Raw genomic sequence first — 55,280 nt, 5'->3', positions numbered from 1 at the left:
CGCTGGTCCACAGCACCAGCTCTTCGGAGAACCGCGACAGGTGCATCATCGCGATGCTCGCCGCCGAGCAGAACTCGATGGCGAAGTCACGATCCGACACGTTGTCCAGCGAGTTGCCGCCGACGGCGTCGAAGCCCAGCAGTTGCGCGGTGAATTCGCGGTCGATCGGGTAGGTGGTGCCCGCCAGCGCGGCGCTGCCCAATGGCATGCGATTGGTACGCTTACGGCAGTCGACCAGGCGCTCGTAGTCGCGGCTGAGCATTTCGAACCAGGCCAGCATGTGGTGCCCGAAGGTCACAGGCTGTGCGGTTTGCAGGTGAGTGAAGCCGGGCATGATGCTGCCGGCTTCGCGCTCGGCCTGCTCCAGCAAGCCTTGTTGCAGGCGGGTGATTTCGCCCAGGATCAGGTCGATCTCGTCCCGCAGCCACAGACGGATATCGGTGGCGACCTGGTCGTTACGGCTGCGGCCGGTGTGCAGCTTCTTGCCGGTGACGCCGATGCGATCGGTCAGGCGCGCCTCGATGTTCATGTGCACGTCTTCGAGGTCGATGCGCCAGTCGAACTGGCCGGCCTCGATTTCACCCTGGATGGTGTTCAGGCCATCGATGATGCTGTCGCGCTCGGCATCGGTCAGCACGCCGACCTTGGCCAGCATGGTGGCGTGGGCGATCGAGCCCATGATGTCGTGGCGATACAGGCGCTGGTCGAAAGTGACGGAGGCGGTGAAGCGGGCGACGAAGGCGTCGACGGGTTCACTGAAGCGGCCGCCCCAGGACTGATTGGTCTTGTCAGTGCTCATGAATTCGCTCGTATCGGCTGGAGAAAAGTGACGTTGAAAGCTGTCGCGGATAATAACAGGGTTGCCAATCCTGTCGCTGACACTGGTCGATACGTTTTTTTCTGATGGCGCGGTCCATACTCAAGGTGAGCCTTCGGAAAATTGCGCAACGATATTTTTCAATTGAGCAATGACGTCCCGGCAACCGTCTACAGTTGGACAGTAGGAACAGCGCACTTATCGGTGCGATTACTGACTATAAGAAGAGGGGGTGTTCATATTGTGTATCGGCAAACCCTACGGCGATCCCTCGCCAACGCGGGCCAGAGCCTCCAATCACGCGGCAGTTGAAAATTTAGCCGCCGATCTCGCGGCACTTTTTGGCCCTCGCGCTAGTCTTAGCGTGGATCGCGGTGACGGACGTCACTTCACTTGTCTACGCTATCCTTGTGCGAGACTCACGCAGGAATCCAGCGCAATATGAATGTCCTGATCGTTGATGACGAACCCCTGGCCCGCGAGCGCCTGAGCCGAATGGTCGGCGAACTCGAGGGATACAGTGTCCTGGAGCCCAGCGCCACGAACGGCGAAGAGGCGTTGGCACTGATCGACAGCCACAAACCGGATATCGTGCTGCTCGATATCCGCATGCCAGGCCTTGACGGCCTGCAAGTGGCTGCGCGGTTGTGCGAACGCGAAACACCGCCCGCTGTGGTGTTTTGCGCAGGACCCGATGAATTTGCCGTGGAAGCCTTACAGGCCAGCGCCGTAGGCTATGTGGTGAAACCTGTGCGTACTGAACATCTTCACGATGCATTAAAGAAAGCCGAGCGACCCAATCGTCTCCAACTCGCCGCCCTGACGCGTCCCGCCGCCGAAAGTGGCAGCGGCCCCCGTAGCCACATCAGCGCGCGAACCCGAAAGGGCATCGAGCTGATCCCGCTGGATCAGGTGGTCTACTTCATTGCCGACCACAAATACGTGACCTTGCGTCATGAAAGCGGCGAAGTGTTGCTGGATGAGCCACTCAAGGCCCTTGAGGATGAGTTTGGCGACCGGTTCGTGCGAATCCACCGCAACGCCCTGGTTGCCCGCGAGCGTATCGAACGCCTTCAGCGCACACCCCTGGGGCATTTCCAGTTGTTCCTCAAAGGTTTGAATGGCGACGCATTGATCGTCAGCCGGCGCCATGTGGCCGGCGTGCGCAAGATGATGCAGCAGCTTTAATTCGCCGTTCACCGGGCGAATTTCTCACCCGCTTGCCGGACATCCAGGCCAGGGAGGCCATGCAGTACCTGATACAAGTCAAAGTGGATTTGGCTGAGCTGTTATTATCCGCCGTATCTATTCAGTACGGATTGATCCATGTCCTCTCGCGAAATCCGCATCGCCACCCGCAAAAGTGCTCTGGCCCTATGGCAGGCCGAATACGTCAAAGCCCGTCTGGAAGAGGCCCATCCCGGTCTGCTCGTGACACTGGTGCCCATGGTCAGTCGCGGCGACAAGCTGCTGGACTCGCCGCTGTCGAAAATCGGCGGCAAGGGTCTGTTCGTCAAAGAGCTGGAAACCGCGCTGCTGGAAAACGAAGCCGACATCGCCGTGCATTCGATGAAAGACGTGCCGATGGACTTCCCCGAAGGGCTCGGCCTGTTTTGCATCTGCGAGCGTGAAGACCCGCGCGATGCGTTCGTCTCCAACACCTACGCCAGCCTCGATGAATTGCCACAAGGCAGCGTTGTCGGCACCTCCAGCCTGCGCCGTCAGGCCCAGTTGCTGACCCGTCGCCCGGACCTGCAGATCCGCTTCCTGCGTGGCAACGTCAATACGCGCCTGGCCAAGCTCGATGCAGGTGAGTACGACGCCATCATCCTCGCCGCCGCTGGCCTGATTCGCCTCGGCTTCGAAGATCGCATCACCTCGGCCATCAGTGTCGACGACAGCCTGCCGGCCGGTGGCCAGGGCGCAGTCGGTATCGAATGCCGCACGGCGGACAGCGAAATCCACGCCCTGTTGGCGCCGCTACACCATCTGGACACCGCCACTCGCGTGACCGCCGAACGTGCCCTCAACAAACATTTGAACGGTGGCTGCCAAGTGCCGATCGCCTGCTACGCCGTGCTGGAAGGCGAGCAGATCTGGTTGCGTGGCCTGGTCGGTGATCCAAGTGGCGGCCTGTTGCTCAGCGCCGAGGCCCGTGCGCCACGCGCTGACGCTGAAACCTTGGGCGTGCAAGTCGCCGAGGACCTTTTGAGCCAGGGCGCCGACGATATCCTGAAAGCGGTGTATGGCGAGGCAGGTCACGAGTGACTGGCTGGCGCTTGCTGCTGACGCGCCCTGCGGATGAATCCGCGGCGCTGAGCGAGGTTCTGGCGCAAGCGGGGATTTTCAGCAGCAGCTTGCCGCTTTTGGAAATCGAGCCGATCCCGGCCTCTGACACAATGCGCGCGCTGATTCAGGTACTGGATCGCTTTTGTGCGGTGATCGTGGTCAGCAAACCCGCGGCCAGAATCGCAGTTGATCTGGTCGACCAGTCTTGGTCGCAGCCCCCGGCGCTGAAGTGGTTCAGTGTGGGCGCCGCCACCGCGAAAATCCTTGAGGAGCGCGGGCTGGACGTGAGCTTTCCGGTCGAAGGTGATGACAGCGAAGCCTTGCTTGAACTTCCCGGGTTGCGTGAGGCTATCAACCGGCCCGATCCGCGCGTGTTGATCATGCGTGGGGAAGGCGGGCGCGAACTCCTGGCAGAGCGTTTGCGCGAGCTTGGTGCTAGTGTCGAGTATCTGGAGTTGTATCGTCGCGGCCTGCCTCACTACCCGCCGGCGGCACTGCATGACCGGATCGAAGCGGAACGCTTGAACGGGCTGGTGGTCAGCAGTGGACAAGGTTTTGAGCACCTGCATCAACTGGCCGGCGTTGCCTGGCCACAATTGGCGCGGTTGCCGTTGTTTGTTCCAAGCCCCAGGGTCGCCGAACTGGCACGTGCCGCCGGGGCCCAAACAGTTGTGGATTGTCGCGGCGCCAGTGCCGCGGCTTTGCTGACGGCGTTACGGGAGCATCCCGAACCCGTTCTCTAATGCAAAGGATGGATACGTGAGCGAAACTGCCTTGCCTAAAGATGACGTCCAGCCAGTGCTTGATGCACCGGTTGAAACTCCGGTTGAAACGACGCCACCCGCTGAAGTGCAGCGTCGAGGCAATGGGCTGGCAATCGTCGCGCTGTTGCTCGGCGCTGCCGGTGTTGCCGTGGGCGGTTGGGGTGTCTGGCAGGTGCGTCACCTGCAAGCCAATAACCAGCAGCAACTGGCTCAGGTGCAAGCGCTGAACGACCAGGCGCAAAGCCTCAAGCTCAATGAACAGCGCATCAGCGCCCGTCTGGAACAGTTACCCGCCGTTGATGAACTGGATGCACGCGCCCGTTTGGTCACGCAGTTGCAGGGCGATCAACAACGCCTGAACCAGCGCCTGGAAACCGTCCTCGGTGCCAGCCGCAAGGACTGGCGCCTGGCCGAGGCCGAGCATTTGTTGCGTCTGGCCAGCCTGCGACTCTCTGCCTTGCAGGACATCAGCAGCGCGCAGGCGCTGGTGCAGGGTGCCGACGACATTCTCCGTGAACAGAACGATCCGGGCTCCTTCGCCGCGCGCGAACAAGTGGCCAAAACCCTCGTGGCGTTGCGCAGCACTGAGCAGCCGGATCGCACCGGGTTGTTCCTGCGGCTGGGCGCGTTGCGTGATCAAGTGATAGACCTCACCGAGCTGGCGCCCGAGTACAAGGATCGCGGCGAATCTCTGTTGGGTCTGACCGCTGATGGCGACGGTGCCAGTCGCTGGGCGCAGTGGTGGGATCAGATCTCCCGTTATATCCGCATCGACTTCAGTGCTGACAAAAATGTCCGTCCACTGTTGGCCGGGCAGAGCCTGAGCCAGGTGCGTCTTGCCCTGAGCCTGGCGCTGGAGCAGGCGCAATGGGCCGCGCTCAATGGCCAGGCCGCGGTGTACACCCAGGCGCTGGCGGAGGCGCGGGATGTGTTGACCGGCAACTTCAACCAGGACAACCCCCAGAGCAAAGTGATGCTGGAGCAGGTTGGCGAGTTGAGCAAGCAACGGGTCACCGTCGTCACGCCGGATCTGACCGGTACGCTGAGCGCAGTCCAGGGTTATCTGGAGCGGCGTAATGTCAACGCTGAAGACTCGATCAAGCCCATGGCAAAACCTGCTGCAGGTACCGCCCAGGAGGCAACGCCATGAAACGCCTCTATGTGATCGTGTTCCTGGTGATCGCCGCTGCTGCCGCGCTGGGGTTGGCGATTGCCGAGCATGCCGGTTACGTGCTGATTGCCTACAAGAGCTTTCGTTACGAATCGAGCCTGTGGGCGACCCTCGCATTGGTCGCGGTGTTGTGGCTGCTGTTCTGGGGTATCAAGGTGCTGGTTGAGCTGGTGATGACCTCCAGTGGTGTGGTCAATCCCTGGTCACGGCGCAATCGCAGCCGCCGGGTGCAAGTGGCGATCGAGCACGGTCAACTGGATCTGGCGGAAGGTCGCTGGGCAAGTGCGCAGCGTCATTTGCATCGCGCTGCCGAAGCTGAGCGCCAGCCACTGCTGTACTACCTCGGTGCGGCACGTGCCGCCAACGAACAGGGTCATTACGAAGAAAGCGACAACTTGCTGGAGCGCGCCCTAGAGCGCCAGCCGCAGGCCGAATTGGCGATTGCCTTGAGTCACGCCCAATTGCAGACCGACCGTGGCGATACTGACGGTGCCTTGGCCACCCTCCAGGCCATGCATGAACGTCATCCCCATAACGCCCAGACATTGCGCCAGTTACAGCGCCTGCTTCAGCAGCGCGGCGACTGGTCGGCGGTGATTCGCCTGTTGCCCGAGCTGCGCAAGGATAAAGTCCTGCCGCCCGCCGAACTGGCCGAACTGGAGCGACGCGCGTGGGGTGAAAACCTGTCACTGGCGGCGCATCAGGAAGAAGATGGCAAGGTCGGTTTGCAATCGCTCACTCGCGCCTGGCAACAGCTCTCGTCGGCTCAACGTCAGGAGCCGCAATTGGTGCTGGCCTATGCCGAGCAGCTACGACAACTGGGAGCGCAGGTCGAAGCGGAGGAGGTTCTACGCACGGCCCTCAAACGTAATTACGACAGCCATCTGGCGCGTTTGTACGGACTGGTTCGCGGCAGCGATCCCGCTCGGCAACTGCAGACTGCCGAGGGCTGGCTCAAGGATCATCCGGCCGACCCGAGCCTGTTGCTGACACTGGGCCGCTTGTGCCTGCAAAACAGCTTGTGGGGCAAGGCGCGAGACTATCTGGAAAGCAGTCTGCGGGTTCAGCGCAACCCGGAAGCTTGTGCGGAACTGGCGCGTTTGCTGGCGCAACTGGGCGACACGGAGCGCAGCAATCAGCTGTTCCAGGAAGGCTTGGGCATGCTCGATGAGCGCCTGCTGGCGGCACCGTTGCCCGCTCCCGTTTACGCCTGAAACCGGTCCTGTAGCAGCCTTCGGCAGCTGCTACAGGGGCGGTGTTCTCTAGGGTCGAAACGCGTCGCGTGTTTGGCTTTGTAGTCCCTGGTCGGCATCGTCCTACAGAGGACTACACCGATTCCTCTCGACACTGTCGGGAATTCCCTACACTTCTGGTGAAGTGTCCGTGCCGGCCTGCCTTGAAAGGCTGGCGCGCTTTCCTCTACCGTAACCACCTGTCTCTATTGGTACGGAAAAGCCATGTCTTTGGCCTGCTCACGCTCCTTGTTTTTCATGGTTTTCATTACAGGTTCCCTGGCCTTGGGCGTTTCCTATTACCTGGAATACGCGGTCGGACTCAAACCTTGCGGCTTGTGCGTTTTGCAGCGGGTTTGTCTGGCGCTGCTCACGGGTATCTGCCTGGCAGCCTCCGTGCAGGGCCCAGGGCGCTTTGGATCGTTCCTGTATTGGTTGCTCGGATTTTTCTGCAGTCTCGCGGGCATGATTACGGCGTGGCGACAGATATTGCTGCAAAGTGATCCCATGCATCAGCTCTTGACGTGCTCGTCCAGTCTGGAGGTGACCTACGAGAACATGCCCTGGTTGTGCCGGGTCACGGAGATGTTCAAGGGGGAGGCCGATTGTGCCGAGATTTCCTGGACCCTGTTCGACCTGAGCATTCCGGAATGGAGCCTGCTGTTCTTTATCGGGGTGACGATTCTGGGGGTTTATCAGTTGCTTCGCGTCGTTTGGCTCGCGTGTGAGCGACCGCTCAGCGGCGTGTCGTCGCACCGGGTGCAGATGGGCGATTAAACACTTGTATGAACTTTATCTCCTGCGTACCTTGAAGCCACAGTCGCGCGGGCATAATCTGGCCCGCACGTGTCATTGGAATTATGTTGCTCGATGACGCTCTGCCTGACCGCCCACTGACGTAACAAGAGGCGAGCAGGCATAGAGCAGCTGACCCACAAGGGAAGAGAGATCACCATGCTCGAAAGTTGTCAGAATGCTCAGGAACGCTGGGGCGGAGTGCACCTGCTGATCGATCGCTGGTTGCAGGAGCGTAAAGATCTGATTGATGCCTACGACAAGCTCGGTGCAAAGCCTGAAGCGCTGAGCGAAGACCGGAAGCCCTTGCAGGAGTTCTGCGGCGTGCTGGTCGATTACGTGTCTGCCGGGCACTTCGAGATCTACGAGCAGTTGACGGGGGAGGCCAAGGCCTTCAACGACAAGCGTGGTCTGGAGCTGGCCGAGACAATCTACCCGCGCATCGATGTCATCACCGAGAAGCTGCTTGCGTTCAACGACCTGTGTGATGCAGGCAAGTGCGTCGCGGAGAAATTCAAGGAGTTGGGCGGCCTGTTGCATGAACGCTTCGAACTGGAAGATTGCCTGATCGAAGTGTTGCATACCGCTCACAAGGAAGAGGATTCGGTTCAGGCCTGAATCCCTCCCGGCAAGCTAAAAACGGTGCGCACTGCGCGCCGTTTTTTTATGCCTGTTTTTCAGCTGGTAGCGCCGCGCAATTCAACTTCAAATACCAGTGGGGTGAAGGGTGCGATCAGGTCGCCGGCACCGTCTGCGCCATAGGCTTGTGACGATGGAATCACCAGGCGCCATTTCGCACCCACCGGCATATTTTGCAGTGCGCTGCGCCAGCCGTTGATCACGCTGTCGAGACTGAACCACTGCGGCTGACTGTTCTGATCGAACACCGTGCCATCAGGCAGGCGCCCGACATACAAAACCTGGACCTTGCCATTTGGGCCGGCCTTGGCACCGGTGCCGGGAGTCAGCTCCGTCAGCAACACCCCATCAGCCAATTCGCGAACACCCGGTTTGGCTTTTTCCTCGGTGAGAAATCGCTGCTCTTTTTCCAGTGCAGCTTCGCTTTGCGGGAGCGCCGGTTGCTCGGCGAGCTGGGCTTCATGCTCGGCCAGGATTCGCTCGATCTGCTCGTCCTTCAATGCCAGTGGCTTGCCTTGATACGCTTGCTGCAAACCTTCCAGCAGTGCCTGAAGTTGTAGATCGGGAACCTCCTGGCGCAGGCGCTCACCGAGGCTCGCGCCCAGGCTGTAAGCAAGATCGTGAGGGTTGTTTGCGGAGGTTTTTTCGTCGGCTTGAGCCACTGAAAAAAACACGCACAGCGATAAAAAAAGGTAGCGCGACATGGGCACTCTCCGACCTGGAATGCGGTGGATTATGCCAGTGAGAATGCGCACAAAGGTGAACTGGTTTTGCGCAAGCGCAGAAGTTTTTCTATCCGTTGCAACGCAACGCTTTCGATACTGTCAACATGCCCTAGCGGCGGTAGCAGCAGAGGTCTAGTATGAGCCGCACCCACGTCAGCCAGGAGGTAAACCATGTCGGCCACCAAGAAGCCTGTAAATACCCCGTTGCACTTACTCCAACAACTCTCGGGCAGCCTGCTCGAGCATCTGGAAAACGCTTGTTCCCAAGCCTTGGCTGATGCTGAAAAACTGCTCGCCAAACTGGAAAAGCAGCGCGGAAAAGCGCAGGAAAAATTGCATAAGTCCCGTACCAAATTGCAGGACGCTGCGTCGGCCGGTAAAGCCAAGGCACAAGCCAAGGCGAAGGACGGCGTGCAGCAACTCGAAGACGTGCTCGATGCCCTCAAGGATCGTCAGTCCGACACCCGTGCCTACATTCTGCAACTCAAGCGCGATGCTCAAGAAAGCCTGAAATTGGCCCAGGGCGTTGGTCGTGTCCAAGAGGCTGTCGGCAAGGCGTTGTCCCTGCGTGCGGCCAAACCTGCTGCAGCACCGGCCAAGAAAGCCGCTGCCAAACCGGCTGCTGCAAAAGCACCGGCCAAAGCTGCTGCTAAACCTGCTGTCAAAGCTCCGGTGAGAGCTGCCTCCAAGCCGGCAGCAAAACCAGCCGCGAAAAAACCAGTCGCTGCCAGTGCTGCGAAACCGGCTGCTAAAACGACGGCTGCCAAGCCTGCTGCGGCTAAGCCAGCTGCTACAAGACCAGCTGCTGCAAAACCAGCCGTAGCGAAAACTGCTGCTGCAAAAACTGCTGCAAAAACTGCAGCAAAAACTGCTGCAAAAACGGCCGCTAAACCTGCACCTAAACCAGCTGCCAAAACCGCTGCGGCGAAACCTGCTGCCAAGCCGGCTGCCAAACCCGTCGCGGCTAAACCTGCTACAAAACCAGCGGTAAAAGCTGCTGCCAAACCAGCCGCTAAACCAGCCGCTAAACCAGCCGCTAAACCGGCAGCAAAACCTGCTGCTGCAAAACCTGCCGCCGCTGCCAAACCGGCCACGGCCAGCGCAGCAAAACCTGCCGCAGCCAAACCTGCAGCCAAGCCTGTCGCGGCCAAGCCTGCTGCAAAACCGGCGGCCAAGCCTGCTGCCAAACCAGCAGTAAAAAAACCTGTTGCCGCCAAGCCGACCGCCGCGCCAGTCGCCAAGCCAGCCAACCCGGCTCCGGTAGCGACGTCTGCTTTAGCAGCAGCCACTTCGACAGCCACGCCAGCGCCAACGCCGGCCGCCGCATCGATCGCAGCAACCACCCCAACCAGCGCTTCCTAAGTGCCGGTTACCGCGACGCGCAGCTGATGCAGCGCGTCGCGGTCCAGGTTGGCGGCGCCTGCCGCCACTCCTTCCAGCCAGGCCGTTAGATCGGTCGCCTCACCCTGCGGCCAGCTCTGCGCCGTTCGCTCCAGCCGCAACAACAGATGCCGCTCGGCTTCCAGCTCCAGCGCCTTCACTTGCTCGCGCAGCTTTTTCAGCTCGGCATCGTCAGTCGCGACGACTTTCCATCGCATGCGCAAGGCGCGCAACGGTTGCACGACGTCTCCATCCCAAGGCTCCGCTACGGTGCGCAGCAGCTTGATTCTCTGCTCATTGCAGGCGACGCCACGCTGTCCCAGCCACGCTGCGCAGAGCAGCAAACAGACATTGACGCTTGCCGACTGCAACCGCAGGCACGCGCGTTCAACGCCGGGACGGGCGTAAGTGGTCAGGGAAAAGCTCCACAGGTCAGAGGACATAGTGCTACTCGCGCCAGTTGCGAGCGAAGCTGGTAGACTCCGCCGCCATTATGATTCGACTTCAGAACCTGACTTTACAGCGTGGCCCTCAACGTCTGCTAGAAGACGCTGAGCTGACCTTGCACGCCGGCCACAAAGCCGGCCTCATCGGTGCCAACGGCGCCGGCAAATCGAGCCTGTTCGCCTTGATCCGGGGCGAACTGCACCCGGACTCGGGTGACTGCTTCCTGCCGGCCGACTGGCGCATCGCCCACATGCGTCAGGAAATCGAGACGCTCGAACGCCTGGCGGTCGACTACGTGCTCGATGGCGACCTGCGACTGCGTGAGGTGCAACGCGACCTCGCCGCAGCCGAAGCAGCCCATGACGGTGCCGCTCAGGCCCGCCTGCACTCGGAACTCGACAGCGCCGACGGTTACACCGCCGACGCCCGGGCTCGAAAACTGCTGGCCGGCCTTGGGTTCACCAACGAGCAGATGGATCGCCCGGTAGGAGATTTCTCTGGTGGCTGGCGGATGCGTCTGAATCTGGCGCAGGCTTTGATGTGCCCTTCGGACTTGTTGCTACTCGACGAACCGACCAACCACTTGGACCTCGACGCCATCATCTGGCTCGAAGAGTGGCTGAAAAGTTACCCCGGCACATTGTTGCTGATTTCCCACGACCGGGATTTCCTCGATGCCGTGGTCGATCACGTGGCTCACGTCGATCAACGCAAGATCACGCTGTATCGCGGTGGCTATAGCGCCTTCGAACGCGCCCGCGCCGAACGTCTGGCCCAGCAGCAGCAGGCGTACGAGAAGCAGCAGGCGCAACGTGCGCACATGGAAAGCTACATCGCCCGCTTCAAGGCCCAGGCCACCAAGGCCCGCCAGGCCCAGAGCCGGATCAAGGCGCTGGAGCGGATGGAAGAACTGTCCGCCGCCCACGTTGATTCGCCGTTCGATTTCGTTTTCCGTGAATCGCAGAAAATCTCCAGCCCGCTGATTGATCTGTCCGATGCCCGTCTGGGTTACGGCGACAAAGCTGTGCTGGAGAAGGTCAAGCTGCAACTGACCCCTGGCGCGCGCATCGGTTTGCTCGGCCCGAACGGCGCCGGTAAATCGACCCTGATCAAGAACCTTGCCGGTGAGCTCGAGCCGTTGTCCGGTCGCCTGACCCGTGGCGAAAACACCGTCGTGGGTTACTTCGCCCAGCATCAACTGGACTCTCTGGACGCCAAGGCCAGCCCGTTGCTGCACTTGCAGCGTCTGGCCCCGACCGAGCGTGAGCAAACCCTGCGCGACTTCCTCGGTGGTTTTGACTTCCGTGGTGCGCGCATCGATGAGCCGGTGCTGAATTTCTCCGGCGGCGAAAAGGCCCGTCTGGCCCTGGCGTTGATCGCCTGGGATCGGCCGAACCTGCTGCTGCTCGACGAACCGACCAACCACCTGGACCTGGAGATGCGTCTGGCGCTGACCATGGCTCTGCAGGAATTCAGTGGTGCGGTTCTGGTGGTCTCCCACGATCGTCATTTGCTCAAAAGCACCACGGACAATTTCTATCTGGTGGCCGACGGCAAGGTCGAGGAATTCGACGGCGACCTGGAAGACTACGCCCGTTGGCTGGTCGACTATCGCCAGCGCAATGCGCCGGTCAACAACACGCCGGTCAATCCGGACAAGACCGACAAGAAAGCCCAGCGCCAGGCCGCGGCTGCGTTGCGTCAGCAACTGGCGCCGCACAAGCGTGAGGCTGACAAGCTGGAAGCCGAGCTCGGCAAGCTGCACGAGAAGTTGGCGAAGATCGATGCCAGCCTTGGCGACAGCGATATTTACGAACCAGCGCGCAAGAATGATCTGCGCGATTTGCTGGCCGAACAGGCCAAGCTGAAGGTGCGTGAAGCGGAGCTGGAAGAATCCTGGATGGAAGCGCTGGAATTGCTGGAAAGCATGCAGGCGGAGCTGGAGGCACTGTCTTGATGGAGGTGTTCAAGCTGCCGTTGCCGGCGGTGTGGATCGAACCCCTCTGGCTTGTCGTGCAGATCCTGCTGATTCTGCTGGCCGGCTATTTCGCCCAGCGCTTTGTGGCCAAGGGCCTGACCCGGCTGGGCGAGCGCTATCCGTTTCCGCCGCAGTTGCTGATGCCGCTGCGAGGCGGCCTGCGCTGGCTGATCATGGGCAGCGCGCTGATTTTCGTGCTGGAGCGCCTCGGCGTGTCGGCCACCGTACTCTGGACCGCATTGTCCGGTTTCGTCGCGGTGGCGGCGGTGGCGTTCTTCGCCATGTGGAGTGTGCTCTCCAATCTTCTGTGCGCGATCCTGATCTTCACCGTCGGCCCGTTTCGCCTCGGCGACGTGGTCGAGTTGGTGGACACCACCGACAAGCCTGGCGTCAAAGGCCGGGTGGTGGCGATCAATCTGCTGTACACCACGTTGATCGAAGCGGAAGAACTCGGGACCGGCAGTGCGATGGTTCAGGTGCCTAACAGCCTGTTCTTCCAGCGCTCGGTTCGGCGCTGGCGCGGGAGTGATGTGTTCCCTTCGAGCGGGTTTGAAAAGTAAGGCTTCTGTTGTCTGACATGCCGCCTTCGCGAGCAGGCTCGCTCCCACACTATTTTTTGGTCGTTCACAAAATAGCTGTCCACTGAAGATTCATTGTGGGAACGAGCCTGCTCGCGAAGGGGCCCTTAAGCTGTAAACGCTGGTCGGCAGCCGCAACATCCTGCAAAAAATCGGTAGTCATCAGCCCAAAGCCGCATTAGCTTAGACGTCTGTCACGAGTCTGAGTCGAGGTGTGCAATGGAGCTTCAAACATGGCTGGCGTTTTTTGCCGCCTGCTGGGTGATCAGCCTGTCTCCCGGTGCCGGCGCCATTGCGTCGATGTCCAGCGGTCTGCAATACGGTTTCTGGCGCGGTTACTGGAATGCCCTGGGCCTGCAATTGGGCCTGGCGGTGCAGATCGCGATTGTCGGCGCCGGTGTGGGCGCGATCCTCACGGCGTCAGCGTCCGCCTTCTATGCGATCAAGTGGTTCGGCGTGGCGTATCTGGTTTATCTCGCCATCAAGCAATGGCGCGCGTTGCCCAGCGACATGAGTGATGACGCGGCGGTGCGTCAGATCGGCAAACCGATGGCATTGGTGTTCCGTGGTTTCCTGGTCAACATCAGCAACCCGAAGGCGCTGGTGTTCATGCTCGCGGTGTTGCCGCAGTTCATTGACCCGCACGCTCCGTTGCTGGCCCAGTACCTGATCATTGGCGTGACCATGATCTGCGTCGACCTGATCGTCATGGCCGGTTACACCGGGTTGGCGTCCAAGGTGCTGCGGCTGTTGCGCACCCCCCAGCAGCAAAAACGCATGAACCGCACGTTTGCCGGGCTGTTTATTGGTGCAGCGGCCTTTATGGCGACTCTGCGTAAAGCCGCGGTGTAAAAGCGGTCAGGCACAAAAAAGGCGACCTTTAAAGGTCGCCTTTTTCATTTCTGGCGTCAGCGCAAAATGACCGGCGCGGTATCCGGTGGCAGGTTATTGCCCGGCTCGGGTTGCCCCGACGGTTGATAACTGCCATCCCCGAGCTGCTCGCTCAATTGCCGCGCCACATCCTCGCCCAGTGACCTGGACACTTCGCGCACCACCCGGGGGCGGTTCAGCGATACGTGGATATCCCGATCATTCACCAGTTTGGTGTCCTGAGCCTCGCCCATCGCGGTGAAGGCCGAGGTGATTTCATAGGTCTTGGTGTTGATCAGGCTGAAGTCTGCCACCAGGGTCAGCGCCAGCACCGCCGAATAGCTGTCGGTGTTGGCCAGCTCGTTCATGTCCTGGGTGAAGTCGATGTCTGACAGCGTGCCGAACAGCACGTAGTCGGCACCCTCGAAATCACCGGCCTTGATGCGCTTGATCACGTCATACACATCGCGTTTGGCGTTGGCGGTGTACGGCGTCCCCTGAATCAGCTGGAACATCCCGGTCTTGAGCATCTGCCCCTTGATGTCACCGCTGAACCGGCGGATTTCAGTCTGTTCCAGATAGCTGTTCTGCGTCGTGTACTCGTCATAACTGGACGAGCCGCTGGCGCCGTAATAGTCCTGCTGATGATCGTCTCGAGACGAAATCACGTGGACGTATTGATCCACGCTGGCCTCGTAGGCGATGTCGGTGACCGCGATTTTCGGGGCCGCCTGAGCGCCCAGGGCGCAGGTCAGGGCCATGATGCCAATCCATGCACGCATTGTTCAGCGCTCCGTGGTCTTGCGGATTTCTTTCTCGTCCATCCACTCGGCCAGCCCGCTTTCGACATCGATCAACTGCAGGCTGAATTTGTAGAAGACGTCCTTGTAATCGTTGCTGCGCTTGATGATCGAGCTGATCGAGCCTTCCAGTCGATAACGTGCGGCGATCATGTTGCCGGTTTTGGCCACCGTACTTTTCTTGTACAGGCCGCTCTGGTTTTGCAGCTTGAGTTGATCGACCTGGCTCTGCATGTCGGTGTTATCGCTGGCAAAGCGTGCGGTGCCGGAGCGCATCAGTTGGGTCTTGATCGACGTGGTGATATCGCGCGTATCGATGTACTCGCTGGTCTTGTTCCGCACGTCGTACACCTGAACCACCGGCCGACCTTTCAGGACCCCGGACTGGGCGAGCGAGCGGGTCATGCTTTCAGCGATCATCTGCAGGTCGGTGGAACCGAATTCGTTGGTCACCAGTTCCACGGCTTTCGGGTCGCCGTAACTGATGTTGCCGCTGCCCAGCACCGGCGAATTGTTGGCCGCGCAGCCGCCGATCAGCAGGGCGCTCAGGGCGAGGAACGAAAGGCGTGCAAACATGGGCAGGTTCTCGTGTGGACGGTTCACGGCGTATTGATCTCCAGACGGAAATCCACGGCTTGTGGCACGGGAGCGATTGCCGGCAGGAAGCTGGTCTGCTCGGCGTACAGGGTCAGGCTTTTCCAGGACTCGGCTTCGGCCACTGGAAAACCTTCCGGTCCGAGCCACAGATAGCGGTAGTAGAGCGTTTTGTTGCGGGTGTCGGCGTTGCTCAGCTGCGTGCTGACGGTCAGGAAACCGTTTTCCCGGGCCATGCGCATGGGGCCGATAGCCAGGTCCTCGATCGGTCCCGTGGCCAGGACTTTGCTGGCGGCACTGCCCGGCTCCGGCGGTGGGGTGGCGCAACCGGCCAACAGGGCCAGCGCGACAACGGCGATGCATTTCAATCCCATGAAGATCTCCGTTCAGGGTTGAGCGCGGCTGGTGACAGCCGGCGGTGCGGAAGGGGGGGTGAGCTCCAGAGCAACATCGGCGGCGAAAATCCGGTTACTCACCGCGCGCAGGCTGAAGGCCTGATGTGTCTGGTCGATCCTGAACCTGACCGGTGCTTGTTCCGGGGCATTGGGCAGGGTCAATTGATGCTCGCCTTTCTTGAGTCGCAGGCGAGCGACCAGCGTCTTGTCCGGTAGCGTGCGCCAGCCTCGTGTGTCGGCGTCTTCGCGTTGAGTTTGCTGCAGGAGCGTTTCCTCGAATTTCTCGGGTTTGTGTTTTTTCAAATAGGCCAGGTACTCGACATTGGACCGGGCGCGGTGAAGCGTGCGCTGGATAATGCCCGGCATGTCGTCGCGCAAGGTGCGCCGCGACATGTCGCCATAACTGTTGAGCAAGGTCAGCTTGTGTTTTTTGCCGTCCACCATGACGAAGTCCACCGGTGGCGTAGATATATCGGGTACAAGGATCGGGAACGACATGTTGGTGATGTAGGTTTCACCCTCGACATCCACCGAAATCGGCACGCGCACCGAGTTGCGTGCAGGGGCCAGGCCGGTTTGCACGATCAGCAAGACATCGCTTTCGCCGGCCTTGAGCGGTGACTTGTCGAGATTGCGCAGTGCCTGCTCAAGCAGCGGTGTGTTGGGGCGCAACTCAATGGCTTTGCGATACCCCGGCGCGGCGAGGTCTTTTTCGTTCAGCGTTTCATAAACGAAACCTGCCAGGTAATGACTGAATGCACTTTGGTAGCTGTTTTTCAGGGCAATCACTTCAGGCGCATCTAGGGTCGCCACCGGGTAGCCCTGGAGATTCTGGTATTTCAAGGCCGCGCCTTGCTCCTGGGCCTGGTTCTCCAGTGCCAGGTATTGCAAGTCGCGCTTTTCGGCGATGGTTGCCTCGCGCTCGTGGGTTTTCTTGATCATCACCCGTGCGAGGTCGACGTTGGCACTGGACAGGCTCGTCAGGGCCATTTGCGTGGTCAGGGCGACCTTCTCGAAGTCGTAGCCATCGTACAAGCGTACTTTGTCATTGGCGCCGTAACTGTTGAACTCGGTGAAGGCTTTGAAGGGGCCGAACAGCGGCGAGTTTTCCCACCCCTCAATCAGCCGGTCGGCGTAATCCCAGCTGGCGTAACTCCCCGTCATATCGCCAGTGAGCCGCAGCAGTTCGCCCTTCTCGAAGTTATAGAGCAGGTCGCCCTGAGCATATGGATTGTTTCGATCGAGGACGGCAACGGCGGCATCGACCTGGCCCGCTTTGAAATAGCCGAGCGTCTCGCTCAACTCCGCGTTGTAGTCCCGCATGGTAGGGCAACCACTCAGTAGCAAGCATGCACCGAGCAAAAACAAGAAGCGCAGGCGGGTGGCCATTTGCTGTGTGTCTTCCTTGAAGATAAGCCGCCAAGAGGCGGCAAACTATAGAGGCGAATGATGGCACTTTGTTCCGCGCCCTCTGATCTCTTCTTGCAGACAAAGCTTGAGTGAAACTCATTGGGAGTGAACAATGTGTTACTTCGTATTTCCATTTGAGATTTATTCATGATTGCCTTCTCTCGTTTTCCGGCGTGGCTCATGCTGCCGGTGATCGCGTTTTGCAGCTTCAACGCGCTGGCCGAAACCACGGAAGGTGCGCCCAAGGCCCTGCATTTACTCGATTACATTGGCGCCGATTACCCGGCGACGGTCGAGGCGGGCAAAGTCATCGATCAGTCTGAATACCGCGAACAGCAGGAATTCCTAAAGGTGTTGCAAGGTTTGATCGCTGAATTGCCGGCCAAACCCGAACGCGCAGAACTGGAACAGGGCGTCAGCAGTCTTGGCGCTGCGATCTCCGCTCGCAAAGATGGCGCGGACGTCGCCCGTCAGGCGCGGCAGCTGGGGGCAAAACTGGCGGTGACTTATGAGGTCAGCCAGGCCCCGGTCATCACGCCGGATCCGACCCGCGGCGCGCCGCTGTATGCCCAGCAATGCTCGGTGTGCCATGGCGATGCGGGTGCTGGTGACGGCCCGGCAGGTGTCGGTATGACGCCACCGCCGGCCAATCTGCGCGATGCCGTGCGACTGGACCGTTTGAGCCTCTATGCGATCTACAACACGTTGGGCATGGGCGTTGAAGGCACCGACATGCCTGCCTTCGCCGACCAACTGGATGACCGTCAACGTTGGGACCTGGCGACCTATATCGCCAGCTTCAGCGCCGATCCGGCCGCGGCAAAATCCGAGAAAACCTACAACATCGCCGACCTGGCACGTCAGACGCCAGCCGAAGTGCAGGCGGCCGAAGGTTCGCAAGCGGCCGCGACCTTCCGTGCGCAACGGGCGCAACCGCCGCAGGTCAAGCGTGGCCCGGGGCAGTTGCTGGATTACACGGCGGCCACCTTGGACAAAAGCATCGCCGCCTACCGTGCCGGCGATCACGATCAGGCTTATGACCTGTCTGTGGCGGCGTATCTGGAAGGTTTCGAACTGGTCGAAAGCTCCCTCGACAACGTCGACGCCAACGTGCGCAAAGACACTGAAAAATCGCTGATGGCTTACCGTCAGTCGTTGCAGGATGGTTTGCCGGTGGCTCAGGCCCAGCAGCGTCTGGACACGGCCAAGGCCAAGCTCAAGGAATCCGCCGACCTGCTGGGCGGCGATGGTCTGAGCTGGACCTTGAGCTACATCTCCGGTTTGCTGATTTTGCTGCGTGAAGGCCTGGAAGCGATTCTGGTACTGGCGGCGATCCTGGCCTTTCTGCGCAACACCGGCCAGCAATCGGCCGTGCGCAGCGTCAACGTCGGCTGGGGCCTGGCGTTGCTGGCCGGCCTGGGGACCTGGGCGCTGGCGGCTTACGTGATCGATGTCAGCGGCTCGCAGCGCGAGTTGCTGGAAGGCGCGACGGCGCTGTTTGCCGCGGTCATGGTGCTCTGGCTCGGCGTGTGGATGCACGACCGTCGCCATGCGGCGGCGTGGCAGGATTACATCAAGAGCAGCCTGGTGGGCGGCGGCGGGCGTTTTGGCTTCGCGATCCTGGCGTTCTTCTCGGTGTATCGCGAGTTGTTCGAAGTGATTCTGTTCTACGAAACCCTGTGGCTACAGGCCGGGCCTGCGGGGCACAACGCGGTGTTGGCCGGCGGCGCGACGGCGCTGGTGCTGTTGGTGGGTCTGGCGTGGGTGATCCTGCGCGGTTCGGCGAAATTACCGCTGGCGTTGTTCTTCAGCATCAACGCCGGCCTGCTGTGCGCGTTGTCGGTGGTGTTCGCCGGGCATGGCGTGAAGGCGTTGCAGGAAGCCGGGATCTTCGGCACCCGGCCGGTGCCGTTCTTTGATTTTGACTGGCTGGGCATTCATGCGGATGCGTATTCGCTGAGCGCTCAGGCGGTGGCGATCATTGCGATCGTTGTGCTGTATAGCCGTAGTCGGATGGCGGAGAAACAGCGCGTGCCAGTCTCTTAACGGCATTCGCTGCGCTCATCATCGTCGGATCGCCGCCCGGACCAAGCCACGCTCCCACAGGATTGCGTATAACCTGTGGGAGCGTGGCTTGCCCGCGATTTTTTTGGAAGAGGAAAACATGATGCGAGTCTGGATCGACGCTGACGCCTGCCCTCGGGCGGCCAAGGATCTGGTGGTGAAATTCGCCCTCAAGCGCCAGTACGAAGTGGTGCTGGTGGCGGGGCAGCCGCAGATCAAGCCGGGGTTGGCGTTGGTGAAGTTGATCGTGGTGCCCAGTGGCCCGGACGCCGCCGATGATTATCTGGTGGAACACGCGGTGCCGGGTGAGCTGGTGATTTGCAGCGACGTGCCGCTGGCGGATCGCCTGGTGAAGAAGGGTGTGGCCGCGCTGGACCCGCGAGGCAAGGAGTTCGATGCGCAGAACATGGGCGACCGACTGGCGGTGCGTAACCTGTTCACCGACCTGCGTGAACAAGGGCAGATGGGCGGCGGGCCGGCACCGTTTGGTGATCGCGAGAAGCAGGCGTTTGCCAATGCGCTGGACCGGATACTTACCCGGCTGACCCGTAAACCTTGAGCGAATCACAAACCTGTGGCGAGGGAGCTTGCTCCCGCTGGGTCGCGAAGCGGCCCCCTTTTTCACCCAAAAAGCAGGGGACTGCTATGCAGTCCAGCGGGAGCAAGCTCCCTCGCCACAGAAAGCCTTTCACATGAATCGGGTCAGGCGTCGTTTTCGTGGGTCAGTTCGAGGACGCGGTCGACCATCTTGTTGATACCGGACGCTGCTTCGCTGATGGTCTGCGCCAGCATGTACGCCGGTGTGCTTACCAGTTTGCGCGCCCGGTCCTCGACGATTTCGGTCACGGCGCAATCAGTATGGGTCGCGCCCATTTTATTCATGGCTGCCGCGGTCTCGGCGTCGTTGCCGATGGTGCAGTTCACCCCCGGGCCATAGATCTTCGCCGCCAGCGCCGGCGAGATGCACATCAAGCCGACCGGTTTGCCCGCTTCAGCGAAGGCTTCGGTCAGCGCCAGGACATCCGGCTGCACCGTGCAACCCGCGCCTTCGACCGCAAAGTTCGACAGGTTCTTGGCCGAGCCAAATCCGCCAGGAACGATCAACGCATCAAAGTCGTCGACGTCGGCGTCGCGAATGTCCTTGATGTTGCCCCGGGCGATCCGCGCCGATTCCACCAGTACGTTGCGCGACTCGGGCATTTCCTCACCGGTCAGGTGATTGATCACATGCAATTGCGCAATGTTCGGGGCAAAGCACTGCACCTGAGCGCCACGCTGGTCCAGTCTCAGCAGGGTAATCACGCTTTCGTGGATCTCGGCGCCGTCGTACACGCCACAGCCGGAAAGGATCACTGCAATTTTTTTGCTCATGGGTTGTTCTCCAGATTCATGGCGTTAAATGTCCACTAATTTGTCGCTCGTTGCCATAGGGTAAATGGGCGGCTACACCTAGCATCTGTCTTCAAGATTCCGACCAGGGCGCGTCATGGACTTCATTCTGTATGCGGTGCCGTTTTTCATTGTGCTGATCGCTGTCGAACTGCTGGCCGATCGTTGGCGCGGGGTCAGTCATTATCGCGTCGCCGATGCGATCAACAGCATGAGCACCGGTGTGCTGTCGACCACCACGGGCCTGTTGACCAAGGGTGTCGGGCTGCTCACCTACGGGTTTGCCCTTGAGCATGTGGCGTTGTTCGAGCTGTCGGCCGATAGCGTCTGGGTCTGGGTGTTGGCCTTTGTCCTCTACGACTTCTGCTACTACTGGCTGCACCGCATGGGCCACGAACGCAATATCCTCTGGGCCGCGCATTCGGTGCATCACCAGAGCGAGGAGTACAACCTCTCCACGGCGTTGCGCCAGACCAGCACCGGCTTCCTGCTGGGCTGGATTTTCTACCTGCCGATGGCCGTGCTCGGCGTGCCGCTGCTGGTGTTCGTCAGTGTGGCGGCGCTGAATCTGCTGTATCAGTTCTGGGTCCACACCAGGCACATTCCCAAGCTTGGCTGGTTCGAGTGGTTCTTCGTGTCGCCGTCCAATCATCGGGCTCACCATGCGCAGAACGCTCTCTACATGGATCGTAACTACGGCGGAGTGTTCATTATTTGGGACCGCCTGTTTGGCTCGTTCCAGGAAGAGGACGACAACGAGCCGGTGATTTTCGGCGTGACCACGCCGTTGGCAAGCTGGAATCCGCTGTGGGCCAATGTGCAGTTCTATGTGCAACTGTGGAATGACGCGCGGCGGGCCGAGCGCACGTGGGACAAGCTGCGGATCTGGTTCATGCGCACCGGTTGGCGTCCGGCGGATGTGGCGGCCAGGTACCCCGTGACCAAGCCTGACTTGAAGCTGTTCCGCAAATTCGAGGTGCCGCTGGACGGCCGTCAGCAACTGTATGTGGCGTTACAGTTTTGCGCCTACATCGCGCTGGGCAGCTACTTGATGAATCTGGAACGCAGCCTGCCATCCGCCGCGTTGATGCTCGGCTGGAGTGCGGTGGCGCTGGGGTTGTTTACGTTGGGCGTGGCCCTGGAGAATCGCCCGTGGGCGTTGAAGCTGGAGCTGCTGCGATTGGCATCGAACGTGCCGCTGGTGTGTCTGGCGCCCTTGGCAGGGCTGTGGCCGGCCAGCGCAGTGGGCTGGATCGGCCTGCTCAGTTACAGCCTGCTGAGCGCTATCGGTCTCTACTGGTGCAGAAACCGTTTCACTCGTTTGGCGTCTTAGGCGCTTCGGCGTTTACCCGTGCGGCTTTCAGCGCTTGCTCGTCGGCGTAGATCTTCTTCGCCAGACGCGCATTCTTGAAGCGCCGACGCAGCCACAGGCCCAGGCCCAGTACCAGCAAGGCACCGAGCACCCACAGTTCGTACTTCTTGACGCTGCCGAGCATGCCTTCCAGCACGGCGCCAAAGTGGTAAGCCGCCGCCGCCAGGGCTGTCGCCCAGATCGCCGCACCAATGCCGTTGAGCAGTAGATAACGTCCCGGCGGATAGCCCGACAGGCCGATGGCCACCGGCATCACCGTGCGCAAGCCGTAGACAAAGCGGAAGCTCAGCACCCAGATGTCCGGGTGTTTGCGAATATGTTCCAGCGCCCGATCGCCCATCATCTGCCAGCGCGGCTTGCGCGCGAGCAATTTGCGCCCGTGCTTGCGCCCCAGGAAGTACCACAGCTGATCACCGGCATAACTGCCGAAAAACGCCACGACCACCACCAGGTTGATGTCCATGTATCCGCGGAACGCGAGGAAGCCGGCGAGCACAAGAATGGTTTCGCCTTCGAAGAACGTGCCGAGAAACAGGGCAAAGTAGCCGAAGTCATGCAGAAATTGTTGGAGCATTGTCTGGGTGCTGGCGAAATGAACGCGCAGCCTAACCCTTCGTGCACATTCATGAAAGTGTCCAAATGTGTCTCGACGTGAACATTTCCTACAACGACAATGGAATGCGGCTACCTGTCACAGGGGTGCACATAACTGTAATACGTTCGTCATAATGGCCGCTTATAACTGTCACGCTCGCCCGTAAGCGCGGGCTCAGGAGTCTGCCGTGAGCTTTACCCCCGCCAACCGACTGTTTCCCGCTACCCGCCTGCGCCGCAACCGTCGTGATGAATTCTCGCGTCGACTGGTCCGTGAAAACGTTCTGACCGTCGATGACCTGATCCTGCCGGTGTTCGTCCTGGACGGTGAAAACCGTCGCGAAGCGGTGGCCTCGATGCCGGGCGTCGAACGCCTGACCATCGACCTGTTGCTGGAAGAAGCGGCCAAATGGGTCGAGCTGGGGATTCCGGCGCTGGCGCTGTTTCCGGTCACGCCGCCGGAGCTCAAGACACTGGATGCCGCCGAAGCCTGGAACCCGAACGGTATCGCCCAACGCGCCACTCGCGCCTTGCGCGCACAGTTCCCGGAACTGGGCGTGATCACCGACGTCGCCCTTGACCCGTTTACCACCCACGGTCAGGACGGCATCATCGACGAAGAAGGCTACGTGCAGAACGACATTACCGTCGATGCACTGGTCCGGCAGGCCCTGTCCCACGCCGAAGCCGGCGCCCAAGTGGTGGCCCCCTCGGACATGATGGACGGTCGCATCCAGGCGATCCGCGAAGCCCTCGAGCTGGCGGATCACGTCAATGTGCGGATCATGGCTTACTCGGCGAAGTACGCCAGCGCCTATTACGGCCCGTTCCGCGATGCGGTGGGCTCGGCGCTGAACCTGGGCAAGGCCAACAAGGCCAGCTATCAGATGGACCCCGCCAACAGCAACGAAGCCCTGCACGAAGTGGCGGCGGACTTGTCAGAAGGCGCGGACATGGTCATGGTCAAGCCAGGCATGCCGTACCTGGACATCCTTTACCGGGTCAAAGAAGAATTCAAAGTGCCGACGTTTGTTTATCAAGTCAGCGGCGAATACGCCATGCACATGGCGGCGATCCAGAATGGCTGGTTGAGCGAAGGGGTGATTCTCGAATCACTGACCGCTTTTAAACGTGCAGGCGCCGATGGCATCCTGACTTACTTTGCCGTCCGTGCCGCTCAACTGTTACGAGAGCAGAAATAGCCCTCCCAGGAACATTTCATGAATACCGAAGGACTGACTGAAGTTGCCGTAAAAGAGGCTCAACCCCTGGTCGAGCAAATCGCCGAAACCCCGCCGGAGCTGGAGCCTGCTCCGCCCGCGGTGGTGGCCGAAACCGCTACCGCAGCCGCGGCGCCGGCGATTGCCATTCCCGGTCTGGATGACAGCAGCCTGTACATCCACCGCGAGCTCTCGCAACTGCAATTCAACATCCGCGTGCTGGAACAGGCGCTGGATGAGTCCTATCCCTTGCTGGAACGGCTGAAATTTCTGCTGATCTTCTCCAGCAACCTGGACGAGTTCTTCGAAATTCGCGTGGCCGGCCTGAAGAAGCAAATCACCTTCGCCCGTGAACAAGCCGGCGCCGATGGCCTGCAACCGCATCAGGCCCTGGCCCGCATCAGCGAACTGGTGCACGGTCACGTTGACCGCCAGTACGCGATCCTCAACGACATTCTGTTGCCGGAACTGGAAAAGCATCAGGTCCGCTTCATCCGCCGTCGTCACTGGACCACCAAGCTCAAGACCTGGGTTCGCCGCTATTTCCGCGACGAGATCGCGCCGATCATCACCCCGATCGGCCTCGACCCGACGCACCCGTTCCCGTTGCTGGTGAACAAGAGCCTGAACTTCATCGTCGAGCTCGAAGGCGTTGACGCCTTCGGTCGCGATTCCGGCCTGGCGATCATCCCGGCGCCGCGTTTGCTGCCGCGCGTGATCAAAGTGCCGGAAGAGGTCGGCGGCGCCGGCGACAACTATGTGTTCCTGTCGTCGATGATCCACGCCCACGCCGATGACCTGTTCCAGGGCATGAAGGTCAAGGGCTGCTATCAGTTCCGCCTGACCCGAAACGCCGACCTGGCGCTGGATTCTGAGGATGTGGAAGACCTGGCCCGCGCACTGCGCGGCGAGTTGTTCTCCCGTCGCTACGGTGACGCGGTGCGTCTGGAAGTGGCGGACACCTGCCCCAAACACCTGTCGGACTACCTGCTCAAGCAATTCAACCTGAGCGAGTCCGAGCTGTATCAGGTCAACGGCCCGGTGAACCTGACGCGTCTGTTCAGCATTACCGGCCTGGACAGCCAGCGCGAGCTGCAATACCTGCCGTTCACGCCGCAGATCCCGAAACTGCTGCAAAACAGCGAGAACATCTTCAGCGTGATCAGCAAGCAGGACATCCTGCTGCTGCACCCGTTCGAGTCGTTTACCCCGGTGGTCGACCTGCTGCGCCAGGCTGCCAAGGACCCGCACGTATTGGCCGTCCGCCAGACCCTGTACCGTTCGGGCGCCAACTCGGAAATCGTCGATGCGCTTGTGGATGCGGCGCGTAACGGCAAAGAGGTCACGGCAGTGATCGAATTGCGTGCGCGCTTCGACGAAGAGTCCAACCTGCAACTGGCCAGCCGTCTGCAAGCGGCGGGTGCGGTGGTGATTTACGGCGTGGTCGGCTTCAAGACCCACGCCAAGATGATGCTGATCCTGCGTCGCGAGGCGGGCGAAATCGTGCGTTACGCGCACCTGGGCACGGGCAACTATCACGCCGGCAACGCGCGCCTCTACACCGACTACAGCCTGCTGACCTCTGACGACGCCTTGTGCGAAGACGTCGGCAAGCTGTTCAGCCAATTGATCGGCATGGGTAAAACCCTGCGCATGAAGAAGCTGCTGCATGCGCCGTTCACGCTGAAGAAGGGCATGCTCGACATGATTGCCCGGGAGACTCAGTTTGCCCTCGACGGCAAACCGGCGCATATCATTGCCAAGTTCAACTCGCTGACCGATCCGAAGATCATCCGCGCGCTGTACAAGGCCAGCCAGTCGGGCGTGCGCATCGACCTCGTGGTACGCGGCATGTGCTGCCTGCGTCCGGGCATCGCCGGGGTTTCGCACAACATCCACGTGCGCTCGATCATCGGTCGCTTCCTGGAGCACACCCGGGTCTTCTACTTCCTCAATGGCGGCGACGAGCAGATGTTCCTCTCCAGTGCCGACTGGATGGAGCGCAACCTCGACAAGCGCGTCGAGACTTGCTTCCCGGTGGAAGGTCGCAAGCTGATTGTGCGGGTCAAGAAAGAGCTGGAGCTGTACCTCACCGACAACACCCACAGCTGGAGCCTGCAGTCGGACGGTCGCTACATCCGCAACACGCCAACCGGCAACCAGAACCCGCGCAGTGCGCAGGCAACGCTGCTGGAGCGTTTGGGCAGTCCGATCCTGACGGTGCGTTAACGCACAAAACCTGTGGGAGCGAGCTTTTGTGGCGAGGGGGCTTGTCGGAACGCCGCATCGCACCGTTCGGCTGCGTAGCAGTCGTAAAGATCGGGGCCGCTTCGCGACCCAACGGGGCGATGCGGCGTTCCGACAAGCCCCCTCGCCACAGGCTCGCTCCCACAGGGGCTGGGTCGCTTGCTGAATCGCGGGCACAAAAAAGGGCGACCCATTGGATCGCCCTTTTTACGTTTAGCGGGTCTTAGCGGGCGTTCAGGACAATGTCGACGCGGGTGAGCCATTCGGCTTCGATGGCGAAGTCGGCCTGGGTCAGTTGGTTGTCGTCCAGCCATTGGTCCGGGAACACCACTTCCAGGCTGTTGCCATTGGCGCGCAGTTCCACTTGAGGCATTTGCTGGGTGCCGCGGATGTGATGGAACAGGATCGCAAAGCGCAGCAGCACGCACAGGCGGATCAGCTTGATGCCGTCATCGCCGAACTCGGCGAATTTGTCCTTGGGAATGTTGCGTCGGTGACCACGCACCAGCAGCGCGAGCATTTGCTGGTCCTCGCGGGAGAACCCGGCCAGGTCCGAGTGCTCGATCAGATAGGCGCCATGCTTGTGGTACTGATAGTGAGCGATGTCCAGGCCCACTTCGTGGACCTTGGCGGCCCAGCCGAGCAGTTCGCGCCACACGCCGTCATCCAGGTCCCAATCCTTGGCCACTTGATCGAAAGCGTGCAACGCCTTGCGCTCGACCCGCACCGCTTGTTCCTGATCGACGTGATAACGCTCCATCAGCGAGCTGAGTGTGCGCTCACGGACGTCTTCGTGGTGATGACGGCCCAGCAGGTCATAGAGCACGCCTTCACGCAGGGCGCCTTCGCAGTGGTCCATGCGCTGGAGTTCGAGGGCATCGAAAATCGCCTCGAGAATCGCCAGGCCTGCCGGGAAAATCGCCCGGCGGTCGGGCTTGATGCCGTCGAAGTCGATTTTCTCGACGTCGCCGAGCTTGATCAGTTTGCGCTTGAGCCAGGCCAGGCCTTCGGCATTCACCTCGCCCGTGCCGTGACCGCCGGCCTTCAGCGCCAGGCCGATGGCACGGATGGTGCCCGAGGAGCCGATGGCTTCATCCCAGGTCAGGCGGTGCAGGGCATGCTCGATGCTCATGATCTCCAGCCGCGCCGCGGTGTACGCCTGGGCGTAACGGGCCGGGGTGATCTTGCCGTCCTTGAAATAGCGCTGGGTGTAGCTGACGCAGCCCATTTGCAGGCTTTCGCGCAGCAGCGGCTCGAAGCGCTGGCCGATGATGAATTCGGTACTGCCGCCGCCGATGTCGGCCACCAGGCGCTTGCCCGGGGTGTCAGCGAGGGTGTGGGACACGCCGAGGTAGATCAGGCGCGCTTCTTCACGGCCGGAGATGACTTCCACCGGGTGGCCGAGGATGTCTTCGGCGCGGCGGATGAATTCGACGCGGTTACGGGCTTCACGCAGGGCGTTGGTGCCGACGATCCGCACGGCGCCCGTGGGCATGCCGTTGATCAGTTGGGCAAACCGCTTGAGGCAGTCGAGCCCGCGCTGCATGGATTCTTCGTTGAGATGGCGCTCTTCGTCGATGCCGGCGGCCAGCTGAACCTTCTCCCCGAGACGCTCGAGAATACGGATTTCGCCGTTCTGGGCCTTGGCCACGACCATGTGAAAGCTGTTGGAGCCCAGGTCGATTGCGGCGATCAGGGACAGATTCTTGGCTTGGGATTGCGGCATGGTCAGGGGGTCTCGGTCGATAACCTCGACATCGTGCCACGATCAAAGGCTGGCGCCAACGCGCAGTGTTCAAAGCGTTGATCCAGCACAACCCTGTGGTGAGGGGGCTTGCCCCCGTTCGGCTGCGCAGCAGTCGTAAATCCTGCATACGCGGTCTATGTGGAATAGATGTGAAGGGTTTTGGGGCTACTTCGTAGCCCAACGGGGGCAAGCCCCCTCGCCACAGGGGATTAGCCGGCGTTATCGACGGTGCCAATGAAATTCGCCAGCTCCGCCGTCTGCGGATTGGCAAACAGCACTTTCGGATCCCCCACCTCATGCACCTTGCCCTGATGCATGAACACCAACTTGTCCCCAACTTCCCGGGCAAAGCGCATTTCGTGGGTGACCATGATCAGCGTCATCCCGTCCCTGGCCAGTTGCCGAACCACACTCAGCACTTCATTGACCAGCTCGGGGTCCAGCGCCGAGGTAATTTCATCGCACAGCAACACCTTGGGCGACATTGCCAGCGCGCGGGCAATGGCCACCCGCTGTTGCTGCCCGCCGGACAGCCGGTCAGGGAAGGCGTCAAACTTCTCGCCCAGCCCGACACGTTCCAGCATCTGCCGCGCCAGCTCGGCCGCTTTGGTTTTCGGTACTTTCTGCACCACCTGTGGCGCGAGCATGACGTTCTCGCCCACGGTCAGGTGCGGGAACAGGTTGAACTGCTGGAACACCATGCCGACTTTCTGCCGCAGGCTGCGCAAGTCCGCACGGGCGGCGTCGAGGTATTCACCGTCGACTTCGATCACGCCGTCGTTGATCGACTCCAGGCCGTTCAAGGTGCGCAACAACGTGGATTTGCCCGAGCCGCTGCGGCCGATGATCGCCACCACCTGGCCTTCCTCGACGCTCAGGTCGATGCCTTTGAGCACATGGTGATCGCCATAATATTTATGCAGGGCGGAAATTCTAAGCAGAGGCATGCAGTCTCCTTTCCAGGTAGCGCGCGCTGAGGGACAAGGGGTAGCAGAGCAGGAAGTAACCGAGGGCAACCAGGCCATACACCATGAAGGGTTCGAAGGTGGCGTTGGCGAGCATGCCGCCGGTCTTGGTCAGTTCGGTGAAACCGATGATGGAGGTCACGGCGGTGCCTTTGACCACTTGCACCGAAAACCCCACGGTCGGCGCCACGGCGATCCGCAGCGCTTGCGGCAGGATCACGTAACGCAGTTGCTCCAGTGGATTGAGCGCCAGGCTTGATGAAGCTTCCCACTGGCCGTTGGGGATCGAGTCGACGCAACCGCGCCAGATCTCCGCCAGATACGCGCTGGTGAACAGCGTCAGGGCCAGCGCTGCCGCCATCCATGGCGAAATGTCCACGCCGGCCAAGGCAACGCCGAAGAACACCAGAAACAGCTGCATCAACAGCGGCGTGCCCTGGAAGAGTTCGATGTAGGTGCGGGCGACGTTACGCGGCAGGGATTTTTTCGAAATGCGCATGACCATGATCAGCAAGCCGATCAAGCCGCCGCCGATAAATGCCACCAGCGACAGCGCCAGGGTCCATTGCAGGCCTGTGAGCAAGTTGCGCACGACGTCCCAAAAGGTGAAATCGCTCATTGGCTGCTCCTGGCGATGTACCGGCGCCCGATCCAGTTCAGCAACTGGCGGATCAGCAGCGCCATGCACAGGTAGAGCAGGGTGGTCAGGGCATAGGTTTCAAAGGCGCGGAAGTTGCGCGATTGAATGAAGTTGGCGGCGAAACTCAACTCTTCGGTCGCGATCTGCGAGCAGACGGCCGAACCCAGCATGACGATGATGATCTGGCTGCTCAGCGCCGGCCAGACTTTGCCCAGGGCGGGCAGCAAGACCACGTGGCGGAACGCTTCGAAGCGGTTCATCGCCAAGGCGGCTGCGGCTTCAAGCTGCCCCCGGGGGATCGCCTGGATGCCGGCACGGATGATCTCGGTGGAATAGGCGCCCAGGTTGATCACCATCGCCAGCACGGCGGCCTGCCACTCTGAAATCTGCACACCCAGGGAGGGCAGTCCGAAAAAGATGAAGAACAACTGCACCAGGAACGGGGTGTTGCGGATCAGTTCGACGTAAACCCCGAAAATCGTCGAGAACGGGCGGATGTTCCACGCCCGTACCAACGCCCCGACGATGCCCACACTGACGCCGAGCACAGCGCCAATGGCCGTCAATTCAAGGGTGAACAGCGCACCGCGCAATAACAGGTCGGTGTTTTGCACCACCGGCAGAAAGTCGAACTGATAAGCCATGCTCAGTCTCCTTGGCAAAAATCAGAGATCGGCCGGCAACGGTTCTTTCAGCCAGGTCCGGGAATTTTTCTCCAGTGCGCCATCCGTCTTGGCGGTGGCGAGGATCTGATTGACCTTGCCCAACAGCGCCGGCTCGTTCTTGTTCACGCCCACGTAGACCGGCGAATCCTTGAGCTTCACTTTCAATGCGGGCACACGTTTCGGGCTTTTCTCGCTGATCGCCACCATCACCACGTTGCCGCTGGCGATCAGGTCAACCTGGCCGGCGAGGTAGGCGGCGATGGTCGAGTTGTTGTCTTCGAAGCGCTTGATGGTCACGCCTTCGGGGGCCACCTTGGTCAGTTCGATGTCTTCGATGGCGCCACGGGTGACGCTGACGGTTTTACCCTTGAGATCGTCCAGGCTTTTGATGTCGGCGTCTGGCGGGCCGAACACGGCGAGGTAGAACGGCGCGTAGGCGCTGGAGAAGTCGATGACTTTCTCGCGCTCGGGGTTCTTGCCGAGGCTGGAGATCACCAGGTCCACCTTGCCGGTGGTCAGGAACGGGATTCGGTTAGTGCTGTTGACCGGGGTCAGTTCGAGTTTGACCTTGAGCTGATCGGCCAGCAGTTTTGCGGTATCGATGTCCAGGCCGCGCGGCTTCATGTCCGGGCCGACTGAGCCGAATGGCGGGAAGTCCTGTGGCACGGCGACTTTGAGAACGCCGCGTTTGACCACATCCTCCAGACCGTCGGCGTGGGCGGGCGCCTGGCTCAGCATCAGGCTGGCAAACAGGGCGGCAAGGAGGGCGCTGTAACGCTGGGTCATGGCAAATCTCCGGATCGGCGAAAAGTGAATGTTGCGGATCGACAGAGCACGGGCCATGCCAAGAGTCGGTTTCAGGGGGCGCAGGCCACGGGTTTACTGGCGCCGATCGGTCTTACTGGTCTGAACAGTCAGTTCGTGTTTCGCACCCCGATAGCGCATCGCCGGAAACGACCGAACCCCCATGGGGCACGACTTGCCGGGCGTTGCGATTAGCTTTACAACTGAGCACTCATTGGCCTGGCTTGTTTGAAAAACCATGAATTCGATCTCCCGCGCCGTTCCTGAAGTGGCCCTGCAGGCCATCCGCAAACTGATCACCGAACAAGGCTTCGGGCCAGGCGATGCCTTGCCCTCGCAACGGGACCTGGCGGTGCAGTTGGGGGTCAGTCGAGCATCATTGCGTGAGGCGTTGTCGTCGCTGAGTGCGCTGGGCGTGATCAGTATCCAGCCAGGCAAGGGCGTGTTCGTGCAGGCGCCGTTGGACCTGTCGCGTGACGAGGCGGCGGTGATCTGGCCGTTCGCTGCCCAGGCCTCGCCGCTGGATATCTTCCAGTTGCGTTATGCCCTGGAGGGTTTCGCCGCCGGTTTGGCGGCAATCACCTTGAGCACTCAAGAGCTGGATGCGCTGGAAGACAATGTCGCGGCCATGCGCCAGGAATTGAAGGCCGGCGACTTCGAGGCGGCGGCGCGGCTGGATTTCGAGTTCCACCGGCGCATCCTGCTGGCCAGCGGCAATCAGGCGATGCTAAGCATCCTGACCGCCAGCGCCGAGATCTTTCTGGAGAGCCAGAAGTTACCGTTCATCCGGGCTGAGCGAGCCATGGAAACCTGGCAAGAGCACCGCAAAATCCTCCGCGCGCTGACTCGACGGGCCTCTGGCGCGGCGCAGAAGGCGATGCATGAACATGTACGAAACGCGGCGCTGCGTACAGGGATTGCCTTCGTCGCCCCCACCACCTCGTGACTTGAGCTATACCCAAACTCATGGACCACCATAGCGAGACTCAATCATCTGCACCTTCCTGAACGAGGGAAGGGCGGCTATGATGGGCCACGTTTTTTTGCTTACAACCTGGAGACTTCCATGAGCAGCGATCTTATCAAACACGTTAGCGACGCTAGCTTCGAGGCCGACGTACTCAAGGCCGAAGGCGCTGTACTGGTCGACTACTGGGCTGAATGGTGTGGCCCATGCAAAATGATCGCTCCTGTTCTGGACGAGATTGCTGAAACCTACAAAGGCAAGCTGACCGTTGCCAAGCTGAACATCGACGAAAACCAGGAAACCCCGGCCAAGCATGGCGTGCGTGGTATCCCGACCCTGATGCTGTTCAAGAACGGCAACGTTGAAGCAACCAAGGTCGGCGCACTGTCCAAGTCGCAACTGGCTGCCTTCCTCGACGCCAACATCTAAGCGTCGATCAAAGCGTGATCAAAAAGGCCCCGCACATTGCGGGGCCTTTTCGTTATTCAGGGCTAGACGCTCCGAAACTCAGGTGGTACATTCGGCCCCGCACTGGTTTCTCCATTGCCCCCTGCTAGCCGTCGCCGACGCACTCCTTTTCGAATAAGTACGCGATCCTGTCGCCTTCTCTGCGGCGCGGCCTCATTAAGCCAAAAGCTTAATTTCCCCCCTCCATAAATGATTACGTCATTCCTATATGAATCTGACTGAACTCAAGCAAAAGCCGATTACCGAACTGCTCGAATTGGCCGAACAGATGGGCATAGAAAATATGGCCCGTTCGCGCAAGCAGGACGTGATTTTCTCCCTGCTCAAAAAGCACGCTAAAAGCGGCGAGGAAATCTCCGGTGATGGCGTGCTGGAGATTCTCCAGGACGGCTTCGGCTTCCTGCGCTCCGCTGACGCTTCCTATCTCGCCGGCCCGGACGATATCTACGTCTCGCCGAGCCAGATCCGCCGTTTCAACTTGCGCACCGGTGACACCATCGTTGGCAAGATCCGCCCTCCAAAGGAAGGCGAGCGTTATTTCGCGCTGCTCAAGGTCGACACGATCAACTACGATCGTCCCGAGAACGCGAAAAACAAGATTCTCTTCGAGAACCTGACCCCGCTGTTCCCGACTGTGCGCATGAAGATGGAAGCCGGTAACGGTTCCACCGAAGACTTGACCGGTCGTGTCATCGACCTGTGCGCCCCGATCGGCAAAGGCCAGCGCGGTCTGATCGTTGCACCGCCGAAAGCCGGTAAAACCATCATGCTGCAGAACATCGCAGCGAACATCGCCCGTAACAATCCTGAAGTTCATCTGATCGTGCTGCTGATCGACGAACGTCCGGAAGAAGTAACCGAAATGCAGCGCACCGTGCGCGGCGAAGTGGTTGCCTCGACGTTCGATGAGCCGCCAACCCGCCACGTGCAGGTTGCCGAAATGGTGATCGAGAAGGCCAAGCGCCTGGTCGAACACAAGAAAGACGTGGTGATCCTGCTCGACTCCATCACTCGTCTGGCTCGCGCCTACAACACCGTGATCCCGAGCTCCGGCAAAGTGCTCACCGGGGGTGTCGATGCCCACGCCCTGGAGAAACCGAAACGTTTCTTCGGCGCCGCGCGGAACATCGAAGAAGGCGGTTCGCTGACCATCATCGCCACCGCGCTGGTTGAAACCGGCTCGAAGATGGACGAAGTGATCTACGAAGAATTCAAAGGCACCGGCAACATGGAACTGCCTCTGGATCGCCGCATCGCTGAAAAACGCGTCTTCCCGGCCATCAACATCAACCGTTCCGGCACCCGCCGCGAAGAGTTGCTGACCGCCGACGACGAGTTGCAGCGCATGTGGATCCTGCGCAAGCTGCTGCACCCGATGGACGAAATCGCTGCCATCGAGTTCCTGGTCGACAAGCTTAAAACGACCAAGACCAACGACGAGTTCTTCTTGTCGATGAAGCGTAAGTAAGACGGTTTTTCAGCCGCTGAAAATGGCGTCCTTCGGGGCGCCATTTTTTTTGCAGAAAAAGGGAAGGTTTGCGGCTGGGATTGGTCTGTACAGAATCGAAAGGGTCGACGCGCCCAAAACTTAAATCTGACTGGCATTTTTTGTTTATGAGCACGCTTGCTTATCGAAGGGATATCGACGGCTTACGCGCAATCGCGGTGATTGCGGTGGTGTTGTTCCATTTTGGTGTTCCCGGCTTCACCGGCGGCTTCGTCGGCGTTGATATCTTCTTCGTGATTTCCGGCTACCTGATCACCTCGATCATCTGGAATCAGCGCCAGGCCGGGCGCTTCAGCTTTGTGGATTTCTGGGCGCGTCGTGCACGGCGGATCTTGCCGGCGCTGTTCGTGATGATTCTCGCAGTGCTGGCGGTGGGCTGGTTTCTGATGGCGCCCAAGGATTACGAGGAACTGGGCCGCTCGGTGCGCTACCAGGTGATGTTCGTTTCCAACATCCTGTTTATGCGTCAGGACGGCTATTTTGATGCCGCTTCCGATCTCAAGCCGTTGTTGCACACGTGGTCGCTGGCAGTTGAAGAGCAGTTCTATATTGTCTTCCCGCTGTTACTGACGGTGCTGTCGAGTCGCCTCAAGCATTGGCGGCTGGCGTTGTTTGGAGTGTTGCTGGTGTCATTCGGGCTCAGCGTCTGGGCCGTGGCGCATCATCCCGAGAAAGCCTTTTTCCTGTTGCCGATGCGCGCCTGGGAGTTGTTGGCCGGCGCCATGCTGGCGGTTGCGCCGAGAACCGGTTGGCGTCTGACCTCTACGGGGGCGCAAGTGGTGAGCCTGGCCGGCTCCGCTCTGATCCTGCTGGCCGTGTTCTGTTATGACAAAAGCACGCCATTCCCTGGTGCAGCCGCATTGCTGCCGACTCTCGGCGTAGTTGCGTTGATCTGGGCCAATGGCCATCGGCAAACCCTCGTCGGTGGCTTGCTCGCCAGTCGTGTACTGGTCGGGCTCGGGCTGATTTCCTATTCCTGGTACCTGTGGCACTGGCCGGTGTTTGTCTTTGCCAGCTATGCCAGCGTCGACGAGCCAGGCCCGTTTGATATTTCGGGGTTGATTCTGCTCAGTCTGGTGTTGGGTTATCTGTCGTGGCGATTCGTCGAAACGCCATTCCGCGAGCGGCGGTTGTTGGCGGGGCGTCGGCAGATTCTGCTCGCGGCGGCTTGTGGTGTGCTGGTGCTGGGGCTGGCCGGCCAGACGTTGCGCTGGACTGATGGTTTGCCTGCGCGCCTGCCTGAGCAGGCCTTGCAGTACGCCAAAGGGAAAGAGTGGCGCCCGGAACTGATGCGCTGCCTGGCCAACGACAAAACCCCTGACGACAAGCTCTTTTGTCATTACGGGACGCCCACACCTACCGCATCAAAGGCGTTGGTCTGGGGCGACAGTCATGCCACGGCGTTGATTCCGGTATTTGACGACGGCGCGCAAAAACACGGTGTCAGCGTGATACTCGCCAGCTCCCCGGGCTGCATTCCGATTGCAGGGCTGGAACACCATTCGCAGTGTGCCCGCTTCAACCACCGGGTCGAGCAGGCCATGAAGTCGCAATCGGTGGGCGATGTGGTGCTGGTCGCACGCTGGAGCCTGTACCTCTATGGCGATGTGAAAGGAGATCTCGGGTATGTGCTGCGCGACTCCCATGGCCGTTATGACCGGGCGATCGCCGAGCAGCGCCTGGCTGAAGGGTTACAGGCAACGATCCGGCAACTACGCAATGAAGGGCATCGCGTCTGGCTGGTCAAAGAGGCGCCGCTGCAACAGTTCAGCCCGCCATACCGTCTCAGCCGCTTGGCCATGTTGCATCGTCCGACCGATGACGTCGGGTTGCCGGTGACCGAACACTTCAAGCGTCAGGCCTTCATCAGCCAGTTGTTCGCGCAAACAGCGGCCGCCAATCCCGGCGTGACCGTGGTCGACCCGGCGCCGCTGCTGTGCGATGACGAAGGTCTTTGCCGCGCCGAACTCGATGGTCATTCGCTGTACACCGACGACAATCACCTGTCCGAGGTCGGTGCGCGGTTCATTGCGCCGGCACTTGAGCCGTTATTCAGGCACCTGCAAGCCCGGTCAACACTCGGCAATGGCAACCCGAATGCGGCCAGGTAATCAGCGATAAGCTGCCAGCAGACGGCAGAGCAGGTAGGATGTACGCCTATTTTAGGGGTGCCATCGTCAATGAAATTCAAGGACCTTCGGGATTTCGTGCAGCAGCTTGAGCAGCGCGGAGAGTTGAAACGCATCCAGATCCCCGTCTCTCCAGTGCTGGAGATGACTGAAGTCTGTGATCGCACACTGCGGGCCAAAGGCCCGGCGCTGCTGTTCGAGAACCCGACCGGCTATGACATTCCGGTGCTCGGCAACCTGTTCGGCACTCCCGAGCGGGTCGCCATGGGCATGGGTGCCGAGGCGGTCAGCGAGCTGCGCGAGATCGGCAAGTTGCTGGCCTTCCTCAAGGAACCCGAGCCACCGAAAGGGCTGAAAGACGCCTGGTCGAAGCTGCCGATCTTCCGCAAGATCATCGCCATGGCGCCGAAAGTCGTCAAAGACGCGGTGTGCCAGGAAGTGGTCATCGAAGGCGACGATGTCGATCTGGCGATGCTCCCCGTGCAAACCTGCTGGCCCGGCGACGTCGGCCCGCTGATCACCTGGGGCCTGACCGTCACCAAAGGTCCGAACAAGGACCGCCAGAACCTCGGCATCTACCGTCAGCAAGTGATTGGCCGCAACAAGGTCATCATGCGCTGGTTGAGCCACCGTGGCGGCGCGCTGGATTACCGCGAATGGTGCGAGAAGCATCCCGGCCAGCCGTTCCCGGTGTCCGTGGCGTTGGGCGCTGACCCGGCGACCATCCTCGGTGCCGTGACGCCGGTGCCGGACAGCCTCTCCGAATACGCCTTCGCCGGTCTGCTGCGCGGTAACCGCACCGAGCTGGTGAAGTGCCGTGGCAACGACCTGCAAGTCCCTGCCACTGCCGAGATCATCCTCGAAGGCGTGATCCACCCGGGCGAAATGGCCGATGAAGGCCCGTACGGCGATCACACCGGTTATTACAACGAAGTCGACAGCTTCCCGGTGTTCACCGTCGAGCGCATTACCCACCGGATCAAGCCGATCTACCACAGCACCTACACCGGCCGTCCGCCGGATGAACCGGCGATTCTCGGGGTGGCGCTGAACGAAGTGTTCGTGCCGATCCTGCAGAAGCAGTTCCCGGAAATCACCGATTTCTACCTGCCGCCCGAAGGCTGCTCTTATCGCATGGCCATCGTGACCATGAAGAAGTCGTATCCGGGGCACGCCAAGCGGGTAATGCTTGGCGTCTGGTCGTTTTTGCGACAGTTCATGTACACCAAGTTCGTTATCGTCACCGATGACGACATCAACGCGCGGGACTGGAACGACGTGATCTGGGCCATCACCACGCGCATGGACCCCAAGCGCGACACGGTGATGATCGACAACACGCCGATCGACTACCTCGACTTCGCCTCGCCGGTTTCGGGCCTGGGCTCGAAAATGGGCCTGGATGCCACGCATAAATGGCCGGGCGAAACCACTCGCGAGTGGGGCCGGGTGATCGTCAAGGACGACGCCGTGACCCAACGGATCGATGCCATCTGGAATCAGTTAGGAATAGATTGATGCGTGTAACCTTGCAGCCCTCCGGAGCGGTGCTGGATATTCTGCCCGGCGAGCGGATTCTCGATGGTGCGCGGCGCCTGGGCTATGAATGCCCGCAAAGCTGCCGCAACGGCAACTGCCACGTGTGCGCGGCGTTGCTGGTGGAAGGGCGGGTCGAACAAGCCGGCAATGTGCACGACCACGGCGAGTTCTACACTTGCATAGCAGAGCCGCTGGAAGACTGCATCGTGCTGTGGGATGGCGTGCTCGCGCTGGGAGAACTGCCGGTGCGCAGCGTGTCGTGTCAGGTCATTGAATGCAGGGACGTCGGCGGCGATACCTGGCGCGTGCGTTTGCGCGCGCCGGCCGGCAAGCCACCGCGTTATCACGCGGGTCAGTATTTGATGATCGAGCGCGAGAACGGCGAAAAATCCGCGTTCTCGCTGGCCTCGGCTCCCCATGGCGGGCGCGATCTGGAAATTCATGTGCTGGCGCGCGAAAGCAGTGCGCTGAGCCTGATCGAGCAGCTGCAACGCAATCGGATGGTGCGAGTCGAGCTGCCCTTCGGCGATACCCATCTGGCGGAATTGCCGGACGGCCCGTTGGTGCTGATCGCTGCTGGCACAGGCATGGGCCAGATCCACAGCCTGATCGAACACTGCCGCGCCACGGGCTTCAAGCACCCGGTGCACCTGTACTGGGGCGTGCGTCGTCCTGAAGACTTTTACCAGATCGAGCATTGGGATGAATGGCTGAAGCTGCCCAATCTGTTCCTGCACAAGGTCGTCAGTGATCAGTGCGGTTGGCAGGGGCGTTGCGGGATGCTGCACGAGGCGGTGTGTGAGGATTTCCCGGACCTGAAAGCCTTGCATGTCTACGCCAGCGGCTCACCGGCCATGGTCTACGGCACGCTGGATGCGTTGGTGAACGCCGGGATGGATGCTCATCAAATGCGCGCTGATGTGTTTGCGTATGCGCCGCGCTCTTGATCCGCGTCCCTAGAAACGTACCCCGGTAGTCACCATGGCCGCGTTGGCGCCGAGAAAAACCAGCTCGGAGGCCAGCGGGCCATAGTGGGTACCGACGGACGGAATAATCACCGGTGCAACGCCGAAGTGATTCAGCGGAATCTTGTCCTGGTAGTCACCGCGATAGCCCTGCAACAGCCCGCCTGTAACTTTCAAATAAACCGGATAGTCGCTGCTGTCATAGCGCTTGCCGACATAGGCGTAGTTCGAGCGCTGTCGGAACGAGTTTCGGAAAGTTGCCCCGCCAAATAACCAGCCGGAAGCCTGATTGCGTTCGATGCCGATCAAGTCCTGATGATTGTTGTGTTCGGGGTCGGGAGAATAATGCCGGGTATAGACACTGGTCTGTGCATACCAGAAACCCTTGTCCTTTTGGGCGTCATTCTCTGCCAGTGCCTGGCCGGTCTGAATCAACAACAATGCGGCCAAAAGCCGTGGTTTTTTCATCGTGCAGCCTCGGTAAACGGGGTGGCTTGCGCCAGAGGAAGGCCGTTATACGTGGGCGTTCAACGACGGGAAAGGCAGGAAGTCCGACAATTCTGTAGGAAAACTCCTGCTTTTTTTTGAACCAATCCTGAACAAACCGAGGCTTATGCATATTTCATTCGGGTATTTAAGATATTTTGATAATGGTATTAGGCTATATAAAATCAGGTAGCGGCGGCTGATACACCCGATTTAGCGCACTCGAGCCTGTCATTTATCCTTTAGCACTTTTCGTTTTACAGTTACTGCTATATGTTCTATTGAGCGAATTGTGCTTACATCTTGTAATATTTGCGGGGCCGAACACTTCCGTCATGACAGCCATTGAATCTGCTTTTGTGAATCTGGCTTACCCTCCGCGGCTCGATCTGGGGCCGCAGCTGACACACGAACAACTTCTCGTCTCGATGCAATCGACCATGGCGCGCCACAAAGGCGGGCCGGTGTGGCTGTTCGCCTACGGTTCGTTGATCTGGCGTCCGGAGTGTTCGGCAGTGGAACGGGTGCGCGGGCGAGTTCACGGCTACCATCGTGGCCTGTACCTTTGGTCCCACGAGCATCGCGGGACGCCGGAAATGCCCGGGCTGGTGTTCGGTCTGGATCGCGGCGGTTCGTGCAGCGGCTTCGCCTATAGGCTGCCGGAAGAGAGTCTCGACAGTGCGCTGTACGCGCTATGGAAACGCGAGATGCCGTTCCCGTCCTATCGCCCACACTGGCTCAACTGCCGTCTTGAAGACGGAAGCCAGGTTCAGGCATTGGGATTTGTATTGGAGCGGCACCTGCCCAGCTATGCCGGCAACTTGCCGGATCACGTGCTGAGCCAGGTGTTTGAAAACGCTTGCGGGCGCTACGGCACCACTCGCGATTATGTCGAGCAGACCGCCCACGCCCTGCGTAGCCACGCCATGCCAGACCGGAATCTGGAAGCGCGGCTCAAGCGCTGCAAATCAAAATCCGATCAGGCGATCGCTTCGCGGGTCTGACTGGCGACGTTCTTGTGGCCCAGCGTGGGCGCGAGGAACGCCATCGCCAGCAGGCAGGCAACGACCAGCAGAATGAAACCGCCATCCCAACCGAAATAGTCCACGGTGTAACCCATCAGGGCACTGGCCGCGACTGAACCACCCAGATAACCGAACAAACCGGTAAAGCCCGCGGCAGTCCCGGCCGCTTTCTTCGGCACCAGTTCCAGCGCTTGCAAACCGACCAGCATCACCGGGCCGTAGATCAGGAAGCCGATGGCGAACAGCGAGATCATGTCGATCATCGGGTTACCCGGCGGATTCAGCCAGTACACGATGGTCGCGATGGTCACCAACGCCATGAACACCATGCCGGTCAGGCCACGGTTGCCACGGAAGATCTTGTCCGACATCCAGCCGCACAGCAGCGTGCCCGGAATACCCGCCCACTCGTACAGGAAGTAAGCCCACGAGGTCTTGTCGAAATCGAAGTGCTTGACCTCTTTGAGGTAGGTCGGCGCCCAGTCGAGGATGCCGTAGCGCAGCAGGTAGACGAAGACGTTGGCCAGCGCGATGAACCAGAGCATTTTGTTGCGCAGCACGTATTTGACGAAGATGTCCTTGGCGCTGAATTCTTCCTCGTGGCTGGCGTCGTAGCCATCCGGGTAATCATTTTTGTACTTCTCGATCGGCGGCAGGCCGGTCGATTGCGGGGTATCGCGCATCACAATGAAGGCAAACACGGCGACCAGCAGCGCCACGGCGGCGGGTACATAGAACTTGCTGTGCCAGTCGTTGAACCAGCCCATGCCGAGAATCGCCAGCGGGCCGATCAAACCGCCGCCCACGTTATGCGCGGTGTTCCACACCGACACTACCCGACCGCGTTCTTTCTGCGACCACCAGTGCACCATGGTCCGGCCACTTGGCGGCCAGCCCATGCCTTGTGCCCAGCCGTTGATGAACAACAGGATGAACATCATGGTCACGCTGGACGTTGCCCAAGGTGCGAAACCGAACACGAACATGACCCCGGCCGACACCACCAGTCCAAAGGGCAGGAAGTAACGCGGGTTGGAGCGGTCGGACACGATACCCATCAAAAACTTGGACAGGCCGTAGGCAATCGCAATCGCCGACATGGCCACGCCCAGTTGGCCCTTTGTATAGCCTTGGGCAATCAGGTCCGGGAACGCCAGGGTGAAGTTCTTGCGCAGCAGGTAGTAACCCGCATACCCAATGAATATCCCGGCGAAGATCTGCCAGCGAAGGCGTTTGTACGTGTCATCGATTTTTTCGTCAGGCAGTGGAGCCTGATGTGCGGCAGGGCGAAAGAAAGCAAACATTCAAGAGCTCCAGATTTCTTGTTTTGACTGCGGATACGAATGTTACAGTTTCGTTACCGAAAATAGCACCGGTTCGCATTAGCAAAACAGCGGAAATGTGGGCAATCGTGTGTTCCTTTATGAACATGTCGCGCAGGTATAAGTGAAGGGCGGTGTGGGAAACGTCTTTGGCACGCTTTAACGACGCATTTCAGTCCGGGGTAGGACGAGGCTTTGGGAAATGTCCTGCGTTGGAATGGGACGTCGCGGCGTTTTGCAGGAAAGGCATTTAGAATCGTCAGGGAATGCCGGGCGAGTCCGATGCGCAGGTATGTGAGCTTGCTGCCGGAGGATGTTCGGACGTTTTAGTCCCGGCCAATAAAAATGCGGTCTGGACACTCCAGACCGCATTTTCCGGCTCAGCGAACCTGAACCACGACTTTCCCGACCGCCTTGCGCTGGCCGAGATCGTTGATCGCTCGCGCCGCGTTGCTCAGCGGATACACCTGCGACACCAGCGGCTTCAACTTGCCCTCGGCAAACCAGCCAAACAGTTGCTGGAAGTTCGCCGCGTTGTCTTGCGGCTGGCGCTGGGCAAACGAACCCCAGAACACACCAACCACGGCCGCGCCTTTGAGCAGCGCGAGGTTGACCGGGAATTCCGGAATGCGGCCGCTGGCGAAACCGACCACCAGCAGGCGGCCGTTCCAGGCGATGGCGCGCACGGCCTGGTCAAACAGGTCGCCGCCGACCGGGTCGTAGATCACGTCGGCGCCCTGGCCATCGGTCAGGCGCTTGATCTCGTCCTTGAGGCTGGTTTCGCTGTAGTTGATCAGCTCATCGGCGCCGGCCGCCTTGGCCACGGCAAGTTTTTCAGCGCTGCTGGCGGCGGCGATGACACGGGCGCCCATGGCTTTGCCGATTTCCACGGCCGCGAGGCCCACACCGCCGGAAGCGCCCAGCACCAGCAGGGTTTCGCCGGGTTGCAGGTTTGCCCGCTGCTTGAGGGCGTGCATCGACGTGCCGTAGGTCATGCTAAAAGCGGCGGCGGTGTTGAAGTCCATCGAGGGTGGAATCGGCAGCACGTTGTAGCCCGGCACGGCGACCTGTTCGGCAAAGCTGCCCCAGCCGGTCAGGGCCATGACGCGATCACCGACCTTGAGGTGGCTGATCTTTTCGCCCACCGCGCTGACCACGCCGGCCGCTTCACCGCCCGGCGAAAACGGGAAGGGCGGCTTGAACTGGTATTTGCCCTCGATGATCAGCGTGTCCGGGAAATTCACCCCGGCGGCGTGCACGTCCAGCAGGATTTCGTTCTTCTTCGCGACAGGACTGGCGACGTCTTCCAGCACCAGCGATTCGGCAGGGCCGAAGGCTTTGCACAGCACGGCTTTCATCAGGGCTATTCCTTTGGGAGTAATGGCCGATAAGTGTAGGTGTGTGAGTCGATGGGTCAACGAGCATGCCCGACCCTGATAGTCAGCCATAAGCTTGTGCTTGAGCTGCGGGTCGTTATGCTAGGCCGCAAACCGGATAAGGAGCGAATTGTGAAAGCGTGGATCATGTTGTTGCTGGCCCTGTCTCTGCCTGTGGCAGCGATGGCCGAAGAAGCCAAAGAAGGTGAAGCTCCGAAGGTCAATTACATCACCCTGAGCCCACCGTTCGTGGGCAACTACGGGCTGGACGGTACGCCGAAGCTCAAGGTCTACAAGGCTGATGTGGCCTTGCGCGTGACCGGTGATGATGCCACCAAAGCGGTGAAAGCCAACGAACCGTTGATCCGCAATCAACTGGTGGCGTTGTTTGCCCAGCAGACGACCGAGACGATGAGCAATGTTGAAGCCAAGGAAAAGCTGCGCCAGGAAGCTTTGAAGCAGACTCAGCAAGTAATGAACGACGAGACCGGCAAGCCGGTGGTTGAGGATTTGTTGTTCAACAACCTGATCATTCAATAAGTCATTCGCTGTCCGGGCTGGCCTCTTCGTCGGAACGCCGCCCGGAGCAAGCTCGCTCCCTCAGGACGCCAGGCTCTTGCGAAACCGCATCAGCGCTATCGCAAAGAACAGCAGCCCTATGGCGGTCAGCGCGAGCAAGTCCGGCCAAACCACGCTCAACCCGGCGTCGCGAAACAATATGGCGGCGCTCAGGCTGACAAAATGCGTTGATGGCGACCCCTGCATCACCCATTGCAGCCATTGCGGCATGCTGTCCAGCGGAGTACTGCCGCCGGATAACAGCAACATCGGGATAATCACCGGAATGGCCAGCAGTCCGAATTGCGGCGTCGAGCGAGCCAGGGTGGCGAGGAAGATCCCCAGCGCGGTACTGGCGAACAGATAGACCGCCGTCACCAGCAAAAACAGACTCAGGGAGCCGGCCAACGGTACACCAAGTGCGCCCTTGACTATCACCTCCAGCGACAGCCAGGTGCACAGCACCACCACCAGCATGTTGCTCCATATTTTCGCCAGCATGATTTCCAGCGCCGTCAGCGGTAGCACCAACAGATGGTCGAGGGTGCCGTGTTCCCGTTCACGCAGCAGTGCTGTGCCGGTCAGGATGATGGCGAGGATCGTGATGTTGTTGACGATTTGAATCACCGCCAGAAACCAGCCGCCTTCCAGATTGCTGTTGAACAGGGCACGGGTGGTCAGCATTACGGGCGCTTTGCTCGCCACATCGCTTTGGCCACTGTAGGTCAACAACTCGCGCTGGAAAATTCGCCCTATATACCCCGCACCCATGAATGCCTGACTCATGGCGGTGGCGTCGACATTGACTTGCACGGCGGGCTGACGACCGGCCAGCAGGTCTGTCTGAAAGTTCGCCGGTACATTGATGACAAATGTGTACTTGCCACTGTCCATGACCTGGTCCAGTTGTCCGTACGGCAACAAGGCCGGCCGTTGGAATTCCGGGGGTTGCAGCGCTTGCGCCAGTTGTCGCGACACAAGGCTGTGGTCTTCATCCACGATTGCCACGCTGGCGTTATGGACGCCGATCACCGAGCCCGCCGCCGGCATGTAGATCGCCACCGTAAAGGCGTAAAAAAGAAACAGCAGCAGAACACTGTCGTGTCTCAGGCTTGTCAGCTCCTTGAGACCCAGGCGCAGGATGTGCGCAAACTTGTGCATCAGGCCTCCTGCTTTTTCAGCATGACCAGGCTGAGCCCGGTGAACCCGAGGAAGAATCCGCACAGCGCCAGGCATTGCGGCCAAAGCTGGCGTATATCCAGAGCCTTGGTGAAGGTGCCTACCGCGATATCAAGGAAGTGCCCCGCTGGAAACAGCATCCCCATCGTTGCGGCAGCGCCTTCGAGGGAGGAACGAGGCACGATCAGGCCGGAAAACTGGATGGTGGGCAGGCTGGTAATGATCATGGTGCCGAGGATGGCGGCGATCTGGGTTCGGGTGAACGCCGAAATCAACAAGCCCATGCTGGTTGTCGCCAATACATAGAGCAGCCCGCCGAAGGCCAGGGTCAGGAAACTGCCCTTGAACGGCACACCAAACAGCCATCGGTTCATCGCGACCAGCACTGCAAGGTTGATCAGGCTGACGGCCAGATACGGGGCCTGTTTGCCTAACAGGAACTCGAGTCGAGTCAACGGTGTGGCGTAGAAGTTGGTGATCGAACCCAGTTCTTTCTCCCGCACGATACCCAGTGCCGTGAGCATGGCCGGGATGAACGCCAGAATCAGCGCCATGACGCCGGGCCCGATGGCGTTGACGCTGACCACGTCCTGGTTGTAGCGGAAACGGGTTTCCAGCCGGGCGGCAGCTTGCCGGTTCAGCGCCGGGCTGCTCTGTGCGGCCAGTTGTTCGATATTGGCCTGGTGCACCGCCTCGACGTAGTTGCGGCTCGTCTCGGCGCGAAACGGCATACCGCCATCGAGCCAGGCCGCCACGGCAGGTTGGCGCCCGGCGTACAGATCCCGGCCAAAACCGGGAGGTACCTCAAGTGCCAGCTTGATTTCAGAGCGCTGAAGGCGACGATGCAGTTCTTTGGCATCGCTGATGGGCGCCTGCTCTTCGAAGTACCGCGAGCCGCGAAAGGCTTCCAGATACGCGCGACTCTGTGGTGTCTGATCCTGATCGTAGACAGCGAACGCGAGTTTCTCGACGTCCAGGGAAATGCCATAACCGAAGATCACCATCATGAAGATGGCCCCGAGCAGGGCAAACGCCATCCGCACTTTGTCACGCAGCAGTTCCTTGCCCTCACGGCTCGCCACTGCCATCAGACGGCCGAGACTGAAGCGGCGATCGTTCAGGGGCGTGGCCTGCATCACGGGAGCATTTACAGACTCTGCAGGTTTTGAGGGTTCCGAGACGCCTTGGGCTTGTTCGAGGCAGGTGACGAACGCGGCCTCCAGCGTTTCACCTTTGAATTGTTGTTGCAGTGCCGCCGGCGTATCGCACGCCAGTACCTTGCCGGCATGCATCAGCGAGATGCGATCGCAGCGCTGGGCTTCGTTCATGAAATGGGTGGAGAGGAAGATGGTTACACCTTGCTCTCGGGACAACTCGATCAGTAGTCGCCAAAAATCGTCCCGTGCCGCCGGGTCTACCCCGGATGTCGGTTCGTCGAGAATCAAGACTTCCGGACGATGCAGCACCGCTACCGCCAGGGACAGGCGTTGGCGCAAACCCAAAGGCAATGCTGCGGACTGTTGTTCGCACACGCTGCCCAGATTGAAACGCTGGATCAGCTCTTCGATACGTTGCGTGCTTTCGATTTTCGGTAAATCGAACAGCCGCGCATGCAGCTCCAGGTTCTGCCGCACACTGAGTTCGCCATACAGCGAAAAACTCTGGGACATGAACCCGACCCTTTTACGGGTGGCCAGATCCTTGGCATTCACCGGTTTGCCAAGCAGTGTTGCGCTGCCTTCACTGGCCGGTATCAGCCCGGTGAGGACTTTCATTGTGGTGGTTTTGCCGCAGCCGTTGGACCCGAGGAAGCCAAAGATTTCGCCGCGACCAATGGCGAAACTGACCTTGTCTACGGCGGTGAAGTCGCCGAAGCGCAGGGTCAGGTCATGGGCCTCGATGGCGATATCGGTGGGGGTGCCGGTTCCCGGTGGAATCACCAGCGCCTGCTGGTCATGGCTGCCGTCGCCCTGATAATGGGTGAAAGCTTCGTCGAGTTTGCCGCTCGTTGTTACAGCCCGTAATTCCTTGGTTAATCCAGTGGCAATCAGCTTGCCACCGTCAAGCATCAGGCAATGCTCGAACTGCTCGGCTTCCTCCATATAGGCAGTAGCAACCAACAACGTCAGTTGTGGACGCTGGTGCCGCACATCGTCAACCAGCTCCCAGAAACGCCGACGAGACAGCGGGTCGACGCCGGTCGTCGGTTCATCGAGGATCAACAGGTCCGGTTCATGGATGAGCGCACAACACAGGCCCAGCTTTTGTTTCATGCCGCCGGACAGTTTGCCTGCCGGTCGATCGGCGAAGTGCAACAGGTCGGTGGCCAGTAACAGATTGTGCATACGCTGATCGCATTCGGCTTTTGACAGGCCAAACAAGGTGGCGAAAAAGTGAATGTTCTCGCTGATCGACAACTCGGGGTAAAGGTTGCCGCCCAGGCCCTGGGGCATGAAGGCGATACGCGCGTAGAGGGAGTTGCGATGGCGGCGGTCCTGGATCGCCCCGTCGAGTACATTCAGTTGCCCTTGCTGCAGCTTCTTCACGCCGGCGATCAGTCCCAGCAGGCTCGATTTTCCAGCCCCATCGGGACCAATCAACCCGCACCGGGTCCCGGCGGGCAGGCTGAACGTGATGTCACTCAGCGCCTGATGTGTGCCGTAGCGATGATCGATTGCGCAAGCTTGAACCGCCAGGCCGGTCATTGCAGATTAGCCGGCCAGCCAACGGGGGCGGTGCGCACATAACCGGCGCCGGGCATGCCGGGTTTGGCCTGGGGCATGGCCCCGGGATCAGTCAGGCGTAATTTGACCCGAAACACGAGTTTTTGCCGCTCATCGCGGGTTTCGACTTCTTTAGGGGTGAACTGCGACTTGGCCGCGACAAAGCTGACCTTCGCCGGCAGTGGGCGGTCGGGCAGGGCGTCGAGCAAAATCCGCGCCTCATCGCCCACCGCCAGGCGTCCGGTCACGGAGGTCGGCAGGTAGAGGTTCATGTATTGATCGTTCGGGTCGATCAGCACCAATACGCGTCCGCCGGCACCCAGCACTTCGCCGGGTTCGGCCATGCGCAACTGGATCACCCCGTCGATCGGGGCGCGCAAACTGCTGTCGTCGATTTCACTGTTCAACTGCGCGACTTGCGCCTGCGCAGCGCCAATGGCCGCACCGACCGCAGACACTTGTGCGCGGGCCGCCGCAACGGCGGCATTGCCAGTGCCAATACGCGCCTGCTGCTGATCGATGATCTGACCGCTCACGAAACCGTGTTTGAACAGCGCTTCGGAACGACTGAGTTCCTGTTGCGCGAGCAGTTGCTCACTCAGGCGTAATTGCACGTTGGCTTGCGCGGCGGTGAGGTTCTCCCGGGCGCGCAATACTTCGGCTTCGGCCTGGTTGCGTTGGGCTTCAAGGGTACGGGTGTCCATGCGGGCCAGCAGTTGGCCTTTGCTGACCTTGTCACCTTCATCGACGAGTACTTCGGCCAGTCGCCCGGGGGTTTTACTGGCGATCTGTACTTCGGTGGCTTCGAGGCGGCCATTGCCGACGTACAAGCCTTCGGGCAAGCGGTCATGCATCGACTTCCAGTAGCCAAAGCCCCCGGCACCCAGCAGCAGTATCACTAAAGCACTGGCAAACAATATTGAAGAGCGACTGTGCGTAGACATGCGGGCATCCTGCGGCTGTTGCGTCCTAGTCTGGTTGATCGAACGCCGGGGCGAGTTGATACCAGTCAACTGAGGGGCAAGCCTAACCCTATTGAGCGCAGAAAAGAGGATGACCGGGTGGTTCTGCCTGTTTAACGTAAATCGAGTACCGCCGCCCATTGCTCAGCCGTCACCGGCATCACCGACAATCTCGACCCCTTTTGCACCAGTGGCATCTCGGCCAACGCCGTCTGCTGCTTCAAATAATCCAGCTTCAACACCCTGGCAAACGTCTCGACATGCTCGACATCAATCGCACTCCAGGCGTTTTTCTCAGGCGTGGCCTTGGGATCGTAGTAATGACTCTCCGGCTCCAGCGCTGTCGGGTCCGGATACGCCGCTTCGACAATTTTTCCGATTCCGGCAATTCCCGGCTCCGGGCAGCTGGAGTGATAGAAGAAAAACGCGTCACCGACCGCCATGGCGCGCAAAAAATTACGCGCCTGATAGTTGCGAACCCCGTCCCAGCGCGCTCGGCCCAGCTTCTCCAGACCTTTGATCGAGAGTTCGTCGGGCTCGGATTTCATCAGCCAATAGGCCATGGATTTTGCTCCTTGCGAGGTGTGTGGACAGGTTGTCGGGCAATTTTATGACAAACCGACAGTCGGTTGACGCCAGCGTTTGCGTGTCAGTTCACGTTGTCGCAAAATGCCGGCCTTCTAAGCTTGACGCTGCTGCACGGCCTACACCCGAAACGGAACCGCTGCTGTCATCGTGTTGATGTGCCTTTGGGGGGCAATCGATGAAACGCAAACCGGATTTACTATGGATTTTGGTTATCTTGTTCGGCCTCGGCGTCGTAACCACCGGTTATGCCCAAAGCCTGTGGAATAACAAGACCGACGCGCCGATCGAAATCGCGCAGCAGCAACAGCAGCCATCGGCGTTCAAGCGCTAAACCGGTCTTTTGGACGCCGCTGATCGCAGTGGCGTCTAGCCTGCGAAATACCACGCCTTGTCTGTCACCGTTCCTTGCAACGGCACATCCCAACTCGCCTGAGCCAATCGTTCGACTTTCTGACATTCATGGGCCAGCCCCAGCAGCGTCGGCTTGCGCCAGGTTTTGCGGCGCGCCAGGTACGCGAGGCTTCGATCGTAGAAGCCGCCGCCCATGCCCAGGCGCCCGCCGACATCGTCAAAACCCACCAGCGGCAACAGAATCAGATCCAGCGCCCAGACTTTGCGTTGTCGGGCGAGGTTGTGCCGGGGTTCGAGAATTCGAAAGCGGTTGGGTTTGAGTTTTTCGCCGGGGCGAATGCGCTGGAACACCATTTTGGTGCGCGGCCAGGCACTGAGCACTGGCAGATACGTCGCCTTGCCTCGACGTTGGGCGGCACGCAGCAGAGCGCGCGGGTCGATTTCACCGTCGGTCGGCAGGTACAGGGAGATGTGTCTGGCGCGTCGAAACAACGGCTGTTGAGCCAATTGCTTGTACAGCCCGCGAGCAGCCTGGCGCTGTTGACTGGGCGTCAGTGCGCGGCGGGCCTTGCGCAGCATGCGTCGAAGTTGCGGGCGGGGCAGCAGCGCAGGTTCGGTCATGGATTCAGGCTTCGACAGGACGAATACGTAAAGCGTACCCGTAAAAAAGCCGATGCCGGCAATTAAACCGGCATCGGACTGGAATCAGGCTCCCCGGATGAACCGCTGCTGACTTAGCCCTTGAACCCGAAAGTTCAAGGTGGAAGATGCAGTAGGCTTTAAGGCTTTCCGTCTAGCGGACATGCACACCAGCCCAACGTGCAGCCTCCAGGGTAGTGCGAATCGGCTCAGGGACGTGGTCAACTGGCAAGCACCCCAGGGAGTGATGCGAGTATACCCCAAGCGGTTTCGTGTTTCAGCCCTTGGTGACGTCCGGATCGGTCGCGAGCACCAGATCGACGCGGTCCAGCAGGTCGCGAACCTGTTCGCGAGTCGAGCCGCTGGCCTGTACATCCGGGCGTTCTTCCTTGTGCAGCAGGTCGTGCGTGATGTTCAACGCGGCCATGACGGCAATGCGGTCGGCGCCGATGACTTTGCCGCTGCTGCGGATTTCGCGCATCTTGCCGTCCAGGTAGCGGGCGGCGCTCACCAGGTTGCTGCGCTCTTCCTGGGGGCAGATGATCGAATATTCTTTGTCGAGGATCTGCACGGTAACGCTATTGCTTGAACTCATGAGTCTTGCTCCAGGGCCTTGAGGCGCGAAATCATCGATTCAACCTTACGCCGAGCGATTTCGTTTTTTTCAATGAGGTGCGCGCGTTCCTCGCGCCAGGTTTTTTCCTGAGCTAGTAAGAGTCCGTTTTGACTCTTAAGTTGCTCGACCCGATTAATTAGCAGTTCGAGTCTGGCCATCAGCGCTTGCAGGTCGGTGTCTTCCATTGTGTCCACTGAATGTGTGCTTGATGGGGGTAGCTGGCGGACAGCCTTTAATAGTCTTGGCGAGTCTGTCGATGTAGGATACAAGGCCTTCATTCTAGACATAGCGCCGTCTGGCGCCTAGCTGCCCATGACCATTCAGAATTCCCCGTACCAAGCCTTCGCCACACTGCTGACCTCCAGCGGTCATAACGTCTCGCCTGCCGAACTGCATGGCCTGTTGCTCGGCCGCAGTTGCGCCGGAGCCGGCTTCGATAACGAAGGCTGGCTGATCGACGCCGCCGAGTTGCTCGAAGGCGACATTCAGGACAACGTCCGCAACGCCTTGATCGGCTTGCAGGCGATGGTCAAGGGCGAGCTGACCGGCGACGACGTGACCGTTGTTCTGCTGCTGCCGACCGATGACGCGCCTCTGGTTGACCGCGCCGCCGCACTGGGCCAATGGTGCCAGGGCTTCCTCAGCGGTTTCGGCTTGAACTGCCGGGACAGCAGCACGCTCAGCACTGAAGCCACCGAAGTACTGCAGGATCTGGCGGCGATTTCCCAGGTGCAAGATGCCCTGGAAGAGTCCGAAGACGGCGAAACCGATTACATGGAAGTCATGGAATACCTGCGCGTCGCGCCGCTGCTGCTGTTCTCCGAAACCAAAAAAGCGGACGTGCCGCCAGCCGCCAAACCGTCGTTGCATTAATCGCGTGCCAGGAAAAGCCATCTGCCCATGATTCATATCCCGAAATCGGAATACAGCCGTCGCCGCAAGGCCTTGATGGCGCAGATGGAACCCAACAGCATCGCGATCCTGCCCGCCGCCGCCGTTGCCATCCGCAACCGCGACGTCGAGCACGTCTATCGCCAGGACAGCGATTTCCAGTACCTGAGCGGCTTTCCCGAGCCTCAAGCGGTCCTCGTGTTGATGCCGGGGCGTGCCCATGGCGAATACATCCTGTTCTGCCGTGAGCGCAACGCCGAGCGAGAGTTGTGGGACGGTTTACGCGCCGGCCAGGAAGGCGCGATCCGCGACTTTGGCGCCGACGACGCTTTCCCCATTACCGACATCGACGACATCCTGCCGGGCCTGATCGAAGGGCGTGACCGGGTGTATTCGGCCATGGGCAGCAACCCCGAATTCGACCGGCACCTGATGGACTGGATCAACGTGATCCGCTCTAAAGCGCACCTCGGTGCCCAGCCGCCGAACGAATTTGTTGCGCTGGATCATCTGCTTCACGACATGCGCCTGTATAAATCGGCGGCAGAAGTGAAGGTAATGCGCGAAGCCGCACGGATTTCCGCCCAGGCGCACATCCGCGCGATGCAGGCCAGCCGCGTGGGGCTGCACGAGTTCAGCCTTGAAGCCGAACTTGACTACGAGTTCCGCAAGGGCGGCGCGAAGATGCCGGCCTACGGTTCAATCGTCGCCGCCGGGCGCAACAGCTGCATCCTGCATTACCAGCAGAATGACGCGGTGCTCAAGGACGGTGACCTGGTGCTGATCGACGCCGGTTGCGAGATCGACTGCTACGCCAGCGACATCACCCGCACCTGGCCGGTCAACGGCAAGTATTCACCTGAACAGAAAGCGATCTACGAGTTGGTGCTGGCGTCGCAAGAAGCCGCCTTCGCCGAAATCGCCCCGAACAAACACTGGAATCAGGCGCACGAAGCCACGGTCCGGGTGATTACCACCGGGCTGGTGAAGCTCGGCCTGTTGCAGGGTGACGTCGACGAACTGATCGCCAGCGAAGCCTACAAAGCGTTTTACATGCACCGCGCCGGCCACTGGCTGGGGATGGATGTGCATGACGTCGGCGAATACAAGGTCGGCGGCGAATGGCGTGTGCTAGAGGTCGGCATGGCGCTGACGGTGGAGCCGGGGATCTACATTTCCCCGGACAACCAGAACGTGGCGAAGAAATGGCGCGGCATCGGCGTGCGCATCGAGGACGACGTGGTGGTGACCAAGACTGGTTGTGAAATATTGACCAAAGGCGTGCCGAAAACGGTCGCCGACATCGAGGCCCTGATGGCGCAAGCGCGGACACAAGCAGCATGAGCCGGGTCAATCTGGCAATCATCGGTGGCGGCCTGGTCGGCGCCAGTCTCGCGCTGGCGTTGCAAGCCGGGGCTAAAGCGCGCGGCTGGAAGATCGTCCTGATCGAGCCCTTCGCTCCGGGCGATACCTATCAGCCGAGCTACGACGCCCGCTCTTCGGCACTGTCCTATGGCGCCAAACAGATTTACCAACGGTTGGGCGTTTGGCAGGAGATCTCCCGCCGCGCCGAGCCGATCAAGCAGATTCATGTCTCCGACCGTGGACGTTTTTCCACCGCACGTTTATCGGCGATGGAAGAAGGCGTTCCGGCACTGGGTTACGTGGTGGAAAACGCCTGGCTCGGCCAATGCCTCTGGCAAGGTCTGGACAAGGACGTGGTCACCTGGCGTTGCCCGGCGGAAGTCACGCGCATGGAGCCGCTGACCGATGGCTACCGCCTGACCCTCAATGACGAAACCACCCTGGAATGCGACCTCGCGGTGCTCGCTGATGGCGGCCGTTCGGGCCTGCGCGAGCAACTGGGGATCGGCATCAAGACGCGTCCGTACAACCAGAGCGCGCTGATCGCCAACATCACCCCGAGCGAAGCGCACAACGGCATGGCGTTCGAGCGATTCACCGACGACGGCCCGATGGCGCTGTTGCCGCTGCCGGAAAACCGCTGCGCGTTGGTCTGGACCCGTCTGGGCATGGACGCACAGCGGCTGGCCGCTCTGGATGAAAAGAGCTTCCTCAGCGAATTGCAGGGTGTGTTCGGTTATCGCCTCGGCACGTTGAAACAGGTCGGCGCGCGGCATCTGTACCCGCTGACGCTGATCGAAGCCGAAGAGCAGGTGCGTCCGCATCTGGCGATCCTCGGCAACGCGGCTCACAGCTTGCACCCGATTGCCGGCCAGGGTTTCAACCTGTCGCTGCGTGATGCCCAAGCCTTGGCGGAGGCCTTGTTGGCCAGCGAGAGCGGGCCGGGCGACTTTGCCACTTTGCAGGCTTACCGTGAGCGCCAGCGTCTGGATCAAAACCTGACCGTGGGCTTCTCCGATCAGGTCACCCGCTTGTTCGGCAGCACCCAGCCGCTGGTGTCGCTGGGTCGTAATCTCGGCTTGCTCGGTCTCGATCTGCTGCCGCCGGCCAAGCGCTGGTTCGCCCGACAGGCCATGGGTCTGGGTACGCGTCCTGATGCTTAACTGGCTGTCGAAGACGTTCGGCAAAGCGCGGTTGATGCGCTGGTTCATGTCCTTTTACCCGCCGTACGTTGGCGCCGGGGTTCGGGTGCGGCACATCAGCGATGACTTTCGCGACATCACGGTGTCCATGGGCCTGAGCTGGTACAACCGCAATTACGTGGGCACCCAGTTTGGTGGCAGTCTGTATTCGATGGTCGACCCGTTCTACATGTTGATGCTGATGGAGAACCTCGGGCACCGTTACATCGTCTGGGACAAAGCCGCCGACATCGATTTCATTTCCCCGGGCAAAGGCCCGGTGTTCGCCAGATTCCGCATCGACGAGACCTTGCTCGACGACATCCGTCGGCAAACGGCCGATGGCGAAAAATACCTGCCGCAATTGCAGGTCGATATTCACGACGGCGCCGGCACCTTGGTGGCGCGGGTCGAAAAAACCCTTTACGTGCGGCTCAAGCCGCAAGCGAGACAGGCTTAAGCATGGACATGCGCGCAGATCTGCTGATTGTCGGGGCCGGAATGGTCGGTAGCGCCTTGGCGCTGGCGTTGCAGGACAGCGGGCTGGAAGTCCTGTTGCTGGACGGCAGCCCCCTGAGCGTCAAACCCTTCGATGGCCAGGCACCGTTCGAGCCGCGGGTGAGCGCCTTGTCGGCGGCCAGCCAGCGGATTCTCGAGCGCCTGGGCGTGTGGGACGGCATTGCCAAGCGACGTAGCAGCCCTTACACCGACATGCACGTCTGGGACGGCAGCGGCACCGGGCAGATCCATTTCTCGGCTACCAGCGTACATGCCGACGTGCTTGGGCACATCGTCGAGAACCGTGTGGTTCAGGACGCCTTGCTCGACCGTTTGCACGACTGCGACCTCGGGATGCTGGCCAATGCGCGCCTGGAACAGATGCGCCGCTCGGGCGATGACTGGCTGCTCACTCTGGCCGACGGCCGCACCTTGCGTGCACCGTTGGTGATTGCGGCGGACGGCGCCAACTCGGCCGTTCGGAGGCTGACCGGCATGGCGACGCGCGAGTGGGACTATATGCACCACGCGATTGTCACCAGCGTGCGCAGCTCCAAAGCGCATCAAATGACCGCCTGGCAGCGTTTCACCGATAACGGTCCGCTGGCGTTTTTGCCGCTGGAGCGTGATGGGCAGCAGGATTGGTGTTCGATCGTCTGGTCGACCACGCCGAGTGAAGCCGAACGCCTGATGGCGCTGGACGACGATGGCTTCTGCCGCGAGCTGGAGCGCGCCTTTGAAGGGCGACTCGGCAGCGTGCTCAGCGCCGATTCGCGTTTGTGTGTGCCGCTGCGTCAGCGTCACGCCAAGCGTTATGTGGCCGAAGGCCTGGCATTGATCGGCGACGCGGCGCACACCATTCACCCACTGGCGGGGCAGGGCGTGAACCTTGGTTTCCTGGATGCTGCCGTGTTGGCCGAAGTGCTGCTGCAAGCGTTCGAGCGGGGTGAACGCTTGGCGGATGTCAAAGTGCTGAGCCGCTACGAGCGCCGGCGCATGCCGCACAACCTGGCGCTGATGGCGGCGATGGAGGGGTTTGAGCGGTTGTTCCAGGCTGATCCGCTGCCGGTGCGCTGGTTGCGCAATGCCGGGTTGAAGATGGTTGAGCAGATGCCCGAGGCCAAGGCGTTGTTTGTGCGTGAGGCGCTTGGACTCACCGGGGATTTGCCTGCATTGGCCAAGGCATAAGTTATTGGGTGTGGCTTATGGCCTCATCGCGAGCAAGCTTGCTCCCACATGGATTTTCGGTGTTCACAAAACCCATGTGGGAGCGAGCTTGCTCGCGATGGGGCCGGAACATTCACCGCAAAACTCTGGTGATGCAACATCTGGTAACTCCTCCGCGAACTGATCG

The 55,280-nt window shown here is 60.3% G+C and carries 54 protein-coding genes and 1 other RNA gene (1 of these 55 running past the window's edge); 30 read left to right on the top strand and 25 right to left on the bottom strand.

What is annotated here, in order from left to right; genetic code table 11:
• Positions 1-799 carry the 5' portion of an argininosuccinate lyase gene (gene argH, locus BK660_RS20690; protein ID WP_123434866.1) on the bottom strand. 596 nt of this gene lie to the left of the window's left edge, so the window shows 799 of its 1,395 coding nt (coding positions 1-799); it begins with the start codon at positions 797-799; its stop codon lies off the left edge, out of view.
• A 459-nt stretch (positions 800-1,258) separates the two neighbouring features.
• Here argH and BK660_RS20685 point away from each other — a divergent pair, with 459 nt between their 5' ends.
• The 7 genes from BK660_RS20685 to rsd all read left to right on the top strand — a co-directional run bounded on the left by BK660_RS20685 (position 1,259) and on the right by rsd (position 7,686).
• On the top strand, positions 1,259-2,005 hold the full coding sequence (locus BK660_RS20685; protein ID WP_123434865.1) for a LytR/AlgR family response regulator transcription factor: 747 nt from the start codon (positions 1,259-1,261) through the stop codon (positions 2,003-2,005).
• A gap of 138 nt (positions 2,006-2,143) precedes the next feature.
• Entirely contained in the window at positions 2,144-3,085 is a 942-nt protein-coding gene (gene hemC / locus BK660_RS20680; RefSeq protein WP_123434864.1) for a hydroxymethylbilane synthase, read from the top strand.
• On the top strand, positions 3,082-3,849 hold the full coding sequence (locus tag BK660_RS20675; protein WP_123434863.1) for a uroporphyrinogen-III synthase: 768 nt from the start codon (positions 3,082-3,084) through the stop codon (positions 3,847-3,849). The genes hemC and BK660_RS20675 overlap by 4 nt, the downstream gene beginning before the upstream one ends.
• 16 nt (positions 3,850-3,865) lie before the next feature.
• Positions 3,866-5,020, top strand: coding sequence for a uroporphyrinogen-III C-methyltransferase (locus BK660_RS20670; protein WP_123434862.1), 1,155 nt, complete (start codon positions 3,866-3,868; stop codon positions 5,018-5,020).
• On the top strand, positions 5,017-6,255 hold the full coding sequence (locus BK660_RS20665; protein WP_123434861.1) for a heme biosynthesis protein HemY: 1,239 nt from the start codon (positions 5,017-5,019) through the stop codon (positions 6,253-6,255). The genes BK660_RS20670 and BK660_RS20665 overlap by 4 nt, the downstream gene beginning before the upstream one ends.
• Positions 6,256-6,498: 243 nt before the next feature.
• Complete coding sequence (locus BK660_RS20660) at positions 6,499-7,050, top strand: disulfide bond formation protein B (RefSeq protein ID WP_123434860.1); 552 nt, start codon at positions 6,499-6,501, stop codon at positions 7,048-7,050.
• A gap of 177 nt (positions 7,051-7,227) precedes the next feature.
• Entirely contained in the window at positions 7,228-7,686 is a 459-nt protein-coding gene (gene rsd / locus BK660_RS20655; protein WP_123434859.1) for a sigma D regulator, read from the top strand.
• Between the two features lie 59 nt (positions 7,687-7,745).
• Here the strand turns inward: rsd and BK660_RS20650 are convergent, their stop codons facing one another.
• Complete coding sequence (locus BK660_RS20650) at positions 7,746-8,411, bottom strand: FKBP-type peptidyl-prolyl cis-trans isomerase (protein ID WP_123434858.1); 666 nt, start codon at positions 8,409-8,411, stop codon at positions 7,746-7,748.
• A 192-nt stretch (positions 8,412-8,603) separates the two neighbouring features.
• Here BK660_RS20650 and BK660_RS20645 point away from each other — a divergent pair, with 192 nt between their 5' ends.
• Positions 8,604-9,794, top strand: coding sequence for an AlgP family protein (locus tag BK660_RS20645; RefSeq protein ID WP_123434857.1), 1,191 nt, complete (start codon positions 8,604-8,606; stop codon positions 9,792-9,794).
• Here the strand turns inward: BK660_RS20645 and BK660_RS20640 are convergent.
• Positions 9,791-10,255, bottom strand: coding sequence for a TIGR02444 family protein (locus BK660_RS20640; protein WP_123434856.1), 465 nt, complete (start codon positions 10,253-10,255; stop codon positions 9,791-9,793). The two genes, BK660_RS20645 and BK660_RS20640, sit on opposite strands and share 4 nt — an antisense overlap.
• A 50-nt stretch (positions 10,256-10,305) precedes the next feature.
• Here BK660_RS20640 and BK660_RS20635 point away from each other — a divergent pair, with 50 nt between their 5' ends.
• From BK660_RS20635 to rhtB, 3 genes are all read left to right on the top strand, one after another.
• Complete coding sequence (locus tag BK660_RS20635; protein ID WP_027926425.1) at positions 10,306-12,216, top strand: ATP-binding cassette domain-containing protein; 1,911 nt, start codon at positions 10,306-10,308, stop codon at positions 12,214-12,216.
• Positions 12,216-12,797, top strand: a complete 582-nt coding sequence (locus tag BK660_RS20630) for a mechanosensitive ion channel family protein (RefSeq protein ID WP_123434855.1) — start codon at positions 12,216-12,218, stop codon at positions 12,795-12,797. Before BK660_RS20635 ends, BK660_RS20630 begins: the two co-directional genes overlap by 1 nt.
• A 237-nt stretch (positions 12,798-13,034) precedes the next feature.
• Positions 13,035-13,667 (top strand): homoserine/homoserine lactone efflux protein, encoded by a 633-nt coding sequence (rhtB, locus tag BK660_RS20625; protein ID WP_027926427.1) that lies wholly within the window; start codon positions 13,035-13,037, stop codon positions 13,665-13,667.
• A 56-nt stretch (positions 13,668-13,723) separates the two neighbouring features.
• On the opposite strand, the gene BK660_RS20620 is transcribed toward rhtB, so the two are convergent.
• Genes BK660_RS20620 through BK660_RS20605 form a run of 4 tightly spaced genes read right to left on the bottom strand, consistent with a single transcriptional unit; the run spans position 13,724 to position 16,863 of the window.
• The gene (locus tag BK660_RS20620; RefSeq protein ID WP_123434854.1) at positions 13,724-14,467 is read right to left on the bottom strand and encodes a penicillin-binding protein activator LpoB; all 744 of its coding nucleotides are present in this window, start codon (positions 14,465-14,467) and stop codon (positions 13,724-13,726) included.
• Positions 14,468-14,470: 3 nt separating this feature from the next.
• Positions 14,471-15,061, bottom strand: a complete 591-nt coding sequence (gene lpoB, locus BK660_RS20615) for a penicillin-binding protein activator LpoB (protein WP_123434853.1) — start codon at positions 15,059-15,061, stop codon at positions 14,471-14,473.
• 23 nt (positions 15,062-15,084) lie between these two features.
• Entirely contained in the window at positions 15,085-15,453 is a 369-nt protein-coding gene (locus BK660_RS20610) for a YcfL family putative periplasmic lipoprotein (RefSeq protein WP_123434852.1), read from the bottom strand.
• A 12-nt stretch (positions 15,454-15,465) separates the two neighbouring features.
• A complete protein-coding gene (locus BK660_RS20605; RefSeq protein WP_123434851.1) occupies positions 15,466-16,863 on the bottom strand; it encodes a COG3014 family protein in 1,398 nt (465 codons plus the stop codon).
• A 168-nt stretch (positions 16,864-17,031) separates the two neighbouring features.
• On the opposite strand from BK660_RS20605, the gene BK660_RS20600 reads away from it, so the two are divergent.
• Together BK660_RS20600 and BK660_RS20595 are read left to right on the top strand one after the other, a co-directional pair.
• The gene (locus tag BK660_RS20600) at positions 17,032-18,930 is read left to right on the top strand and encodes an FTR1 family protein (protein ID WP_123434850.1); all 1,899 of its coding nucleotides are present in this window, start codon (positions 17,032-17,034) and stop codon (positions 18,928-18,930) included.
• Between the two features lie 121 nt (positions 18,931-19,051).
• Positions 19,052-19,507 carry a YaiI/YqxD family protein gene (locus tag BK660_RS20595; protein ID WP_123434916.1) on the top strand — a complete coding sequence of 152 codons (456 nt, stop codon included), beginning with the start codon at positions 19,052-19,054 and terminating at the stop codon, positions 19,505-19,507.
• A 143-nt stretch (positions 19,508-19,650) separates the two neighbouring features.
• On the opposite strand, the gene elbB is transcribed toward BK660_RS20595, so the two are convergent.
• Positions 19,651-20,319, bottom strand: a complete 669-nt coding sequence (gene elbB / locus BK660_RS20590) for an isoprenoid biosynthesis glyoxalase ElbB (RefSeq protein ID WP_123434849.1) — start codon at positions 20,317-20,319, stop codon at positions 19,651-19,653.
• A 115-nt stretch (positions 20,320-20,434) separates the two neighbouring features.
• On the opposite strand from elbB, the gene BK660_RS20585 reads away from it, so the two are divergent.
• Positions 20,435-21,670, top strand: coding sequence for a sterol desaturase family protein (locus BK660_RS20585; RefSeq protein ID WP_123434848.1), 1,236 nt, complete (start codon positions 20,435-20,437; stop codon positions 21,668-21,670).
• Here the strand turns inward: BK660_RS20585 and BK660_RS20580 are convergent.
• Complete coding sequence (locus BK660_RS20580) at positions 21,651-22,283, bottom strand: DedA family protein (protein WP_123434847.1); 633 nt, start codon at positions 22,281-22,283, stop codon at positions 21,651-21,653. The two genes, BK660_RS20585 and BK660_RS20580, sit on opposite strands and share 20 nt — an antisense overlap.
• A 208-nt stretch (positions 22,284-22,491) precedes the next feature.
• Here BK660_RS20580 and hemB point away from each other — a divergent pair, with 208 nt between their 5' ends.
• Together hemB and ppk1 are read left to right on the top strand one after the other, a co-directional pair.
• Positions 22,492-23,505, top strand: a complete 1,014-nt coding sequence (hemB, locus tag BK660_RS20575) for a porphobilinogen synthase (protein ID WP_123434846.1) — start codon at positions 22,492-22,494, stop codon at positions 23,503-23,505.
• Between the two features lie 18 nt (positions 23,506-23,523).
• Positions 23,524-25,752: a polyphosphate kinase 1 gene (ppk1, locus tag BK660_RS20570; RefSeq protein WP_123434845.1), complete on the top strand. Its 2,229-nt coding sequence runs from the start codon at positions 23,524-23,526 to the stop codon at positions 25,750-25,752.
• Positions 25,753-25,993: 241 nt separating this feature from the next.
• On the opposite strand, the gene ppx is transcribed toward ppk1, so the two are convergent.
• From ppx to BK660_RS20545, 5 genes are all read right to left on the bottom strand, one after another.
• Complete coding sequence (ppx, locus tag BK660_RS20565; RefSeq protein WP_123434844.1) at positions 25,994-27,496, bottom strand: exopolyphosphatase; 1,503 nt, start codon at positions 27,494-27,496, stop codon at positions 25,994-25,996.
• A 230-nt stretch (positions 27,497-27,726) separates the two neighbouring features.
• A complete protein-coding gene (locus tag BK660_RS20560) occupies positions 27,727-28,464 on the bottom strand; it encodes an amino acid ABC transporter ATP-binding protein (RefSeq protein WP_123434843.1) in 738 nt (245 codons plus the stop codon).
• On the bottom strand, positions 28,451-29,101 hold the full coding sequence (locus BK660_RS20555; protein ID WP_123434842.1) for an amino acid ABC transporter permease: 651 nt from the start codon (positions 29,099-29,101) through the stop codon (positions 28,451-28,453). The genes BK660_RS20560 and BK660_RS20555 overlap by 14 nt, the downstream gene beginning before the upstream one ends.
• Positions 29,098-29,766: an amino acid ABC transporter permease gene (locus BK660_RS20550; protein ID WP_123434841.1), complete on the bottom strand. Its 669-nt coding sequence runs from the start codon at positions 29,764-29,766 to the stop codon at positions 29,098-29,100. The genes BK660_RS20555 and BK660_RS20550 overlap by 4 nt, the downstream gene beginning before the upstream one ends.
• A gap of 21 nt (positions 29,767-29,787) precedes the next feature.
• Positions 29,788-30,573 (bottom strand): transporter substrate-binding domain-containing protein, encoded by a 786-nt coding sequence (locus BK660_RS20545; protein ID WP_123434840.1) that lies wholly within the window; start codon positions 30,571-30,573, stop codon positions 29,788-29,790.
• Positions 30,574-30,829: 256 nt separating this feature from the next.
• Between BK660_RS20545 and BK660_RS20535 the strand changes: the two genes are divergently transcribed.
• The 6 genes from BK660_RS20535 to BK660_RS20510 all read left to right on the top strand — a co-directional run bounded on the left by BK660_RS20535 (position 30,830) and on the right by BK660_RS20510 (position 38,148).
• Positions 30,830-31,537 carry a FadR/GntR family transcriptional regulator gene (locus BK660_RS20535; RefSeq protein WP_123434838.1) on the top strand — a complete coding sequence of 236 codons (708 nt, stop codon included), beginning with the start codon at positions 30,830-30,832 and terminating at the stop codon, positions 31,535-31,537.
• 120 nt (positions 31,538-31,657) lie between these two features.
• Positions 31,658-31,987 (top strand): thioredoxin TrxA, encoded by a 330-nt coding sequence (trxA, locus tag BK660_RS20530; RefSeq protein ID WP_003206727.1) that lies wholly within the window; start codon positions 31,658-31,660, stop codon positions 31,985-31,987.
• Between the two features lie 247 nt (positions 31,988-32,234).
• Positions 32,235-33,494, top strand: a complete 1,260-nt coding sequence (rho, locus tag BK660_RS20525) for a transcription termination factor Rho (RefSeq protein ID WP_007942421.1) — start codon at positions 32,235-32,237, stop codon at positions 33,492-33,494.
• Positions 33,495-33,640: 146 nt separating this feature from the next.
• Positions 33,641-35,644: an acyltransferase family protein gene (locus tag BK660_RS20520; RefSeq protein WP_123434837.1), complete on the top strand. Its 2,004-nt coding sequence runs from the start codon at positions 33,641-33,643 to the stop codon at positions 35,642-35,644.
• Positions 35,645-35,713: 69 nt separating this feature from the next.
• Positions 35,714-37,180 (top strand): 4-hydroxy-3-polyprenylbenzoate decarboxylase, encoded by a 1,467-nt coding sequence (ubiD, locus tag BK660_RS20515; RefSeq protein WP_007942423.1) that lies wholly within the window; start codon positions 35,714-35,716, stop codon positions 37,178-37,180.
• Entirely contained in the window at positions 37,180-38,148 is a 969-nt protein-coding gene (locus BK660_RS20510; protein ID WP_123434836.1) for a CDP-6-deoxy-delta-3,4-glucoseen reductase, read from the top strand. The genes ubiD and BK660_RS20510 overlap by 1 nt, the downstream gene beginning before the upstream one ends.
• Positions 38,149-38,157: 9 nt before the next feature.
• On the opposite strand, the gene BK660_RS20505 is transcribed toward BK660_RS20510, so the two are convergent.
• Positions 38,158-38,634, bottom strand: coding sequence for a sn-glycerol-3-phosphate transporter (locus tag BK660_RS20505; protein WP_123434835.1), 477 nt, complete (start codon positions 38,632-38,634; stop codon positions 38,158-38,160).
• Positions 38,635-38,987: 353 nt separating this feature from the next.
• Between BK660_RS20505 and BK660_RS20500 the strand changes: the two genes are divergently transcribed.
• Complete coding sequence (locus BK660_RS20500; RefSeq protein ID WP_123434834.1) at positions 38,988-39,656, top strand: gamma-glutamylcyclotransferase; 669 nt, start codon at positions 38,988-38,990, stop codon at positions 39,654-39,656.
• Here BK660_RS20500 and glpT read toward each other — a convergent pair.
• Together glpT and BK660_RS20490 are read right to left on the bottom strand one after the other, a co-directional pair.
• Positions 39,632-40,981 (bottom strand): glycerol-3-phosphate transporter, encoded by a 1,350-nt coding sequence (gene glpT, locus BK660_RS20495; RefSeq protein ID WP_123434833.1) that lies wholly within the window; start codon positions 40,979-40,981, stop codon positions 39,632-39,634. The two genes, BK660_RS20500 and glpT, sit on opposite strands and share 25 nt — an antisense overlap.
• A gap of 398 nt (positions 40,982-41,379) precedes the next feature.
• A complete protein-coding gene (locus BK660_RS20490; protein WP_123434832.1) occupies positions 41,380-42,357 on the bottom strand; it encodes an NADPH:quinone oxidoreductase family protein in 978 nt (325 codons plus the stop codon).
• 150 nt (positions 42,358-42,507) lie between these two features.
• Between BK660_RS20490 and BK660_RS20485 the strand changes: the two genes are divergently transcribed.
• Positions 42,508-42,915 carry a flagellar basal body-associated protein FliL gene (locus tag BK660_RS20485; protein WP_123434831.1) on the top strand — a complete coding sequence of 136 codons (408 nt, stop codon included), beginning with the start codon at positions 42,508-42,510 and terminating at the stop codon, positions 42,913-42,915.
• A gap of 60 nt (positions 42,916-42,975) precedes the next feature.
• Here the strand turns inward: BK660_RS20485 and BK660_RS20480 are convergent, their stop codons facing one another.
• From BK660_RS20480 to BK660_RS20465, 4 genes are all read right to left on the bottom strand, one after another.
• On the bottom strand, positions 42,976-44,094 hold the full coding sequence (locus BK660_RS20480; RefSeq protein WP_123434830.1) for an ABC transporter permease: 1,119 nt from the start codon (positions 44,092-44,094) through the stop codon (positions 42,976-42,978).
• The gene (gene rbbA / locus BK660_RS20475) at positions 44,094-46,817 is read right to left on the bottom strand and encodes a ribosome-associated ATPase/putative transporter RbbA (protein ID WP_123434829.1); all 2,724 of its coding nucleotides are present in this window, start codon (positions 46,815-46,817) and stop codon (positions 44,094-44,096) included. Before rbbA ends, BK660_RS20480 begins: the two co-directional genes overlap by 1 nt.
• Complete coding sequence (locus BK660_RS20470; protein ID WP_123434828.1) at positions 46,814-47,779, bottom strand: HlyD family secretion protein; 966 nt, start codon at positions 47,777-47,779, stop codon at positions 46,814-46,816. Before BK660_RS20470 ends, rbbA begins: the two co-directional genes overlap by 4 nt.
• A 131-nt stretch (positions 47,780-47,910) precedes the next feature.
• Positions 47,911-48,360 carry an EVE domain-containing protein gene (locus BK660_RS20465; protein ID WP_123434827.1) on the bottom strand — a complete coding sequence of 150 codons (450 nt, stop codon included), beginning with the start codon at positions 48,358-48,360 and terminating at the stop codon, positions 47,911-47,913.
• Between the two features lie 200 nt (positions 48,361-48,560).
• On the opposite strand from BK660_RS20465, the gene BK660_RS32655 reads away from it, so the two are divergent.
• Positions 48,561-48,716, top strand: a complete 156-nt coding sequence (locus tag BK660_RS32655) for a hypothetical protein (RefSeq protein ID WP_172825923.1) — start codon at positions 48,561-48,563, stop codon at positions 48,714-48,716.
• A 35-nt stretch (positions 48,717-48,751) separates the two neighbouring features.
• On the opposite strand, the gene BK660_RS20460 is transcribed toward BK660_RS32655, so the two are convergent.
• The 4 genes from BK660_RS20460 to BK660_RS20445 all read right to left on the bottom strand — a co-directional run bounded on the left by BK660_RS20460 (position 48,752) and on the right by BK660_RS20445 (position 50,176).
• The gene (locus BK660_RS20460; protein WP_123434826.1) at positions 48,752-49,357 is read right to left on the bottom strand and encodes a 5-formyltetrahydrofolate cyclo-ligase; all 606 of its coding nucleotides are present in this window, start codon (positions 49,355-49,357) and stop codon (positions 48,752-48,754) included.
• 86 nt (positions 49,358-49,443) lie between these two features.
• Positions 49,444-49,622: non-coding RNA, 6S RNA (ssrS, locus tag BK660_RS20455), on the bottom strand.
• A 30-nt stretch (positions 49,623-49,652) separates the two neighbouring features.
• Entirely contained in the window at positions 49,653-49,970 is a 318-nt protein-coding gene (locus tag BK660_RS20450) for a cell division protein ZapA (protein WP_007942435.1), read from the bottom strand.
• Positions 49,967-50,176, bottom strand: a complete 210-nt coding sequence (locus tag BK660_RS20445; RefSeq protein ID WP_003213954.1) for a TIGR02449 family protein — start codon at positions 50,174-50,176, stop codon at positions 49,967-49,969. The genes BK660_RS20450 and BK660_RS20445 overlap by 4 nt, the downstream gene beginning before the upstream one ends.
• Before the next feature lie 127 nt (positions 50,177-50,303).
• On the opposite strand from BK660_RS20445, the gene BK660_RS20440 reads away from it, so the two are divergent.
• Genes BK660_RS20440 through BK660_RS20420 form a run of 5 tightly spaced genes read left to right on the top strand, consistent with a single transcriptional unit; the run spans position 50,304 to position 55,114 of the window.
• Positions 50,304-50,864, top strand: a complete 561-nt coding sequence (locus BK660_RS20440; protein ID WP_123434825.1) for a YecA/YgfB family protein — start codon at positions 50,304-50,306, stop codon at positions 50,862-50,864.
• A gap of 27 nt (positions 50,865-50,891) precedes the next feature.
• A complete protein-coding gene (gene pepP, locus BK660_RS20435; RefSeq protein WP_027926458.1) occupies positions 50,892-52,226 on the top strand; it encodes a Xaa-Pro aminopeptidase in 1,335 nt (444 codons plus the stop codon).
• Complete coding sequence (ubiH, locus tag BK660_RS20430; RefSeq protein ID WP_123434824.1) at positions 52,223-53,410, top strand: 2-octaprenyl-6-methoxyphenyl hydroxylase; 1,188 nt, start codon at positions 52,223-52,225, stop codon at positions 53,408-53,410. Before pepP ends, ubiH begins: the two co-directional genes overlap by 4 nt.
• A complete protein-coding gene (locus BK660_RS20425) occupies positions 53,403-53,888 on the top strand; it encodes a DUF4442 domain-containing protein (protein WP_123434823.1) in 486 nt (161 codons plus the stop codon). The genes ubiH and BK660_RS20425 overlap by 8 nt, the downstream gene beginning before the upstream one ends.
• 8 nt (positions 53,889-53,896) lie before the next feature.
• The gene (locus BK660_RS20420; RefSeq protein ID WP_185045162.1) at positions 53,897-55,114 is read left to right on the top strand and encodes a 2-octaprenyl-3-methyl-6-methoxy-1,4-benzoquinol hydroxylase; all 1,218 of its coding nucleotides are present in this window, start codon (positions 53,897-53,899) and stop codon (positions 55,112-55,114) included.
• The last annotated feature ends 166 nt before the right edge of the window (positions 55,115-55,280 follow it).

Origin of the sequence: Pseudomonas brassicacearum, from assembly GCF_003732265.1 — a bacterium.
Lineage (GTDB): Bacteria > Pseudomonadota > Gammaproteobacteria > Pseudomonadales > Pseudomonadaceae > Aquipseudomonas > Aquipseudomonas brassicacearum_D.
Note: the sequence above shows the minus strand (reverse complement) of the source record. Positions and strands in the feature narration are given on the sequence as shown.

Excerpts from the sequence above, each read along its gene's own strand:
- BK660_RS20685 (WP_123434865.1), top strand. The coding sequence starts at position 1,259 with ATGAATGTCCTGATCGTTGATGACGAACCCCTGGCCCGCGAGCGCCTG.
- hemC (WP_123434864.1), top strand. The coding sequence starts at position 2,144 with ATGTCCTCTCGCGAAATCCGCATCGCCACCCGCAAAAGTGCTCTGGCC.
- BK660_RS20665 (WP_123434861.1), top strand. The coding sequence starts at position 5,017 with ATGAAACGCCTCTATGTGATCGTGTTCCTGGTGATCGCCGCTGCTGCC.
- BK660_RS20660 (WP_123434860.1), top strand. The coding sequence starts at position 6,499 with ATGTCTTTGGCCTGCTCACGCTCCTTGTTTTTCATGGTTTTCATTACA.
- rsd (WP_123434859.1), top strand. The coding sequence starts at position 7,228 with ATGCTCGAAAGTTGTCAGAATGCTCAGGAACGCTGGGGCGGAGTGCAC.
- BK660_RS20650 (WP_123434858.1), bottom strand. The coding sequence starts at position 8,411 with ATGTCGCGCTACCTTTTTTTATCGCTGTGCGTGTTTTTTTCAGTGGCT.
- BK660_RS20645 (WP_123434857.1), top strand. The coding sequence starts at position 8,604 with ATGTCGGCCACCAAGAAGCCTGTAAATACCCCGTTGCACTTACTCCAA.
- BK660_RS20640 (WP_123434856.1), bottom strand. The coding sequence starts at position 10,255 with ATGTCCTCTGACCTGTGGAGCTTTTCCCTGACCACTTACGCCCGTCCC.
- BK660_RS20635 (WP_027926425.1), top strand. The coding sequence starts at position 10,306 with ATGATTCGACTTCAGAACCTGACTTTACAGCGTGGCCCTCAACGTCTG.
- BK660_RS20630 (WP_123434855.1), top strand. The coding sequence starts at position 12,216 with ATGGAGGTGTTCAAGCTGCCGTTGCCGGCGGTGTGGATCGAACCCCTC.
- rhtB (WP_027926427.1), top strand. The coding sequence starts at position 13,035 with ATGGAGCTTCAAACATGGCTGGCGTTTTTTGCCGCCTGCTGGGTGATC.
- BK660_RS20620 (WP_123434854.1), bottom strand. The coding sequence starts at position 14,467 with ATGCGTGCATGGATTGGCATCATGGCCCTGACCTGCGCCCTGGGCGCT.
- lpoB (WP_123434853.1), bottom strand. The coding sequence starts at position 15,061 with ATGTTTGCACGCCTTTCGTTCCTCGCCCTGAGCGCCCTGCTGATCGGC.
- BK660_RS20610 (WP_123434852.1), bottom strand. The coding sequence starts at position 15,453 with ATGGGATTGAAATGCATCGCCGTTGTCGCGCTGGCCCTGTTGGCCGGT.
- BK660_RS20605 (WP_123434851.1), bottom strand. The coding sequence starts at position 16,863 with ATGGCCACCCGCCTGCGCTTCTTGTTTTTGCTCGGTGCATGCTTGCTA.
- BK660_RS20600 (WP_123434850.1), top strand. The coding sequence starts at position 17,032 with ATGATTGCCTTCTCTCGTTTTCCGGCGTGGCTCATGCTGCCGGTGATC.
- BK660_RS20595 (WP_123434916.1), top strand. The coding sequence starts at position 19,052 with ATGCGAGTCTGGATCGACGCTGACGCCTGCCCTCGGGCGGCCAAGGAT.
- elbB (WP_123434849.1), bottom strand. The coding sequence starts at position 20,319 with ATGAGCAAAAAAATTGCAGTGATCCTTTCCGGCTGTGGCGTGTACGAC.
- BK660_RS20585 (WP_123434848.1), top strand. The coding sequence starts at position 20,435 with ATGGACTTCATTCTGTATGCGGTGCCGTTTTTCATTGTGCTGATCGCT.
- BK660_RS20580 (WP_123434847.1), bottom strand. The coding sequence starts at position 22,283 with ATGCTCCAACAATTTCTGCATGACTTCGGCTACTTTGCCCTGTTTCTC.
- ppk1 (WP_123434845.1), top strand. The coding sequence starts at position 23,524 with ATGAATACCGAAGGACTGACTGAAGTTGCCGTAAAAGAGGCTCAACCC.
- ppx (WP_123434844.1), bottom strand. The coding sequence starts at position 27,496 with ATGCCGCAATCCCAAGCCAAGAATCTGTCCCTGATCGCCGCAATCGAC.
- BK660_RS20560 (WP_123434843.1), bottom strand. The coding sequence starts at position 28,464 with ATGCCTCTGCTTAGAATTTCCGCCCTGCATAAATATTATGGCGATCAC.
- BK660_RS20555 (WP_123434842.1), bottom strand. The coding sequence starts at position 29,101 with ATGAGCGATTTCACCTTTTGGGACGTCGTGCGCAACTTGCTCACAGGC.
- BK660_RS20550 (WP_123434841.1), bottom strand. The coding sequence starts at position 29,766 with ATGGCTTATCAGTTCGACTTTCTGCCGGTGGTGCAAAACACCGACCTG.
- BK660_RS20545 (WP_123434840.1), bottom strand. The coding sequence starts at position 30,573 with ATGACCCAGCGTTACAGCGCCCTCCTTGCCGCCCTGTTTGCCAGCCTG.
- BK660_RS20535 (WP_123434838.1), top strand. The coding sequence starts at position 30,830 with ATGAATTCGATCTCCCGCGCCGTTCCTGAAGTGGCCCTGCAGGCCATC.
- trxA (WP_003206727.1), top strand. The coding sequence starts at position 31,658 with ATGAGCAGCGATCTTATCAAACACGTTAGCGACGCTAGCTTCGAGGCC.
- rho (WP_007942421.1), top strand. The coding sequence starts at position 32,235 with ATGAATCTGACTGAACTCAAGCAAAAGCCGATTACCGAACTGCTCGAA.
- BK660_RS20520 (WP_123434837.1), top strand. The coding sequence starts at position 33,641 with ATGAGCACGCTTGCTTATCGAAGGGATATCGACGGCTTACGCGCAATC.
- ubiD (WP_007942423.1), top strand. The coding sequence starts at position 35,714 with ATGAAATTCAAGGACCTTCGGGATTTCGTGCAGCAGCTTGAGCAGCGC.
- BK660_RS20510 (WP_123434836.1), top strand. The coding sequence starts at position 37,180 with ATGCGTGTAACCTTGCAGCCCTCCGGAGCGGTGCTGGATATTCTGCCC.
- BK660_RS20505 (WP_123434835.1), bottom strand. The coding sequence starts at position 38,634 with ATGAAAAAACCACGGCTTTTGGCCGCATTGTTGTTGATTCAGACCGGC.
- BK660_RS20500 (WP_123434834.1), top strand. The coding sequence starts at position 38,988 with ATGACAGCCATTGAATCTGCTTTTGTGAATCTGGCTTACCCTCCGCGG.
- glpT (WP_123434833.1), bottom strand. The coding sequence starts at position 40,981 with ATGTTTGCTTTCTTTCGCCCTGCCGCACATCAGGCTCCACTGCCTGAC.
- BK660_RS20490 (WP_123434832.1), bottom strand. The coding sequence starts at position 42,357 with ATGAAAGCCGTGCTGTGCAAAGCCTTCGGCCCTGCCGAATCGCTGGTG.
- BK660_RS20480 (WP_123434830.1), bottom strand. The coding sequence starts at position 44,094 with ATGCACAAGTTTGCGCACATCCTGCGCCTGGGTCTCAAGGAGCTGACA.
- rbbA (WP_123434829.1), bottom strand. The coding sequence starts at position 46,817 with ATGACCGGCCTGGCGGTTCAAGCTTGCGCAATCGATCATCGCTACGGC.
- BK660_RS20470 (WP_123434828.1), bottom strand. The coding sequence starts at position 47,779 with ATGTCTACGCACAGTCGCTCTTCAATATTGTTTGCCAGTGCTTTAGTG.
- BK660_RS20465 (WP_123434827.1), bottom strand. The coding sequence starts at position 48,360 with ATGGCCTATTGGCTGATGAAATCCGAGCCCGACGAACTCTCGATCAAA.
- BK660_RS32655 (WP_172825923.1), top strand. The coding sequence starts at position 48,561 with ATGAAACGCAAACCGGATTTACTATGGATTTTGGTTATCTTGTTCGGC.
- BK660_RS20460 (WP_123434826.1), bottom strand. The coding sequence starts at position 49,357 with ATGACCGAACCTGCGCTGCTGCCCCGCCCGCAACTTCGACGCATGCTG.
- BK660_RS20450 (WP_007942435.1), bottom strand. The coding sequence starts at position 49,970 with ATGAGTTCAAGCAATAGCGTTACCGTGCAGATCCTCGACAAAGAATAT.
- BK660_RS20445 (WP_003213954.1), bottom strand. The coding sequence starts at position 50,176 with ATGGAAGACACCGACCTGCAAGCGCTGATGGCCAGACTCGAACTGCTA.
- BK660_RS20440 (WP_123434825.1), top strand. The coding sequence starts at position 50,304 with ATGACCATTCAGAATTCCCCGTACCAAGCCTTCGCCACACTGCTGACC.
- pepP (WP_027926458.1), top strand. The coding sequence starts at position 50,892 with ATGATTCATATCCCGAAATCGGAATACAGCCGTCGCCGCAAGGCCTTG.
- ubiH (WP_123434824.1), top strand. The coding sequence starts at position 52,223 with ATGAGCCGGGTCAATCTGGCAATCATCGGTGGCGGCCTGGTCGGCGCC.
- BK660_RS20425 (WP_123434823.1), top strand. The coding sequence starts at position 53,403 with ATGCTTAACTGGCTGTCGAAGACGTTCGGCAAAGCGCGGTTGATGCGC.
- BK660_RS20420 (WP_185045162.1), top strand. The coding sequence starts at position 53,897 with ATGCGCGCAGATCTGCTGATTGTCGGGGCCGGAATGGTCGGTAGCGCC.